This window comes from Pseudomonas sp. DW-iso17 (assembly GCF_058725345.1).
Map to the genome: position 1 here is coordinate 1 of NZ_JBZXEA010000006.1, position 57671 is coordinate 57671.

The 57671-nt window shown below is 59.0% G+C and carries 35 protein-coding genes, 1 tRNA gene and 1 pseudogene (1 of these 37 running past the window's edge); 11 read left to right on the forward strand and 26 right to left on the reverse strand.

Annotated features, from left to right (window positions below; translation table 11 throughout):
- Window positions 1-262: 262 nt before the first annotated feature.
- The 14 genes and pseudogenes from AC4PS6_RS05140 to AC4PS6_RS05205 form a co-directional block, all read right to left on the reverse strand.
- The gene (locus AC4PS6_RS05140; protein ID WP_032902385.1) at window positions 263-532 is read right to left on the reverse strand and encodes a hypothetical protein; all 270 of its coding nucleotides are present in this window, start codon (window positions 530-532) and stop codon (window positions 263-265) included.
- A 615-nt stretch (window positions 533-1147) separates the two neighbouring features.
- A pseudogene (locus AC4PS6_RS05145) lies at window positions 1148-1522 on the reverse strand (polymorphic toxin type 43 domain-containing protein); the annotation flags it as partial.
- Window positions 1523-1548: 26 nt separating this feature from the next.
- A complete protein-coding gene (locus tag AC4PS6_RS05150; protein ID WP_103451479.1) occupies window positions 1549-1821 on the reverse strand; it encodes a colicin immunity domain-containing protein in 273 nt (90 codons plus the stop codon).
- A complete protein-coding gene (locus tag AC4PS6_RS05155; protein ID WP_492180744.1) occupies window positions 1818-18884 on the reverse strand; it encodes a hemagglutinin repeat-containing protein in 17067 nt (5688 codons plus the stop codon). Before AC4PS6_RS05155 ends, AC4PS6_RS05150 begins: the two co-directional genes overlap by 4 nt.
- A gap of 33 nt (window positions 18885-18917) precedes the next feature.
- Window positions 18918-20639 (reverse strand): ShlB/FhaC/HecB family hemolysin secretion/activation protein, encoded by a 1722-nt coding sequence (locus tag AC4PS6_RS05160; RefSeq protein WP_336827447.1) that lies wholly within the window; start codon window positions 20637-20639, stop codon window positions 18918-18920.
- Window positions 20640-20910: 271 nt separating this feature from the next.
- Window positions 20911-22770, reverse strand: a complete 1860-nt coding sequence (locus AC4PS6_RS05165; protein ID WP_336827448.1) for a calcium-binding protein — start codon at window positions 22768-22770, stop codon at window positions 20911-20913.
- Between the two features lie 369 nt (window positions 22771-23139).
- A complete protein-coding gene (locus AC4PS6_RS05170) occupies window positions 23140-23757 on the reverse strand; it encodes a hypothetical protein (RefSeq protein WP_020302730.1) in 618 nt (205 codons plus the stop codon).
- The gene (locus AC4PS6_RS05175; RefSeq protein ID WP_019817111.1) at window positions 23757-24455 is read right to left on the reverse strand and encodes a hypothetical protein; all 699 of its coding nucleotides are present in this window, start codon (window positions 24453-24455) and stop codon (window positions 23757-23759) included. The genes AC4PS6_RS05170 and AC4PS6_RS05175 overlap by 1 nt, the downstream gene beginning before the upstream one ends.
- Before the next feature lie 56 nt (window positions 24456-24511).
- Window positions 24512-25273: a phosphate ABC transporter ATP-binding protein PstB gene (gene pstB / locus AC4PS6_RS05180; protein WP_019817112.1), complete on the reverse strand. Its 762-nt coding sequence runs from the start codon at window positions 25271-25273 to the stop codon at window positions 24512-24514.
- A gap of 76 nt (window positions 25274-25349) precedes the next feature.
- Complete coding sequence (pstA, locus tag AC4PS6_RS05185) at window positions 25350-26243, reverse strand: phosphate ABC transporter permease PstA (RefSeq protein WP_014718563.1); 894 nt, start codon at window positions 26241-26243, stop codon at window positions 25350-25352.
- Window positions 26243-27208: a phosphate ABC transporter permease subunit PstC gene (gene pstC, locus AC4PS6_RS05190; protein ID WP_003191517.1), complete on the reverse strand. Its 966-nt coding sequence runs from the start codon at window positions 27206-27208 to the stop codon at window positions 26243-26245. Before pstC ends, pstA begins: the two co-directional genes overlap by 1 nt.
- Window positions 27209-27282: 74 nt before the next feature.
- Window positions 27283-28314: a phosphate ABC transporter substrate-binding protein PstS gene (gene pstS / locus AC4PS6_RS05195; RefSeq protein WP_020302728.1), complete on the reverse strand. Its 1032-nt coding sequence runs from the start codon at window positions 28312-28314 to the stop codon at window positions 27283-27285.
- A gap of 444 nt (window positions 28315-28758) precedes the next feature.
- Window positions 28759-29385 (reverse strand): isochorismate family cysteine hydrolase YcaC, encoded by a 627-nt coding sequence (gene ycaC / locus AC4PS6_RS05200; RefSeq protein ID WP_003191542.1) that lies wholly within the window; start codon window positions 29383-29385, stop codon window positions 28759-28761.
- Between the two features lie 63 nt (window positions 29386-29448).
- On the reverse strand, window positions 29449-30138 hold the full coding sequence (locus tag AC4PS6_RS05205) for an isochorismatase family protein (RefSeq protein WP_032902445.1): 690 nt from the start codon (window positions 30136-30138) through the stop codon (window positions 29449-29451).
- Window positions 30139-30476: 338 nt separating this feature from the next.
- Here AC4PS6_RS05205 and AC4PS6_RS05210 point away from each other — a divergent pair, with 338 nt between their 5' ends.
- On the forward strand, window positions 30477-31373 hold the full coding sequence (locus AC4PS6_RS05210) for a LysR family transcriptional regulator (protein WP_069868521.1): 897 nt from the start codon (window positions 30477-30479) through the stop codon (window positions 31371-31373).
- Window positions 31374-31439: 66 nt separating this feature from the next.
- Here AC4PS6_RS05210 and AC4PS6_RS05215 read toward each other — a convergent pair whose 3' ends face one another.
- Window positions 31440-31898 (reverse strand): Hsp20 family protein, encoded by a 459-nt coding sequence (locus AC4PS6_RS05215; RefSeq protein ID WP_014718573.1) that lies wholly within the window; start codon window positions 31896-31898, stop codon window positions 31440-31442.
- Window positions 31899-32125: 227 nt separating this feature from the next.
- On the opposite strand from AC4PS6_RS05215, the gene AC4PS6_RS05220 reads away from it, so the two are divergent.
- Window positions 32126-32554 carry a glycine zipper domain-containing protein gene (locus AC4PS6_RS05220; RefSeq protein WP_014718574.1) on the forward strand — a complete coding sequence of 143 codons (429 nt, stop codon included), beginning with the start codon at window positions 32126-32128 and terminating at the stop codon, window positions 32552-32554.
- Window positions 32555-32717: 163 nt separating this feature from the next.
- Here AC4PS6_RS05220 and treS read toward each other — a convergent pair whose 3' ends face one another.
- Both treS and AC4PS6_RS05230 read right to left on the reverse strand, forming a co-directional pair.
- The gene (gene treS / locus AC4PS6_RS05225) at window positions 32718-34781 is read right to left on the reverse strand and encodes a maltose alpha-D-glucosyltransferase (protein ID WP_336827451.1); all 2064 of its coding nucleotides are present in this window, start codon (window positions 34779-34781) and stop codon (window positions 32718-32720) included.
- A 153-nt stretch (window positions 34782-34934) separates the two neighbouring features.
- Window positions 34935-35744 carry an AraC family transcriptional regulator gene (locus AC4PS6_RS05230; RefSeq protein ID WP_019817117.1) on the reverse strand — a complete coding sequence of 270 codons (810 nt, stop codon included), beginning with the start codon at window positions 35742-35744 and terminating at the stop codon, window positions 34935-34937.
- A gap of 187 nt (window positions 35745-35931) precedes the next feature.
- Between AC4PS6_RS05230 and AC4PS6_RS05235 the strand changes: the two genes are divergently transcribed.
- From AC4PS6_RS05235 to AC4PS6_RS05255, 5 genes are all read left to right on the forward strand, one after another.
- Window positions 35932-37557 carry an APC family permease gene (locus AC4PS6_RS05235; protein WP_020302725.1) on the forward strand — a complete coding sequence of 542 codons (1626 nt, stop codon included), beginning with the start codon at window positions 35932-35934 and terminating at the stop codon, window positions 37555-37557.
- A gap of 11 nt (window positions 37558-37568) precedes the next feature.
- Window positions 37569-38495 (forward strand): 4-hydroxyproline epimerase, encoded by a 927-nt coding sequence (locus tag AC4PS6_RS05240; RefSeq protein ID WP_020302724.1) that lies wholly within the window; start codon window positions 37569-37571, stop codon window positions 38493-38495.
- A 37-nt stretch (window positions 38496-38532) separates the two neighbouring features.
- On the forward strand, window positions 38533-39480 hold the full coding sequence (locus AC4PS6_RS05245) for a dihydrodipicolinate synthase family protein (protein WP_020302723.1): 948 nt from the start codon (window positions 38533-38535) through the stop codon (window positions 39478-39480).
- A 162-nt stretch (window positions 39481-39642) separates the two neighbouring features.
- Window positions 39643-41214 carry an aldehyde dehydrogenase (NADP(+)) gene (locus AC4PS6_RS05250; RefSeq protein ID WP_336827452.1) on the forward strand — a complete coding sequence of 524 codons (1572 nt, stop codon included), beginning with the start codon at window positions 39643-39645 and terminating at the stop codon, window positions 41212-41214.
- Between the two features lie 2 nt (window positions 41215-41216).
- Entirely contained in the window at window positions 41217-42464 is a 1248-nt protein-coding gene (locus AC4PS6_RS05255) for an NAD(P)/FAD-dependent oxidoreductase (RefSeq protein WP_336827453.1), read from the forward strand.
- A 110-nt stretch (window positions 42465-42574) separates the two neighbouring features.
- Here AC4PS6_RS05255 and AC4PS6_RS05260 read toward each other — a convergent pair whose 3' ends face one another.
- The 3 genes from AC4PS6_RS05260 to AC4PS6_RS05270 form a co-directional block, all read right to left on the reverse strand.
- Complete coding sequence (locus tag AC4PS6_RS05260) at window positions 42575-43558, reverse strand: GlxA family transcriptional regulator (RefSeq protein WP_336827455.1); 984 nt, start codon at window positions 43556-43558, stop codon at window positions 42575-42577.
- Between the two features lie 755 nt (window positions 43559-44313).
- Window positions 44314-44922, reverse strand: a complete 609-nt coding sequence (locus AC4PS6_RS05265; RefSeq protein ID WP_032902400.1) for a LysE family translocator — start codon at window positions 44920-44922, stop codon at window positions 44314-44316.
- A 111-nt stretch (window positions 44923-45033) separates the two neighbouring features.
- Window positions 45034-45483, reverse strand: a complete 450-nt coding sequence (locus AC4PS6_RS05270) for a winged helix-turn-helix transcriptional regulator (RefSeq protein ID WP_019817122.1) — start codon at window positions 45481-45483, stop codon at window positions 45034-45036.
- A gap of 96 nt (window positions 45484-45579) precedes the next feature.
- On the opposite strand from AC4PS6_RS05270, the gene AC4PS6_RS05275 reads away from it, so the two are divergent.
- Window positions 45580-46521, forward strand: a complete 942-nt coding sequence (locus tag AC4PS6_RS05275) for an aromatic alcohol reductase (RefSeq protein WP_014718585.1) — start codon at window positions 45580-45582, stop codon at window positions 46519-46521.
- A 50-nt stretch (window positions 46522-46571) separates the two neighbouring features.
- Here the strand turns inward: AC4PS6_RS05275 and AC4PS6_RS05280 are convergent, their stop codons facing one another.
- From AC4PS6_RS05280 to pvdQ, 4 genes are all read right to left on the reverse strand, one after another.
- Window positions 46572-46739: a hypothetical protein gene (locus tag AC4PS6_RS05280; RefSeq protein WP_165835032.1), complete on the reverse strand. Its 168-nt coding sequence runs from the start codon at window positions 46737-46739 to the stop codon at window positions 46572-46574.
- Window positions 46740-46957: 218 nt separating this feature from the next.
- Window positions 46958-47677, reverse strand: a complete 720-nt coding sequence (locus tag AC4PS6_RS05285; protein ID WP_233085901.1) for an META and DUF4377 domain-containing protein — start codon at window positions 47675-47677, stop codon at window positions 46958-46960.
- 344 nt (window positions 47678-48021) lie between these two features.
- Window positions 48022-48095, reverse strand: a tRNA-Cys gene (locus AC4PS6_RS05290).
- Window positions 48096-48309: 214 nt separating this feature from the next.
- Entirely contained in the window at window positions 48310-50589 is a 2280-nt protein-coding gene (gene pvdQ / locus AC4PS6_RS05295; protein WP_198833099.1) for a bifunctional acylase PvdQ, read from the reverse strand.
- Between the two features lie 242 nt (window positions 50590-50831).
- Here pvdQ and AC4PS6_RS05300 point away from each other — a divergent pair, with 242 nt between their 5' ends.
- Window positions 50832-51212, forward strand: a complete 381-nt coding sequence (locus AC4PS6_RS05300) for a hypothetical protein (protein WP_014718590.1) — start codon at window positions 50832-50834, stop codon at window positions 51210-51212.
- Between the two features lie 10 nt (window positions 51213-51222).
- Here AC4PS6_RS05300 and AC4PS6_RS05305 read toward each other — a convergent pair whose 3' ends face one another.
- Window positions 51223-51417, reverse strand: coding sequence for a hypothetical protein (locus tag AC4PS6_RS05305; RefSeq protein ID WP_336827279.1), 195 nt, complete (start codon window positions 51415-51417; stop codon window positions 51223-51225).
- A gap of 172 nt (window positions 51418-51589) precedes the next feature.
- Between AC4PS6_RS05305 and AC4PS6_RS05310 the strand changes: the two genes are divergently transcribed.
- Both AC4PS6_RS05310 and AC4PS6_RS05315 read left to right on the forward strand, forming a co-directional pair.
- Window positions 51590-51721, forward strand: coding sequence for a hypothetical protein (locus tag AC4PS6_RS05310; protein WP_019817128.1), 132 nt, complete (start codon window positions 51590-51592; stop codon window positions 51719-51721).
- A gap of 235 nt (window positions 51722-51956) precedes the next feature.
- Window positions 51957-56876, forward strand: coding sequence for a membrane-targeted effector domain-containing toxin (locus tag AC4PS6_RS05315; RefSeq protein ID WP_492180745.1), 4920 nt, complete (start codon window positions 51957-51959; stop codon window positions 56874-56876).
- Between the two features lie 50 nt (window positions 56877-56926).
- On the opposite strand, the gene AC4PS6_RS05320 is transcribed toward AC4PS6_RS05315, so the two are convergent.
- On the reverse strand, window positions 56927-57671 hold the 3' portion of the coding sequence (locus AC4PS6_RS05320) for an ABC transporter permease (protein WP_019817130.1). The gene runs 17 nt beyond the window's last position; 745 of the gene's 762 nt are visible here — the last part of the coding sequence; the start codon falls outside the window, past its right edge; it ends in the stop codon at window positions 56927-56929.

The window sequence follows — 57671 nt, forward strand, 5'->3', positions numbered from 1 at the left end:
CAAGAGAACGATTTAAGTATCGCTTCTTGGCGTCCGTTGTCACGGGACAGGCCCAAGATTTATTTTCCAGAGACTGTTAAGGGGCGAAAAATCATGCTCAAAAAGGGCGTATTGAGCAGCTAGACCGTAGGTCGTCAGGGTGGGTGCAAAAGGGATGCAACTTGACTGCAGAAAGGATGCAAGAAGGCGGCAAAAAGGGTGCAGATTGGGTGCAAAAACACCGGCGCTAAGCCGGCGTCAGATCACATCTAGGCCCCTACAATTAACAAAAGACATTCAAACCACAAGCAGAGATAAAATCACGTATCGGTATATCAAGAAAGCTACTCTCTCCAGCGGAAAGAACATCTTGCAATGTGACGATGCCTTTTTCAAAGTCCAAAGAAACGTCAAAGCAATTAAACTCGAACTCCCTGAACAGAACGCTCTTTGAGCAAATCCGCTCATCAAAGGCATCTTTCAAAATAGAGCGAACGCTGTCGTCCAACTCTTGGGCGACAAATCGTTCTATTATTGTGCCGCCACTGCTCATAACCACTCCTAACTAGTACGGGAATGCAGTCTGAATCACACCATCCCGAACATTTATTTTGATTGTCGATGTTGGAGCGCCTGAGACGTTAGGAAAAAAGGGGACAGATTTATTTTCCAGAGACTCATTCCTTATATCTGAAAGGACTCGTCAAACCTATAAATAAATCTGCCCCCTTTTTTTTCAAAGTTATTGGCAGTTCGCCTGTCGCCTTTGCACAAATTAACTATTAAGAAGGCGCTTTAACTCCTTTTTTGCCAAGTGCCGATTACTTTGTGAGACAGCCTTATCTGTTGACAATCTTTTCAGATCATCCACAAAGGAAGAGGCCTCTTGGACCGAACTGTGCGCGATCCAAGAAATGGCGAGTTTTATCCAATAGTCAGAGTCGTGCTTCAGCCCTATCTCTGCCACACTCATGCAGGGAAAGTCGAGACCTAACGCTTGCCTAACACTTTCAATAGGCATCTCAAGCAATGAGATAATCCGCCTAAAGTCTGACGAACTAACTAGAGGAAGTACAATCTCATTACTTACAAGTTTCCAGCAACCAGACTCATCTCTGTAAATTATGAAATCGCTACCCAAGATAGTTTTTTCAGAATCAGTCATAAATTACATTCCAGGATGATGTTTGACATTGAGATCGTACTGCTTAAGAGTCTGCTCAAATTTAGCTCTGACCTCAGGCGTCCAGTTCTTCCAGTAGTGCCCACTAAATTCATTAGTGATTACCTCCCCGTTGGGCCCTCGCCGAAACATACCACCAACGAGAGTCGACCCATCGGACTTTATTGTCTCTGCCAACTGTTGATGAGGAGAGACTCCAAGGTTATTGGTTGATTTACCGACAGCAAAAGTATTCGTTTTAGGATCAAAAACAAACTCAATGGAACCGTTTTTTGTGCTAGGAAAATAATTCTGTATAGCCTTAGATGATACCGAACCCGGCTCCAAGCCTAATACTCCAGGTGCAGGGCCTGAACCCTGCCAGCTTGTGGTTGCTTTTGCACCAACTAATCAGCGACTATTTTTTGCAGCAAGCTTGCGACTTCAACTCTAAGTCTTTCATCGTCAAATTCATACTCTTCCCTTGATTCTTTTGGTTCGTACATATCCGCAGCACAAAAGATACTGGACAAGCACTCGCTCAACGAAGGCTCATCAAGCTGAAGGACATTGCTATCCCGCTCAATTTTCCAAAGCTCCATATACGCTTCAGAAAAAATTTCGGCTTTCAGCCTTCCCGCTACATACGATCTTGCAAATTCCAAGATAGTAAGACTCATCGCAGAACTCCATTTTTAATAAAGTTTTCAAACTGCTGAGTTCCCGGTGAGAGCTTAAAGCCCGTCACAAAATTTCCTGACGCATCGAGCACAACAGCGTTGTTGGTAGTCGAATTAAAGAACACTTTGGAGTCTTTTACAAATCCGTATGTGCCTTGCTGAGTCGTAGAAGGGGACCCCATGTGAGTTTTGATTGCAGACTCATACTGAGCAAGAGTTTCAGGATTTTTCTTTGTAGTCACCACACCAAAATCAGAAGCATGCTTGAATTTTTTATCGAGCTGCTTCTGGGTAACGCTAGTTAATGACTCAGCAACGCTATTACCTTTTGCACCGTTCTCCTCACTGTACATGTTTCCCGGATCAAGTCGATGCTCCGGCGTCACATACTTGCCATCATCCTGTCGCCCGTCCAGCGGCGTCCCACCGGTATGAACCGTCGGAGCAACCACACTGCCATCACCAAATCCGCCACTGCTCGGATGCACGGCGATGTCAGTCAGGATCGGATTGACCAGACTGCGATTGCTAGGATCAAGCAGGTGGATCGGGAATGCCGTACCGACAATCACATCCCAGATCAGTATGCTGCTTTTCATGCTTTGCGCAGCATTCTCTCCAGTTTTGGCTGCTGCCTCAACCATGGAGTTTGCCGCAATACGCAAGTTTTCCTGAGTGGTTGGGTTAGCTGCAACTAACGCGCCTCCTATGGCTGTGATGCCCGCCATAGCGAGAGGTATCGCCGGTAAGAAGTTATTTTCTCCATGACCGCTTTTATTCAAGCTCGTTAGCAACGTCAACACTTGCTGAGCTTTTTGCGGGTCGTCTCCTGCTATCTGAGTGATCTTATCTGCCAGTGCTTGAGTTTCAGGAGAGTGGTCGTTATTTGTGATATTGCCAAGCACTCGGTTGACGATAGCGGACCGTTCGTCTACGTGGCGACTACCTAGCTGCCTAAAAGCAGCCTTGCCTTCCATCATGCGGCCAACCCAATCAGGGTTTGTGCCTTGCGCAATCTCCGAACCAGCGCCGAGCAGGTCCACCATCTGGAAAATCGTCTCTTCGGTTCTGTCACCTAACTTGGCGGCGTCGGTTTTCCATTGTTCTAATGTTGCCTTTGGGGATGTCACCGCTTTCAACGAAGAGTCAGTTACATACAGATCCGTACGTTTTTCCTGGTCCTTGGTAACTTCGTAAGCCTTATCAACATCGCGATTGAGCCCCGTCACTGCAGATGTAGCATCGCCCACATCCCGCACAACGATCTCACCCGCGCCCACTGTCGCGCGGACTGATTGCTCGCGGTCCTTATCGTACTTCCAGCCAGTAACACTCCACCCCGTCTGCCCCGTCTTGCCTTTACCGACCTGGCTCGGATCCTGGGTAGTGCTTTCACCGTTTTTATAGGTGCCACCGACGTTCAAGTAATACCCGTGCTCTTTATCTTCTCCAGAGATGTCTCTGAACCCCAGCGTGCCGGTGTCCAGTTTCAAGTTGCCATTGTCCGAAGCGATTAAAGCGCCATCGAGTTGTGTGTGCTTCTCCGTACGGATATCCAGCTTGTCGCTGGCGGTGATCCGCGTCTGGTCTTCGACCCAATTGGTTTTTCCAGAGGTCTGACCGTAACCAACCGAACCGCTGACACCGGCGCCCGGCCCGATGGTGACGGTGACACTTACATCAAATTCTTTGCCTTTGACTTTGCCGGTGTCTGGGACAGAAGAAACATTCAGGTCACCGCCGACCCGGCCAATGACTTTATCTCCCCGTAAGTCGGCACCTGCGACCTGGGTATCGCGGCCGCTCTCGAAGCCCAAACGATCTGCAGCATAGAGATAGGCATCCTGTTGACGCTGCCCTTCCCGGTCCAGGTTCCCTTTGCCCATGCTGACGCTGGCATAAACGCCGACCCCCTCATTACCAAAGGTAAACCCGACTTCGCCACCACCACTGTTTCTATTACTGTCGCTTGAACTGTCGTTCTGCGCAGCACGGATGCTCAAGTCGTTTCCTGCCTTGAGATCGATGTCGCGACCAGCCTTGGCTTGCGTACCTACCAGGCTCAGGTCATTGCTCGCGTTCAGGTTAATATCGCGCCCGGCCTGAGCTGTCGTGACGGTAGAAGTACCGTTACTACCCTTCTCACTAGCAACGCCATGGCTCCCACCTACGCCTAACTTTATGCCACCACTGGTACCGCCATGGATGCCACCCCAGCTCTGACTCTCACTGTCATTTTGGTTAATGCTGCCCTTCGCTACATCAAGCGAAACATCCCGACCTTTGATGTTGATATCACGGCTGGCATTCAACTGGCCGCCGCTGATGGCCACATCATTCCCGGCGACCAAGTTGAGATCTTTACCGGCCTTCAGGGTCGATGAGCGATTGGTCTCTTCAATCAGCTGCGTGCTGGTGCTGTGCTTGCTATTGCCGAATTTTACGTCCCCAGTAGGACCAGCAAGGAATTGGCCGACTGCATCAACACCTTTCAGCGTACTGGAGCCCTTGCTGATGTTGTCCTCTCCCTTCCCGGCCCCGCTCACCGCATCCTTGGTGTTGCCATAGTTGTGGTTGATAGCCACACTCAACCCGTTACGCTCCGTCTCCCGCTGCTGCTCCATCAGCAAACGCTCACGCGCCGCATCGATGTTGATATCCCGCCCGGCCGTCAGCTCAGCATCATTGGCAGCCGATATATCCGACCCACGCTGGTTGATATCGCGCTTGGCATTGATCGCCAAATCTTGCCCTGCATTGATCTGGCTGGCGGCTGCTGTTTGCTGCTCAAGTCTATTTTTCTCTGCACTTTTATCAGCGCCCACAAACAAGGTCACACCATTGGCGTCACTCGATACGCCAATACCGGTCTGTTTGCTTTTTTGCCAATCGCGCTCACTGGTACTGCTTTGGGCCGCAAGTACATTGACATCGCGCCCCGCATTGAGACTGACATCACGCCCGGCGCTGACCCCACTGCCCACCAAGTTAATATCTCGCTCGGCGTGCAAGTTCGCATCACGATCCGCGGACACCTGGCTCCCCACGCTGGTGCTGCTTTGGGCTTCCTGACCAGCTTTTTTGGCCGAGGAGATCGCAATAAACCCACCGGAGATCGTGCCGGTTTTCTTCTCGTATTTTTCACTACGGCTATAGGCGGTGTCGTTAGCAGAGACGAGGTTGATATCGCCCGTTTCCTTGACCAGTCCAGACCTCAACTCGACATCATTTTCTGCACTTATCTCACTGGCCCGCACCCGTACATCATTACCCGCCGCCACCACAACATCATTGCCCGCCTCCAACTCACTGCCCACTTGGCTGGCAGTGGTCTTCAACTGGCTCTTGCCGCTTTTGGACAGCCCCAGGAATCCAGACTTGGTCTTCTTGCTGTAGGAGCCATGTTCCTCGACACCCGACAACACCGCGACGTCCCCCGTGGCCCCCAGCAACATGTCCCCACCAGCCTTCAACTGGCTGCCAATCACGGTGACGTCACGCCCGCCGTCGATGCTCATCCCGCCATCAGTCTTCTTGGTGGCATTGATGGTCAGGTCTTTGCCGGCTTCCACGACGGAGGCTACGTTGGTGCTGTCGTAACTTTCCCGCTGCTGGCTTTTGCTACGACCGAACGAGCCCTTGCTCTTTTTCGAGTAGAACGAGGCGTCTTCGTCCAGTGCCGACAGGATGCTCACATCGCGCTGTGAGTCGAGGGCCACGTTGCCGCCGCCGGCGATTCGGCTGGCGGTGAGTTCCAGGTCTTTACCGGCATTGAGCGACACGTCGCCGCCGGCCGTCAGCACACTGGAAACCTGGCTGATGTGGTCCTTGGACTGGGTGACTTTCTTCGTCTTGCTGGAGGAATGCTGTTCGTCGGCAGCCGACGAAATACTCAGGTTCTCAGTCGTCGTGATGCTCAAGTCGCGCTTGGCGTCGATACGGCTGGCAATGGCGCTGAAGTCTCGCCCTGCCGATACCTTGAGGTCGCGGCCGGCCTCCACACTGGCGCCGTTTTGCGTCACGGTTTCGGTACGCAGGCGGTTGCCCAGGTCCAAACCATTGCGTTGCTCAACGGCATCGATGTGCACATCGCGGCCAGCGACCAATGTGGTGTCACGCCCGCTTTGCAGCACGCCACCGGTATTGGCGATGTCACGGCCTGCATTCATCGTCAGGTCATTAGCTGCCTCGATGCGTGACGCACTGTCGAGATAGTCGCGGCGCTCAGCGGTGCCGTTGCCGGTACGGGTTACTGCACGGTCGTTGATCACATCACCCTTGATCGCCGTCAGCGTGACATCGCGTCCGGCGATGATGCCGCCGGACTTGTTGACGATGTTGTTACCCGCCAGCAGGTCGAGGCGGTTGCCGGCTTCGATCAAGCCGCTGTTGATCAGGTCATTGCCCGCTTTGGCGGACAGGTTGTTGGTGGCACGCAGGGTCCCGGCGTTCTCCAGGTTTTCGCCGGCGATCAGGTTAAGGTCGTTGCCTGCGATCAATGCGCCATTGGGTGCAAGACGATTGTCGGCCTGGGCCATGTACAGCACCGGCACCAGCACCTTTTCACCGTTCACTTCGTGCTGTTCGAGCCAGACGATGTCATGGGTCAGCGCCGCGACCTGTTGCGAGGTCAAGGTAACGCCCACTGCCAGGTTCAGTTGCTGCTTGCTCTGGATCGCATTGTCCATCAGGTACTTGAACAGCTTTTCGTCGGTGTTCTGGCCGTCGATAAAACGCTGCCCTGTGCGTGCTTGCACGGCCTGCTGGATCAAGCGTTGTTCATAGAGCCCGTCGCCCAGGCGCTTGGCACTTTCGTCCGGGTTGTAACCCAGCCCTGCGAGCAAGTAGTCGGAGCTCATGAACTGCTTGAGGTCGGTGAGCACCGGGTTGGTTTCGATCAGGTATTTATGTGGTTGCGACTTTGGCGCGGTAGGCGTGAAGCCTTGCACGCGGTTGATGGTCTGGCTGGCGACCGGAGTGGTTTGCGCCAGCGCATTGACCGGCTGGGCAATCACCTCCGCGACCTGGGTTGGGCTGCTGCCCGCACCTTGTGCGACGGGTGTGTTCACCACCGGCTGCACGCCTGGCATAACCGGCGTCACGCCAGGGATGTTCAACGTCGGCCGAGCGGGCTCGCCCGGTGTGGCGACCTGAACGTGGGTGTCCCTTTGGGTCAGCGCCAGGTCTGGCTGATCCGCAGGCCCTGTGACCTTCGCCACTGGCGGCGTTGAACCGCTGGACGGATCTTGGGCGTTGATACCGTCGCCCCGGGCGATTTCACCTGGGGTGATCTGGCTGGGCGTCCAGCCACTGCCGTTGGCCACATCGCCGGCCCCGGCAACGTTAAGTGTTCTGGTGGTGGCGGTGACACCACTGACCTGACGTGCAGTGGAGTCCACCTGACGCGTAGCTGCGCCCTGTTGAGTGACGCTTTTGAAATCGAAGGTGCGCGTTTCAAGCGCCGGTTGTGCATCCTGGCGTTGAGCCAGGCCGAGGGTCGCACCGCCCATGGTCCAGCTTTGTGGGCCACTGGTGGCTTGGGTGGCCTGGGCATCCTCACCCGCCCGGCTACTGAGGCGGAACAGTCCGTGAGTGCCCGTGGGCAAGGTGAACCCGCGTAGCGTCAAGGGGTTGACTTGTTGTTGGGCCAAGTCCGGTGGCAGCTGCGCATTCAAGTCGATTGCAACAACAGCATTATTGACTGGACGAGTGGCATCAAACCCACGTCCGGAACCTGACGATATCGGCTGGCCCTCTTGGATGACACTGTTGACCAGATTCTTGCTGGCATTGATTTGAACCGCACCGCCAGCCTGAACGATGGCTTGGGCAGTGCCTGCACTGCCGGGCTTGGAGATCATCCGCTGATCGTAGAAATTGACTCCACTCAGAGTGGCCGGTAATGCCGACCTGGTGCCCGCGTTGTAGGCTGGCGCAGGAAACAGGGCTTGGAAATTGACATTGAAGGTCGTGTACGTTTTCCAACCAAACGTCAGGTTGGTTTGTCGCTGAGCCGTCCCCCCCATTCTTGTGTAGGGCGTCACCATCGACTCGTTCCAGTTTTGATCCCAGAAATGCAGGGTTCCCGCGCGTCTCGAACCGGAGCCTTGAAGCGTATAGGACGGATCATTCGCAGCGTTGTAATCCATGATCGAACGCCAGAAACGGGAGATATTCTTGTCTTCCTTGAGGTTAGGAAGGTCGAAAGACTTGAGAACCGAATACTTTCCTAATGTGGCGCCAACGTTACTGAAGTTTTCCAGCGCAGCACTGATATTGCCGGTGGCCGAAATAACCGAGGCAGAGTTCAACAGGCTACGTCCCTGAACATCCAGGTTCCTGCCGGACGAGATGCTTGCGGACACCGACTCCGCATCCACCTTGGATTCATATTCTTCCATCAATACCATGTGCCCGGCCCGTGCCGACGTGCCTCTCATCCCGATAGCGCCGGAAACCAATGTCGATGAAACATTGAAGAATTCTTTTTTGTTTTCTATCGCGCCCACATGGAGCGTCATATCGCCCGCGCTTTCCAGGTTGGCCGAAATATTGTTCAGGGTGCCCGCCCAATTGCCCTGTATATCCCGGGCGACAAAGAGTTTGCCCAGGCTGTAAACATCCGCGTTTTTATTGGTAAAACTCTCGGCCAGCAGCGACATGTCACCACCGCTGATGATCGCGCCGCGCTCGTTGAGCAAGGTCTGCGTGTCAATCAGCATGCCCTCACTGCTGCCAAGAGTGCCCGCGTTAGTCAGCGCTCCAGCACTGATCGCCAAATTGCCCATGGCGCTGATACGGCCCGAGTTAGTCATTTGGCCTGCGACGCTGATGGTAGCCCCCCGGCCCCCCGTAATACTTGAAGCAGCATCAAGGTTTAACGAAGCGGCGCCGACGTTCAGGGTATCTACGCTGCTGATACGCCCACTGCCGCCGTAGGTCCCCGTTAGCCCCAGGCTGAGCGTGCCATCACTGGCAATCAACCCGTTATTCACCCAACTGCCACCCTTACCTTCCAGGTGCGTCGAAGCCAGCAACTGCCCGGTTTCCGTCTGGGTAAAGTGATTGACGTTGACGTTCAATCGCCCTGCCTGAATGACACTGGTGTTGGTCCAGGTATCCGCGTTCAGAGTCAGGCCACCACGAGTTACAACAGTGCCGCCCGCGCCGGTTACGTTGGGCAACGAGATGTCGAATGTGCCCTCACCCACATGCAGCAATTGGCCGCCGTTGTTCTGGAAGCTGGCGGCCGCCAGGGTCAGGTCCTGGTTGGCGGTTTCCACGGCGCCGTTACGGTTGTCGAACACGCTGCCGATCTGGAACTCTGTCTTGCCGGCGCGTCCCAGGGCGCGCAACTTGCCGCCCTGGTTATCGATGGCGTTGGCGGCCACGGTCAGGTTGTTGGTGCTTTCGATCAGGCCGTTGTGGTTGGTCAGTTGGCCATCGAGGCCAAGCGCGATCTGGTCACCGGCAATCTGGCCGGCGCTGTTTTCCAGGGCGCTGCCATTGATGCGCATCAGGCCCTTGGCATACAACGCGCCCTGCTGGTTATTGAGGGTGGCAACCGTCAGCCATGCATCGCTGGTTTGCGCGCCGAGATAGCCGCCCTGATTATCGAATTGACCGGCATTGAGTAGAAGGCGCTGGCCTTGAATCAAGCCGCCCTTGGGGCTGCCATTGAGGTCATGGCCATTGCGAAGCACTCCCACCACACCGGCTTCAATGGCGCCCTTGAGACTGGCGAGCACACCGCTACGGTTGTCGAGGTTCCCGGCCTTGAGGTGCACGTCACCGGTCTGGCTGATGATATTGCCGCCTTGGTTGTCGAGATGGCCATTGACCTCGACACGCAGGCCGTTCTGCCCCTGCAACTTGCCCTGCGCGTTCGTCAGGCCAAAGGCGTTGATGCGCAGGTCGCCGTCCTGGCTGTAGATCAAACCGTCAGCGTTGTTTTGAACGATGGCGCTGGCATCGATGGCCAGCGGACCTTTGGCCGCGACGGTGCCGCCTTGGCTGTTGTTCAGGCCGCCCATGGCCAATGACAGGCGTCCCTGGCTGGCCAGTTGGCCGCCTCGGTTATCCACCTCGATGGCGCGCTGGAGTACCAACGACCCAGTGCCTGCGATCTTGCCGTTGACGTTGCCAAGGTTGCCTTGCAGGTTGAGCACCAGATGGTCGTTACCCATCAGCGAGCCACCGGTGTTGAGCAAGTTGCCACCCAGGAAGTTCAGGTTGCGCAGGGCCGTGATATTACCGGCACTGTTGTCGAGGTCGGCCGCGCTCAGATCCAGCGTCGAGCCGCTGTCGATCAACCCACCTTGGGTGTTGTTCAATGCGCCAATCACGTTCAAGGTCTGCTGCGCGCCGCTGGAGATAACACCTTTGTTGCTGTTATCCAGGCTCGCGGCGCTGACACTCAACTGCCCTTGGCTGGCCAACGCCCCTTCGCCACTGTTGAGCAAGCTGCCACTGAGGCGCACGTCAAGGTCGCCGTTGCGACTGGACAGCGTGCCTTTGTCACGGTTATTCAAGTGAGTGCCGATCAGGTTGAGGCCCTGCCAACCCGATATCAGGCCGCCGCGGTTAACCACGTCGCCTGCATTGAGCGTGAGTAACTGTTGGCTGATAAGCGTGCCGGCGCTGTTGTCCAGGCTGCGCCCCGTCAAGCTAAGTGCATTTTGGCTGGACAGTTCGCCGCCCTGGTTTTGCAGGTCGCGTAGGCGTTTTAAGGTCAACGGGCCTTTGGCAAAGATCAGGCCCTTGCGGTTATCCAGATCACCGTTTGCCAAGTCGACGCTCAGGCGCTGCTCACCTATCAACCTGCCGCCACGCAAGGCCATGGACGTGAGCGTGAGGTCCATATCACCCTTGGCCGATACCTCGCCGGCGTCACTGGCGTCTAAACTCAGGGCATTGAGTTCCAGGCTGCCCTGGCTGTTGATCAGGCCTTTGGCGCTGTTGTCCACGGCCAACGCATTGAGCGTCAGCGCGCTGGTACCCAGCAGGCTGCCGCCCTGGTTATTGAAGTTGCCCGCGTTGACTGTCAATGCCTGCGCGGCGTTGATCAAACCTTGTTGCCCGTTGCTCAGCAGCCCAGTGCTGGTCAATTCAAGGCCACCACGGCTGGTGAGCGTACCGCCGCTGTTATCGACCACGGCCGCTTGCGCACTCAGGCTTGCACCTGCAACCAAACCCTTGATGTTAGTGAGTACCTGGTCGATACGCAGTGTCAGGCCCTGGTTGCTGAGCAGGCGACCACCGCTGTTATTCAGGTTGCGCGCCACGATATTGAAGGCCTGGCCACTGGAGATTTCACCGGCCTGGTTGTTCACACCATTGAGATGGTTGAGCACCAGCGGCCCGGTCGCGTTGATGAGGCCCTGCTGGTTGTTGAGCTGGCCATTGTTCAGGTCCAGGGTCAGGCCCGCGTTGCTGAACAGCTTGCCACCTTGTTGATCAAGCCCATCGACGCTGGCCGTCAGGGCCTGGGCACTGCCGATGTTGCCGGCGCTGTTGTTCAGTAGCCCAGCCTTCAGCTCCAAGGTGTCGCCACTGGTGAGACGGCCCCCAGTGTTATCCAGCGCGCCAGTGGTTACACTGACCGCCCCTTTGCCACTGAGCACGCCCTTCTGGTTCCCCAGGCTAGCGCTGCGCAGTTGCAGCGTGCTGTCAGTCACGAGCTCACCGCCCTCGTTGTCCAGAGCCCCCTGCGAACCCAGCACCAACGCGTCGGCGCTGGAAATCCGCCCCTGACGGTTGACTACGCTCGCCGCATCGACGCGCAGGCGCCCTTCACTGTTGAGCACGCCTTGAGTGTTATTCAGCTCCCCTTTCAGCTCAAGTTGCAGAAGCTGCTGGGCGAGCAGTTTGCCGTTGCTGTTGTCCAGGTCCTGAGCGCTCAGCATCAGCCGCTGAGTGTTGAGCTGGCCTTGGTTGCGATTAAGCAGCTGGGTGAGCGTAAGGTTTAAGGATTGCCCGGCCAGCACACGACCCGCATCGCTGTTATCCAAGGTGTGCCCTGTAACGGTCAGGTCGGCGTTGGTCGATAGTTCGCCACCACGGTTGTCGACCCGATCGACCAGCAGTTTCACCGCCTTATCGGCGCCAACCAGGCCTTTGCGGTTGTCCAGGACCGCACCACGCACATCCACGGCTGTGGTGCTGATGAGTTGACCGCCGCGGTTACCGACCTGATCGATATCAACCGTCACCAAGGCTTTGCCCGATACATCACCGTCACGGTTGTCGAGTCGAGCGGAAGACAGCCGCATGGCGCCGTCGGCAATCAGCGTTCCGCGCTGGTTATCCAGCGCCTGGGTGGCAGAGACGTCCATGACGCCACGACTGTTGAGCAAACCATCAGTGTTGTCCAAGCGAGCACTGTTGGCGTTGAGGGCGGCTGCGCTGATCGCACCTTTGGCGTTGCCCAAAGCGTCTTGAATCTGCAGGGTCAGGCCCTGGTTACTGATCAGCTTGCCACCGCCGTTATCCAGGTTGCGAGCCGCCAGCACGAAGGCTTGCTGGCTGGAAATTTCGCCGCGCTGGTTATTGATATCAGCCAGGTTTTTCAACATCAGCAGCGGACTATTGATCAGGCCACCCACGTTGCTCAGTTGGCCGTGGTTCAGGTCCAGGTCGAGCTGGGTGTTGCTGAACAGTTCACCGCCCTGTTGATTCAGGCCGGTGATCGCGGCGGTAAGATTTTTACTGCTGGCGATACGTCCGCTGTTGGCCACCTGGGTGGCTGCCAGGTCCAGGCGATCAGCGCTGGTGATACGGCCAGTGTTGTTCAGCGTGCCGGTGGCCAGGGTCAGCGCGCCACGGCTGTTGAGCAGGCCTTTGGGGCCGTTGTCCAGGCTCGCGCTGGTGAGCGTCAGGGCGGCATCGGTCTCCATGACGCCGCCCTGGTTGGTGATAGCACCGCTGGCAGCAAGTGTGAGCGCGCCCGCCGAAGAGACGGCACCCGCGTCGTTGTTGAGCGTCGCGCTGCTCACCTGCAGGGTACCTTCGCTGCTGATTTTGCCCAGCTGGTTATCCAGCCGACCATCCAGTTCAGTGCCGGGAATGACGACCAGCGACATGCTCAGCGATTGCTGGCCCGCGAAAGTGCCTTGGCCGTTATCCAGGCGCGCGCCGTTGAAGCGGTTGTCCCGGGCGAAAATCATCCCTTGGGCCTGGTTGATCACATGGGCCACGGCCAGTTCCAATGCGGTACCGGCGATCAGTTTGCCCGCGCTGTTATCCAGGTGCTGCGCCTTGAAGTCGATGCTGCTCTGGCTGGAAATCTCGCCCGCACGGTTATCAATGGCGTCGACCGTCAGTGTCAGCGCTTTTGTGGCGCCTACCAGGCCGCCATCGCGATTGTCCAGGGAGGCCCCGCTCAAGCTCAGCTCGTCCTGGGCAACCAGTTCACCGCCCTGTTGGGCCAGTACACCGATAGTTGCCTGTAGATCCGCCTGGCTGGCGATTCGGCCAGCCGCGTTTTGCACATTATCGGCAGTCAGTCGCAGGGGCCCTGCTGCACTCACCAGCCCCTTCTGATTACGCAATTGTTGTCCGGAGAAGCTCAGGGCCGCTTTGCTGCTGAGCGAACCTTGCTGATTGTCCAACTCACCCACATTGAGCTGAAGGTCCTTCTGGGCAAGGATCACACCACCACGGTTGTCGACGTTCGCGCTGTGCAGCGTCAACAGGTCCTGCCCGGTCAGCCGCCCTTCGCGGTTATCCAGACGACCGGCACGCAGTTCCATCGCGCCTTTGGCCAACACTTGCCCTTTGGCCTGATTGTCCAGTAACCCATCAATCGTGGCCTTGAGTTGGCCGTCGCTGCCCAGTTTCCCGGCCTGGCGGTTATCCAGACTGGCGGCCTGCACGTTCAACGAGGTGCCGGCCCCGAGCGTGCCGGCCTGATTATTCAGCGCGCCCTTGACCTTCACATCCAGGCTGACATCACCGAGCACCTGCCCGGCAGTGTTATCCAAACTGGCCGCCTTCAGCTGCGTGTGGCCTGCGCTGACGATTTCGCCCTGGTCGTTAAGCAGGTCCTCATTGACCGCTAGGCGCGCATCCAGAGCGCTGCTGACCTTGCCTTCACGGTTGTCCAGGCGCGAGGCACCCAGCTCGACACCGGCGGCTGAAATCAGCCCTTTGACGTTAAGCAACGCCTGTTCGATTTTGAGGGTCAAGCCTTGGTCGCTGAGTAAGTTGCCGCCGCTGTTGTCCAGGGTGTCGGCACGCAAGGCAAAGGCCTTGGCGCTGGAAATTTCACCGTTACGGTTGTCGACGCTTTTGAGGTTTTTGAGCAACAACTGCCCTGGCGCGTTGATAAAGCCATCGGCGTTATTCAAGTGCCCCTGGTTCATGTCCAGGGTCAGTTCGCTGTTGCTGTAAAACTCACCGGCTCCGCGCTGGTCAAGGCTGCTGAGGCTGGCGTTGAGCGCCTGGCCACTGGCGATACGGCCCTCGAAGCGGTTGTCTACGTCGGTCGCTGTCAGGTTGAGGCGATCAGCGCTGGTGACACGGCCTTGATGTTGGTTAAGCAATACACCTGTGGTCAGTTGCAGCGCACCGTCAGCCACAATGCGCCCGTGGCTGTTGTCGACACTGCCTGCATTTACCGTCGCCGTATCAGCGCTGAGCACCTCGCCGTTCTGATTGGCAAGGGCATTGGCGGCGCTCAACAGTAACGCCCCGCCGCTGCTGATACGCCCGCCGTTGTTGCCAAAGCTGGCGCTGCGCAGTTGCAAGGCGGCGTCGCTGCGCATGACGCCTTGGCTGTTGTCAGCCTGCCCGGCCAGGGTCACGTCCAGGTTGCGTTTGGCGTAGACACTGCCTTGGGCGCTGTTATCCAGGCTGGTGGCCTTGAGGTTGACATCCTGCTGCGCAGAAATCAGGCCCTTGAGCTGGTTGTTCAGCCTGTCGAGCGTCAGCTGGAGCGTACTATTGGCCAGTACGCGACCGGCATTGCTGTTGTCCAGCTCACGGCCCATCATCGTCAGTTCGGTAACGCTGGAAACTTCACCCCCTCGGTTGTCCAGCTTGCCGATGGACAGGTTCATGGCTTTACCCGAATTGAGCAACCCGGCCTGACGGTTGTCCAGCTCGTCCCCCTTGACTTGCAACTGCCCGACCGACGTGATGCTGCCACCTCGGTTATCCACGCTACCCACCACAAGGTGCGCCTCACCCTTGCTGGTCAGACGGCCCTTGGACTGGTTGTCCAGGCTGGCAGCATTGACCGTCAGCATCTGACCGGCAGCTAGCGTGCCTTTGTCATTGTTGACCGCGCCGTGGCTGGTCAAGGTCAAGCGGTTATCGCCCTGGATGCGCCCTTGACTGTTGTTCAGCGCAGCCACTTCGACTGTCGAGTGCTGACCCAGCAATTCACCGTTGCGGTTGTCCAGCACACCTTCTACGCCGAGGTTCAGGTCGGAAACGGCACTCAGTTTGCCGCCCTGGTTGTCCAGGCTGGCGCTGCTGACCTGCAAGGCTGCCGCGGAAATCAGGCCACGGGTGTTATCCAGTGCCTGGGCGATTCGCAGGGTCAAGGCTTGTTGGCTGAGTAACTTGCCGTCCGATGTGTTCAAGGCGGTTGCCGCCAGCTCAAAGGCGTGGGCGCTGGAAATTTCACCGCCCTGGTTATCAACGCTGCCCAGTTGCTTGAGCAGCAATTGCCCCGGCGCGTTGATCAAACCACCGTTATTGTTTAGGTAACCACCTTGCATATCCAGGCTTACATCGGCTTGGCTTGCGACATGCCCGTTACGGCTGTTGTCCAGTGCAGTAACGGTCATCCCCAACTGAGTGGCACTGCGCAGTTCTCCGCCTTGGTTGCTCAGGTTGCCCGTTGCAATCTTCAGCTCGCCAGCACTCGATAGCGTTGCGTCATCGTTGGTTAAACCACCGGCATTGATGGTCAGGCGAGCATCGCTGCGCAGCGTGCCTTGGGCGTTGTTCAACTGACCGCCAACATCGACGCCCAGTTGGTGTTTGGCGTACAGGCTACCGCCCGCGCGGTTATCGATGCCTTGTGCACTGATCTGTACCTGCTCAGCGGCAATACGACCGTTGAGCGAGTTGTTCAAGTCAGCAACGTTCACCTGCAAGTCAGTGCCGGCGCTCACCAGCCCCGCTTGGTTGAGCATATTCGCGGCTATACGCGCCGTCAGCGACGCATCGCTGGTCAGGGTGCCCTGACGGTTATCCAGGCTGGCGCTGTTGACGGTCACGCTTTGCCCGGCGGCCAATGTGCCTGCCTGGTTGCTGATCGCGCCACCCGCTTGGAGCACCAGCGTTCCATCACCCTGCACCAGGCCCTGGTCGTTATTGAGCGTCCCAACCCCAAGCACCAGGTGCTTGCCTAGCACCTTCGCGCTGCGGTTATCCAGCTCGCCATCGACTTGCAGGTTGAGGCCCTCCACCGCAGCGAGTCGACCGGCCTGGTTAATCAGTGTGCCCGCACGTACCTCCAGGGCCTTGGCGGTTAACCCACCTTTGGTATTGTCCAGGGCGCGGGCAATGCGCACGCTCAAGGCTTGCTCGCTGAGCAACTTGCCGGCGCTGTTATTGAGTTGATCCGCATTCAGATCGAAGGCTTGGGTGCTGGAGATTTCGCCGCCCTGGTTATCGACGCTGTTCAGTTGAGTCAGCAACAACTGGCCTGGGGAGTTGATCAAGCCGCCTTGGTTGTTGAGGTGACCCCGATTGAGGTTCAGGCTCAAATCGCCTTGGCTGAAGAGTTGGCCGCCATTGCTGTTGTCCAGGTGACCTACGGTCAACTGTGCGCCTGAATCGGCACTGAAACTTCCGCTTTGATTGGCGAGCAAACCACCCACCCGGGCGTTAAGCCGATCACGGCTGTGAACTCGACCGCGTTGGTCGTTGAGCAAACTGGCAACGTCAATATCCAGGCCGCTGGCTGCAATCTGACCGGCACCATTGTTCAGTGCCTGGGCGATACGCAAGCCCAAGGCTTGATCACTGAGCAGCTTGCCGGCGCGGTTGTCGAGGCTGTTCGCCGCGACGCTAAACCCACGGGCACTGGAAATCTCGCCACTGCGGTTGTCGACGCTATTGAGATTATTCAGCGCCAGCTGGCCACTGGCATTGATCAAACCTGCATCGTGGTTGTCGAGGTGGCCGTTGCTCAGGTCCAGGGTTAGGTCGCTATTGCTGTAAATGCGCCCTTGGTCATGCTGGTCGAGGCTGGTGACACGGGCATTGAGAGCCTTGGCGCTGTAGATTGATCCACCTTGGCTGTTATTGACCGGGCCGGCCGCCAGTTCAAGGGCGCCACCACTGGCGAGCACGCCATGTTGTTGGTTATTGAAGTTCCCGGCATTGACCTGTGCAGCGGCCCCCGATTCGATGCGGCCCTGCTGCTGATTATCCAACGTGCCGGCGATATTCAGCCCCAGCTCGCCCTGGCTGGTGAGGATGCCTGACTGGCTATTGTCCAGTTGCCCCGCGTTGACCCGCACCATCTGCCCGGCCACCAGGCGACCGTTTTGATTGTTCACCGCCGCGCTGGCAGTCAAGCGCAGCGCCTGGCCCGCAGATATCAGGCCGGCGACGTTGTCCAGGCTGTCGACCTGCAAGGTGACGTCAGCAAGGCTTGAGAGCTCGCCCTTGCGATTGACCAACTGCCCGATGCGGCCACTGAGCCCTCGGTCGCCCACCACCAGGCCTGCGTCAGTATTGAGCAACTGCCCGGCATTGAGCTCAAGGCGTGAGGCGCTCAACACGCGACCTTGCTGTTGGTTATCCAGTTCTTCGGTCGTCACCTTCAGCTGGTTTTGCGCGCTAAGGGTGCCGCCGCGGTTGTCGAGAGTGCCATCCACATTCACGGCTAGGTCACGACTGGCGATGACGGTCTTGCCGTTGTTATTCAACTGGGCGGCAGTGACGTGGATATCGCCCTGAGCATTGCGCGTCCGATCAGCGTTGACACCCGCTTCGATGACGCCGTTGTTGGTCAACACCCCACCGCTTTGCAGCGCCACGCGATCACGCGCAGCCAGGCTTTTTTGATTGAGCAAGCCGCCTTGCGTCTTCATCTCAAGCACACTGCCCGCCGCGACCACGCCCTGGGCTTCAACGCTGCGGGCCTTCACGTCAATGGCGCCGGCCGCCGTTGTCTGGCCCATGACCACATGGCCACCGGCATCAATCTGAATATCACCGCCAGCGACCATGTCCCCCGACAACTTCACGCCGACACCCGCCTCGGTCCCCACCAGCTTGACTGCGCCCACATACATGCCGCCCAGTGCCGACGAGTCAATCGCCAGATCCGGCGCCTGGCTGCCATCCGCTGCCCGCGCCGTGGCATTCAGGGTGCGAGCGTCGACGTCGTTACGACCAGCGACGATGGTGAGTTTTTTCGCCTGGATCTGCGCATTGATGGTGGCGGCGCGGGTGATGATTTCGAACTGATCGACGTTGCTGGCGTTCAGGCCGGCGCCTTCGATAGCCACACTGCCCTGGTCCACTTGGTAACGATTGATCTGGCCGTTTTCAATCACGGCTTTACCGGTGGTGAGCGTCGCTTGCGGGGTGTTGATAAAGCCGCAACCGTTACAGCTGATGCCATACGGGTTGGCAACGATCACATGGGCCGACTGCCCGGCCACTTCGGTGTAGCCGCGCAGTTGGCTGGGGCTGCCGCCGTTGACTTCGTTGAGAATGATATTGGCCGCGGTGCCGTGGAGGTTGGGGTTGCCGACAATGATGCCGCCCAGTTGGGTGGACTGGGTACGGTCGGTGGCGTTATTGAGGATGACCCCGTTGGCGCCAACGTTGTAGTCATGAAACTGGTTGTGCGAGAGGCCGTTGGCGTTCGGCGTGGCGATGTTGACGATGGGCACGCCATTGCCCGCTTGTCCGAGCGAAGTACCTGGAGCATTCACCACAATGCCGTCTGCCTGGGCCAGCAACGGGTGCCAGAACATGGCGTTGGCCAAAATCAATGCCAACCCACGTTTAGGCAGCCCCAGGAAATGGGCGCGGCTTTTTACGGCAGCAGAAGGCTGGCGCGCGAGGAATGCGTACTGGCGAACGTCCATGTCATGTCTCGAAGCCCGAAGGCGGTCAAAAATTTAAAGGAAAAAGTCCAGACGGAAATAGATCGGCGCTTCACGGTCCGTGATCGCTTCCGGTCGTTCCAAAGAGTGTGCAAAGGTCACGCTGGCCGCGACGTTCTTGCCGCGCGCAAACAACTCCACCGAGTTGCTGCTCATGCGCCCATGCTGCTCGGCGTTGTAGCGGCCATGGCTGATGACGCCCTGGTCGTAGCCCAGGCTGGTGCCGTATTCAGTGAGCACCGGCTGCATCCAGGCCCAAGTCACCGGCCGACTCCAGCGCAGGTCGTTGCGCCAGTAGCCGCCGCTGTCGCCGGCAAGCATTTGGTCTTTGTAGCCACGAATCGACGACTGCCCGCCGAGGCTCATGCGCTGTGGGCTGAACAACACGTCTTCGCTGTGCTGACCGGTCATCAAACTGCTGAAACTGAGGGACTCACCCCACAGTTTGAATGGATACAGATAGCTCACCGTGGCGGTGTACTTGCGGTAGCGCGCATCGGGCTGCCCAGGCTTTGGATCGTGATTGGCCTGGGCATCGAATGCGCCGATGCCGTTTTGCATGCCAAGGTCAATGTTGAGGAATGAACCGCCGATACGCCGACCATGGTTGATACCCACTTGCGCTTCGCTGAGGCGGTTGCTGCTCAAGGCAAGCTTGCTGTCTTCAATGAAATTATTGGTACGAAGATAGGCGATGCCAGTGTTCAGAGATGTTTTGCTCAACGCATCACGATGGATAACCCGCTCCAGGCGCAACTGGTGATTCTGACTGTCGCCGGTCTGCTTGAACTTGAAGTGGTTGGCCTCGGCCTGGGAGCGGTACTCACTTTCGATGTAGCTGTACGAGAGGTTCCACCAACCGAACGGCAGGCTGTAACTGAGCATCGAATTGCGCGAGGTTTTCTGGTGATCGCTGACGGCATCGTGGCCGCCACGTAGCGAAAGCTGGTCGGCCAGGCCCAACGGATTGTCCCAATCCAGGCTGGCGCCCCACTGCTGCTCACCGGTGCTGCGCTGGCCGCCGTTGTGCCGCGACAGGCCAACACGCCAGGGCTTTTGCGAGGTGTTTTTGACCAGTACATCACTGCCCCCCACGGCCTTGCCCGGCGCCAATTCCATCTGCGCCTGGTTCGACGGCAAGCGGTTCAACTGATCGACCATCTGCTCGATTTCGCGCAGATTGAGCAGTTCGCCCTGCTTGCCGGGGAAGCTCATGGTCAATTGACGGTCAGTGATTCCGCTGCCTTCGGCAGCCTTCAGGCTCTCCAGCTTACCTTCGACCACTTGGATCTTGAGATTGCCGCTGGAAAGGTCTTGCAGCAGCAAATACGCGCGACTGGTGACCAGGCCTTTGGCCAGATAACGGTCGGTGATCACCTTGAGCACTGCGTTGAGTTGCGGCACACCAAGACATTGGCCGAGGTAGGGCTTGATCAGATGAGCTCGCTCACCTTCAGTCAGCGCATCCGCGCCGCCCAGCTCGATGGTTTTGATCGGGAAGCAGCGGGTGTCGACAGGTGTTGCCGAGGTTGCCGGCGCGGCGGCTTTACCCGGCAAGTCTTTGAGCTCCTCAAGGCGCCGTTGCTGCTCTTCGAGCAGGCGGTCCTGGCGGTCACGGATCAGGTCGGTGATGCCGGGGGCGTTCTGCGGCGTGGCCGCTTGCGCCCATCCGGAGGTGCCCAGGCAAAAAAAAGCGGACAGCAGGCTTAACCTGGTCCGACGCGGTAAACGCCACACTGTATAGATCCCTCTATATGGCTTTATGCCATCCAATGTGGCGATGATAAGATGTCATTTTGATGGCGTCAATTAACAGTGCAAACTCGTTCAACCCTTCACGCAGAGCGGCTCAGGCGTGAAAATGAAGAGTTTTTGCCCGTTTGAGTCCGACCGCTAGGCACTGATGCTGCGTGTGGTACCGAGTCATTGCGTCAAACAGCAGGCCATAAAAAACCCCACAGCTTCGGGGAGCCTGTGAGGTTTTACCTTCCGTTTCGCAGGTGTCGCATCACACCACGCTGATCATCTCTGCACTCAACTGCGCCGCATTGAACCCCACCAAGGTGACACTGCTGTCCCCCGCCAGAATTACGCTGTCACTGCCATGCTGGGTAGTGGCACCGAGCACGGCATCGGCGCTGGCAAACAGCGACTTGGCGAACACCAGCAGGTCCTGCCCATTCTGGTGAATGTTGAAGTCGCTGATCACGTCGTGGCCAAACCCGCGTTGATCGAAAACAAACAGGTCGCTGCCCACGCCACCGCTGAGTTGGTCATTGCCCAACCCGCCGATCAGGACGTCATTGCCGCTGGCGCCATACAGCGCGTCGTTACCCGTGCCGCCCAGCAATGTGTCGTTGCCGTCGCCGCCGTGCAGCAGGTCATTGCCAGCGCCACCGTCGAGCCGGTCATTGCCGTTCTGGCCGAATATCAGGTCGCGCGCGGCGGTGCCTTTGAGGGTGTCGGCCAGTTGGCTGCCTTCGATGGATCTGGCATACGCCTTATCGGCGCCGAACAGGCCTTCGAAGTCGAGTTTGCCACTGGTCACCGTATAGGCCGGCGTGAGGACCTCGCCAATGCCACCGAAGAGCCCGCCGAACACGGGCACCTGGCCGAGGCTATTGGCCAGGCCGGTTTCGAACTCCACATGCTCTACGCCGTGAAATTCCTTGAGGCCATATTGGCCGCTGCTGTCGTTTAGAAACAACGTGCCATCGCTGAGTTTCACCGCTTCGTAGGAAGATGCAGTGCCTTTGAGGAAGACTTTGTCGTTGCCTTCACCGCCGACGACAATATCGGTACCGGTACTCACGCGGAAACTGTCGTCACCCTTGAACCCGTCGAGGAAGTCATCGCTGCGCCCGTCCTGCAGCTTGTCCGCACTGTCGGTGCCCAGCAGGAAGGCCGGTGTGCCGTAATGGTTGGAGGTGGCGGTCTGTTTGTCGCTGACCCAGGTAAAGCTGCGGCTGATGGCGTCGAGATTGCTGATGATGATGGTGCTGTCGCGTTCGATGTAATCGTAGAAGGTCGATTGGGCGATACGCTGGATAGGGTTGATGAAAATGCCTTCCAGATGCGCGGCCCAGCCTGACAGGTTGGCAATCGAGAACGGACCATTGGGCCAGGTTGGCAGCGCGTAGATCGTGTCGAACAGCACGATGTTGTCAGTCGTCGAAGTGTAACTGGCGTCACTGCCTTGAAGCGCATCGATAATGGCGCTGCCCACGTTGGTCTCTTGCCCCGTGAGGCGGTGGACCACATCGTTTTCAAAACCGAAGTTGAAGATTCCGTCGCTGTTGCTGGACTTGGGCGACTCCATGCCAAAGTAGTCCGAATCCTTGAAAAAACCGTCTGCCAAAGTGTCCTTGCCGATATACATGCTGTTGGTGACAGAACCACCCTGGCTGTAGCCGGTTACCAGAACATCTTTGCCGCTCAGGTTGTGGTCGGTGGCGTAATCCTTGATTGAATTGAGCAGGTAGTCGTAGCCGTTGATATAAGAGTTATCGATCATCGCCGGCCAACCCAGCAGATCAATGGGTGAGTTAGTACCGGCAATGGAAAAACCCATTTTGACTAATTGGCCGCTGTCATCGTATTGACCAAACACCCTGGCCTGGGAGCCGAACACGCCGTCACCGGTAAAACTTCCAGTGATGTCGATGTGGCTGCTATCCACCTGCAGTTCGCTCGCGCCGATCTCACGCCAGCCCTTGGGCAGCGCGAAAGTGTTGCCCTCGCCCAGCACAAGCCCCGGAATGTTGTAGAGCGCGCCGACGGTCGCTACACCACTGGTGTAGGTGGCGAGGGTCCAGGCATCTGAAATCAGGACGCGGGCATCTTGCCCCTTGTAATCGAATATAGCCATGTCAGTACTCCTTGAGCCCAGCGATCAACACCGAAAGTCAACGGTAATACCTGATGCGTCGGGCTAAACAATATGCATTGAAGTTGTTGTTGTGCATTCTGTTCAGGCTGCTTCGTTGCTTAATATCGAGGTTGACCATTAAGGAAGCTCGTCAACACTAGCCTAGAAGTGCCGCGTTAAAGTGACCGACTATCGGATGATAAGGGTATGTACTTAGGGAGATAGACGACAAAAGCGCCATAAGCGCTGTTTATCGAACACGAGGTGAAGTTCTGTGTTGTTCGTGACTGGCGAGTCAAAGAAAATCAAACCCTTATAGCAAGTTGTGAACTGCAATAAGTGCTCAAGAAGTTCAGGTTTCTCTGGAACTCAGGAAGAATAAACCTCAGCACCTTGGCATACAGGCTGCTTGAACCTGGGTAATTGCTGCCGGGCCAGTTGCGCCTGCACGCCCGCGACCGCTTCAAGCACTCGTTGTGCCCAGTGCTCATCCTGCGGGTCGACCACCACCACGCGAAAGCCGTGGTCGTTGCCTTCAAGGCGCACGCCCTCGGAATCATCCACGTGCAAATCAATGTCGAAGGCCGGCGGAAATTTCGAGGGGGTGTTCGACAGCCCATGCACCGTGAGGGCGTGGTTATGCCGCTCGCTATTGACTACGCCGTCGACACGAATGCCGTACAGCATCAGCCAACGCCTGATGTAGGAAGGCGCCCTTCCCGATGAGGTATAGACCCAGATACTGCAACCCTGGCGCCGCAGTTGCCGCGTCAGCGAACGAGTGCCGATACGCAGCGGCTCTCCCCACCAACGATGAGCACAAGCCGGTAGCCAGCTGCTCTCGACGTCAGCGTGGTGGAGCTGGCAAGCCAATGTGTCGTCGATATCAAAGGAGATGCGTACGCGCGGGCGCTTGGCGGCACGCGTGAGAAGCGCCTGCTGGATGGCTTGCACGGCTCGGCTGGCGAGTGTTGGATACCGGCGCATTAATGGCCTCCCTGATAAATAGGCTGTGGTGCGTCGTTCAAGAAAAACGCCTTGGGATCCGGCGCCTGTTCCTCCAGGAAGGCGGCGTACTTTTTCTTGATCTTGGGCAATTCATACAACGCCTTGACCCCATGTTTGGCCGAGTTGCGGATTACCGAGGAAGGATTGAAGTAACCCTCGGCATTTTCCAGCGTCAGCACGAACGGTGGCAACCCGGCCCGCATCAGCAGATAACTGACGATCAGCGAACCACTGCGGTTGTTGCCTTCGATGAACAACTGCGGCTTGCTGAGGATGCGCACATACACACCGGCCGCACGCTTCCACACCGATTCACTGCGATACGCGCAGTACCAATTGAACAAGTCCTTGATACCGCCTTCAACGTTGTTGAAGAAGTGCTCCTCGGTGGCGGCCAGGTGCTGCGCGTATTCCACGCGGCGCGCCGGGTCGCTACCGCAGAGCACCGTGGCGTTGATCTCCAGCATCAGGTCCAGATGATGAAGGTCAAACAGGTCAACGCCCCGTGCGACATAGTCGTCAACCAGCGCATAGCCTTCAAGCACGTTGTGCAGCACTTCGTCGGTCAAGGGGTCGCGCGGCTCGGTAAATTGCGTGCTGAGCTCGGCAAAGCGGCTCTGCACTTTGCGGAGCGCGCGTTCAATCGCTGACAAATCAAGACGATGCGTTGCAGACATTGGCAATCCTGGGCTGACGGTGGCGCACCTGTGGTTTCTATCGAACATGGAGTTACTCAGCTGAACTTGCCACTGATGTAATCCTCGGTCATCTGTTCACGCGGGCTGCCAAAAATCTGCGCGGTCGGGCCCATTTCCACCAGGTAGCCGGTACGCGTGCCCTGAGAAATATCCACCGAGAAAAACGCCGTGGTGTCCGCCACGCGAATGGCCTGCTGCATGTTGTGGGTGACCAGGGCGATGGTGTAATCCTTCTTCAGTTCCACCATCAGCTCCTCTACCCGGCGAGTCGCAATCGGGTCGAGTGCCGAGCACGGCTCATCGAGCAACAGCACTTCCGGCTCGGTGGCGATAGCGCGGGCAATACACAGCCGTTGCTGCTGGCCACCGGAAAGCGACAGGCCGCTGACCTTGAGCTTGTCCTTGACTTCATCCCACAGCGCCGCGCCTTGCAGGGCGTGCTTGACGCGGTCGCCCAGGTCGCCTTTGTAGCGGTTCAGGCGCAGGCCGAAGGCGACGTTGTCGAAGATGCTCATGGAAAACGGGTTCGGCTGCTGGAACACCATGCCGATGTAACGGCGCACCACCACCGGGTCTACACCCTTGCCGTACACGTCCTGCCCCAGGAAGTGCACATGGCCCTCGAAGCGAAAGCCTTTCACCAGGTCGTTCATGCGGTTGAGGCTGCGCAGTACCGTACTTTTGCCGCAGCCGGACGGGCCGATGAAACCGGTGATCTTGTTTTTCTCGATCGGCACATGGCTGTCACGCACTGCCATGAAGTTGCCGTAGAAAATCCTGTCCAGCTTGCAGTCCATGACCACAGGCGATTGGGTAACAAACGGAGCGGCTATTTGCGCAGTTGAGACGTTCAAGATTCAGATGCTCCCGTTCTTAATACTTAGGCTTGCCGAAGATACGGCTCACAATATTCACGACCAGCACGATCATCACCAACACCAACGAGGCCGCCCAGGCGAGCTCCAGCTGGTTGTCGAAGGGCATGCCGGAAAAGTTGTAGATCAGCACGGCAAGGGAGGCTGTGGGGTTCATCACCGCCAGGTCGCCGTCGTGGTAGATCCAGTAGTTGCTGAACAGCGCGGTGAACAACAACGGCGCGGTTTCGCCTGCGGCACGAGCCACAGCAAGCATTACGCCGGTGAGGATCGCCGGCAGGCCGGTCGGCAAGATGATCTTCCAGATCACCTGCGAGCGGGTGCACCCCATGCCGTAGGCAGCGTCCTTCATGATCTTGGGCACCATGCGCATCGACTCTTCAGCCGTCAGCACCACGATGGGCAGCATCAGTACCGCCAGGGCTACGCCGCCTGCCGGTGCCGAGTAGGTGCCGGTGGTCATGACCACCAAGGCATAGGCAAACACGCCGGCCAGGATCGAAGGCAAGCCGGTGAGCATCTTGGCGGCAAAGCGTGCAGCGTTGGCCAATTTGCTGTCCGGCCCCAGTTCGGCCAGGAAGATCGCGGCCATGATGCCGACCGGCACCGCAATCGCCGCAGCGATACCGACCATCACAAAGGTGCCTGCCATGGCGTTGCCGAAACCGCCGCCCGTCTCGAAGCCGGTGGGCGGCAGTTCGGTGAACACCTCCAGGCTCAGGCGTGCGCCGCCACGGGTGATCAGCATGTAGAGCACGGAAATCAGCGGCACACTGGCCAGCAGCGCGCCAAACCATACCAACGTGGTCAACACCAGGCTGCGCAAGGCGCGGCCTTCGAACTTGCGCTGCAAGCTCGGTACAGCGGTGATAGGGGATGTGAGATTCGTCATCATCGGTTACCCCGTTGGGCGTAGAGCATGATCATGGAACCGATGACATTCACCAGCAGCGTGATGAACATCAAGACGAGAGCGGCGTACATCAATACCTCCACCTCGTTGGGCCCGGCTTCGGGGAAGTTCAGCGCCAACAAGGCTGCCAACGTATTGGCCGGCGCGAACAGCGACAGGGAAATGTTGTTGGCGTTGCCCACCAGCATCGCCAGCGCCATGGTTTCGCCCAGCGCACGGCCGAGGCCAAGTACCAGGGAGCCAAAAATACCGGTGGCGGCGGATGGCACCATCACCTTGAGAATCGCCTCCCAATGGGTGGTGCCCATGCCGTAGGCGGCCTGCTTGGTCTTCATCGGCACGCTGGTGAGCGCGTCCTGGGACACGGCGGCAATCGTCGGCAGAATCATGATGGCCAACACCAGCGCCGCCGGCAGCAACCCCGGCCCGCTCAAGGACGTGCCGAAAAACGGGATCCAACCCAGTTCGCTGTTCAACCAGGTGGTCAGTGGCCGAATGGCCGGGATCACCACGTAGATGCCCCACAGGCCGTACACTACGCTGGGGATGGCGGCGAGCAGTTCAACGATGGTGCGAAACACAGCGGCCAGCTTGGCCGGCAGAAAATCCTGAGTCAGGAAAATCGCCATGCTGACACCGAAAAAGCCTGCAATCAGCAGCGCGATGAAAGCGCTGTAGAGCGTGCCCCAAATGGCCGGCAAGATCCCGTACTTGCCCTGATTAACGTCCCAGACGCTGCCAAAAAGCACATCGAACCCGTGCTTTTCCATGCCCGGCAAGGCCTTGCGTCCCACCTCGAATACCAAGGCTGCGACCAACGCCAGAATCAGTACCACCCCGATTCGCGCGAGCCCACGGAAGGTGCGATCGACCAGGAAGTCTTTGGCCGAGGGAGGTTGGCAAGCAGAATCCCGGTTAACCGGTACGACGAAAGGTTTGTTCATTGGCTAATTCCGGAACAGGGGGGAAACGCCCCCGGCGCGGCAAACAGCCCACACCGAGAGCGGCCTCACGGGTGTTACTGAATGTTGGCGGAGGCTTTGCGTACCTGCTCCACCACCGATGGCGGCAGCGGGATGTACCCCATCGAGTCGGCGATTTTCTGCCCCTCGGTCAGGCTGTACTCAACCATTTCGCGCATGGCCTTGGCCTTGGCAGGGTTGCCGTTGTCCTTGCGGAAAATCATCCAGGTGTACGAGGTGATCGGGTAAGACTTGGCACCGTCCGGGTCCGGCAACCAGGCCACCAGGCTCTCCGGCATCTTCACGGCGGCCAGGGCCTCGGCGCCGCTTTCGGCGTTCGGCACTACGTACTGGCCGGCCTTGTTCTGCAACTGGGCGAAGTCAACCTTGGCCAGTTTGGCGAAGCCGTATTCGATGTAGCCAATCGCGCCTGGGGTCTGGCGTACGGTGGCAGTCACACCATCGTTCTTGGGCGACTTGATGAATTTGTCGCTAGCCGGCCAGTTGACGGTGTTGCCCTCCCCCAGTGCCGTTTTGAATTCAGGGTTGATGGTCGCCAGGTGTTTGGTGAATACCGCCGTGGTGCCGCTGGAGTCTGCGCGCACCACCACGGTGATCGGCGTGTCGCCAAGCTTCAGGTCCGGGTTGGCGGCGACGATCTGTGGGTCGTTCCACTTGGTGATCTTGCCCAGGAAGATATTGGAGTAAACATCGCGTGGCAGCTTGAGGCCCTTGGGATTGCCCGGCAGGTTATAGGCCAGCACGATTTCACCGGCGGTCATTGGCAGCAGTTGCACGCCCTCGGCGACCTTGGCGATGTCTTCGTCTTTCATGGCCGAGTCACTGGCGGCGAAGTCGACGGTTTTATTCAGGAAGTCCTGCACACCTGCGCCGCTGCCCTTGGACTGGTAATCCACGGTGACGCCAGCGGTCTTCTTGCTGAAATCCTTGAACCAGGTGAGGTAGATCGGTGCAGGGAAGCTGGCGCCAGAGCCGGTGAGGCGCACGTTTTCGGCGGCGAAGGTCATGGAGGAGGCACACAGGGATACCGTAACGGCGAGTGCTGCGGACTTCATCAAGCTTTTCATTAAAAGGAACTCGTTGTGGTGACGGGCTCCCGAACTGTGAAGCAGGGTTGTTACATTTTTATGAAAATTGAATGGCGAGAGGGTGTTTTGTCCCGCTTTGCCGCCACAGCGCTGTATTTTTAGGGCATGGGTTAGTAACAAAATACGACTACAGTGTTGTCATCCCTCTAGCGGTACTGATCTTGCTCCCGTGACGGTCGAAGCTGATCCCATTGATGCTGCGCCATCCAACTGTGGGAGCTGGCTTGCCTGCGATGACGGTCTGACAGCCAACGCCTATTTACCTGACACCCCACCGTTGGATCGCGAGTGTGTCAGGTAAATAGGTGTCGGGCGCAATGCCGCCATCGCAGGCAAGCCAGCTCCCACAGTTGGACCTAGGGGTGTCAGGGAAATAGGCGTTCTACCGCTCCCCCCACGGCTAGCGGCCGCCTTCCATCAGGCTTACTTGCCTTCAGTCAACGCGTTGTAGCTGGTGAACAGGTTGCGGTAGTCCGGAATGTGGTTGGAGAACAACGTCCCCAAGCCCTCGATGTCGTTGCGCCAGTCGCGGTGCAGCTCACAGGCCAGGCCAAACCAGGTCATCAGTTGCGCGCCGTTGGCGGACATGCGGGCCCAGGCGGACTGCTGGGTCAGTTCGTTGAAGGTGCCGGAGGCGTCGGTGACCACAAACACTTCAAAGCCTTCGGCCAGGGCCGACAGCGCCGGGAACGCCACGCACACTTCGGTCACGACGCCGGCAATGATCAATTGCTTCTTGCCGGTGGCCTTGATGGCCTTGACGAAATCTTCGTTGTCCCAGGCATTGATCTGGCCTGGGCGCGCAATGTACGGCGCATCCGGGAACAGGGCCTTGAGCTCGGGCACCAGCGGGCCGTTGGGGCCGGTTTCGAAACTGGTGGTGAGGATGGTCGGCAACTTGAAGTACTTGGCCAGGTCAGCCAGGGCCAGCACGTTGTTCTTGAATTTGTCCGGGTCGATGTCGCGGACCAATGACAGCAAGCCGGCCTGATGGTCGACCAACAGTACCGCGGCGTTGTCTTTGTCCAAACGAACGTAAGGTGTAGACATCTTCATACTCCTGATAAATAGGCAGCGCCCAACATGGGCTCGCCGCAAAAGGCCCCAGCGTATTTACTTGCGCTGTGAGTCTAGTACTTCGTGGTTGTTTGCCACTTCCTGAGCCTTGATGTAGCTCTCGATCAGAAGCTGGTAATGCGGCATGGCCTGGGTGTAGACGTTAGCCCACTCCTGGGCATCCGGGCGGTTCCAGGAGCCTTGCAGCTCCGACAGCGTGCCCATGATGTCGATCGGCACCACGCCGGCCTGGGCCAGGCGTGCGACGGTCAGGTCGGTGGCCAGCCTGGAGTGGTTGCCCGAGGCATCGACCACCGCGAACACCTTGTAGCCTTCATGCACCGCCGCAATGGACGGGAATGCCAGGCACACGCTGGTCAGGGTGCCGGCGATCACCAACGTCTTTTTGCCGGTGGCTTTGACGGCGGCATGGAACTGCGGGTTGTCCCACGCGTTGATTTCGCCACGGCGGGCTACGTACTGGGCGTGCGGCGCGGCTTCGTGGATTTGCGGAATCAACGGGCCGTTGGGACCTTGCGGCACCGAGGCGGTGGTGATGACCGGTATTTTCAGCAGGGTCGCGGCCTTGGCCAGCGCGATGGCATTGGCGCGCAATTGAGGAACATCAATGTCCTTGACGATCTGGAACAGACCACTCTGGTGGTCGATCAGCAACATGGCGGTGTCAGCGGGGTCAATCGTCGGCTTTTGCCCATTGAAGTTTGCAGCGTTACCTGATGCAGTCATTTGCATGTCCTCTTGCTTGGCGATACCTCCCTGGCGTGTGCGCCGGAACTGCGCCCGGCCGTGCCTGTACTTCCTGTACAGATACGCTTGGGCAACGACCTGGACGTGTGTCAGCAGGCCCACCCAAAAAAACAGTGGGACCACCTTAAGCATCGCGCTCAGGGTTAGGTAGTGGCTGAAACGGGCCGCTCCATCTCAAAAATGGAACAATGCAGCCGCACGGTGGCAAGCTCATTTGGACGTGCCAGTCGTTACAATGCGATCATCGGCTCCATCCCGTGGATTTCAGGCACTTGCGCCAATCATGACCGTTCACTTATTTCCAGGCAGGTGCCTTCATGGATATCAAACAACTTAAATTCCTGATCGCGCTGGAGCAGACCCGCCATTTCGGCCAGGCCGCCGCCCGTTGCAACATCACCCAGCCCACCCTGTCGATGCGCCTGCGCAACCTGGAGGACGAACTGGGCCTGGAACTGGTGACCCGTGGCCAACGTTTCGAAGGCTTTACTCAGGCCGGCGAACGCGTGTTGGCCTGGGCCAGGACCCTGCTCGCCGCCCATGACGGCCTGTTCGCCGAAGCCGCTGCGTGTCGCGGCCAGTTGGTCGGTAACCTGCGCCTGGGCCTGGTGCCCCTGAGCGGCTTCAATCCGATCAGCTTCATCCAGGGCTTGTCCCACAGCTTCCCGGAACTCAAGTTCAGCCTCACCTCCATGAGTTCGGACAAAATCATCGAAGCGCTGGGCACCAATCAACTGGACTTGGGCGTGTGCTACCTGGACCACGTGAGCCCCAACTACCTGGAATTTTTCGAACTGGGCGAAACCCGTGTCGGCCTGCTGTACGACACTCGCCACTTCCACTTCGAAGGCACGCAGATGAGCTGGGAAGAAGCCGCCGAACTGCCCCTGGGGATGATCAGCAATGGCATGCACTACCGAAAATCCATCGACTTGAGTTTCCGCAGTCGCGGTCTCGATCCCCAGCCGATTCTGGAAAGCGACTCCACCTATCAACTGTTCCAGGCCATCCACGAAGGCTTCTGTTGCGCAATCATGCCGTTGGACAGCGGCCTGGAAAACCCCATCGAAAACCTGGCATTTATCCACCTGCCAGACGCCAGTGTCCTTGCGCCCCTGGGCATGGTGATGCGCAAGACCGAACCGCGCTCGGTCATCGCAGAGAAGTGTTTTGCCGAGGCCAGGCAGTTGTTTGCACCCAATACCCAGGCTTAGCCGGCCTGCGTTTGAAGCGCGCACAAAAAAGGCGCTCCGTAGAGCGCCTTTTTACCGCCGATTGTTTTACTGCAAGCTGACCTGACGCAGCTCGGGTTTGGTCTCACCACCAATCATGATGCGTTTTGGCTTGGCCTCTTCAGGCACTTCACGCAGCAGGTCGATGTTGAGCAAACCGTTGGTCAGGGATGCGCCACGTACTTCGATATGGTCCGCCAAGCGGAACGACAACCGGAACGCACGTTGGGCAATGCCCTGGTGCAGGTAAGCGACCTTATCGTCGGTTTCGCGTTTTCCGCCGGAAACCGTCAATACACCCCTCTCGACCTGGATATCCAGATCCTCCTCGGTCAGGCCAGCCACGGCGATCACGATGCGGTACGCGTCGTCACCGTGCTTTTCCACGTTGTGAGGTGGATAGGAATTCGGAGCCTCGCTGCGCAGCGCCGACTCGAACAGGTCATTGAAGCGATCAAAGCCCACCGATTGACGGAACAGTGGGGCCAACGACAGGGTAGTAGCCATTTTAAAATCTCCTGAGTTTCTCCAAGTGATTTAGTACGCAACCCGGATTCGGCATCGCGTGATCCAAAATTTATGGACGCGCAAAAGGAATTCAAGAGGGCTGGAAAAAATTTTTCTTGTGCAAGGGGCGATCACCGAAGCCCAAGTGTTATGACGTGTGCTCTAATCAAAATGCCAGGCGTGCTTTACCCCGTGAGCGCCTGAGACAGCCCTTGAGGTACAAAAAAATGAAAATGACATTCCCGGCCCTGGCATTGGGCATTCTGATCTCCCAAGGGGCCCTGGCCGCTGGAGATGGTACAGCCGCGCTGGGAGGCGGTGTCGGCGGTGTGTTGGGCAACGTGGTAGGCCAGCAGCTTGGTGGCTCGACCGGTGCGGCCATCGGCGCCGGCGTGGGGGGCGCCGCCGGGAGTGCGGTGGGGGCGCAAAAGGGCAACAAGACCGAAGCGGCGATTGGCGGCGGTTTGGGCTCGGCAGGCGGTTCGCTGATTGGCAATCGCCTGGGCGGCACCACCGGCTCGACCATCGGCGCCGGCGTGGGGGGCGCAGCCGGTGGTGCGCTGGGTAATAACCTGGCCGATGACGAGAGCGGCCATCGTTCAGGCGGTGCCAAGCACAAAGGCAACAAGCATAAGCACAAGAACAAGCACCACTGATCGCGTGGCACGGCGCTGTTAGCCACCAAACACTAACCTGTGGCGAGGGAGCTTGCTCCCGTTGGGGCGCGAAGCCGCCCCGCTCTTTTGTTCAAAGAGGCTGGGACTGCTACGCAGTCCAACGGGAGCAAGCTCCCTCGCCACAGTTACCGTTTCGTCGCCTTTACATCGGCGTGCTGCTCACCACCCGCAACGCCAACCCTTCATACGCGTCCAGCGTGATCGTGAACGCACCCTCCTCTGTCAAATCGCCTTCCACCCGCTCATTGATGATATCCACCACCGGCCCCGGTGCGATGTTGGGCAGGTGCAGGGTTTCGGTGATCGGCGTGGCGCCAAAGTTCAGCGCAGTGATTTGAGTGCCCTTACCCGCCGGCAGTTCGTGGACCATGATCAGCAAGCCGGGATGCTCGACGTCCGGCACCAGGATCTGGCGGCTGGCGGCGATGTCGTAGGCGCGGCGTACGGCGAGGATTTTTTGCAGTTGGGAGGCAAAGGAGTCCGGGTCCTGCAGCTGGCTGTTCAGACTGCCATACAGGCTTTTTGAGCGCGGCATTTGCCCCGCCGACAGTTCGGCGTCGGGGTTCAGGTCTACCAGATCATAAGCGCCACGATGGATCCAGCGGGTGTCGCCATCGGCCATCAAATGCGCCACCTCTTCGGCCGCCAACGGCAGCGCGCCCACCAGGTCCCAGCCGGACAAGGCAAACACCCCAGGTTGCATGGCGTTGTACATCACCAGTAGCAAGTGGATCTGGCGAACCTGCTGTATATCCGCCGAAGTGATCGCCTCCAGGTCACGGAGACCCAGGGCTGCGGTGATGATGCTGGCGGTGGTGCAGGACACGCCGTTGGTGACGAATTTGAGGTTATACGGCGCATGTTCGCCGGTGAGGCGTTCATACATCTGCTCGCGGATATGCTCGCGCAGGATGTTGCCGGGGAAGGTCTGGCCCTGGAACAGGAAGCTGTCATGGGCGTGCAGCGTCCAGAAATGCACCAGCTCCAGGGTCAGTTCATCATGGTTCTGCAGCGCGTGAATCAGCGAGCCGGGGTCGATGCCGAGGCTGTGCATCTGGCGCAGCATCAGGCGCAGGAATTCGGTATCGCCCATCAGCAATGCATGCTGGTAGGCCGGCCGGGTGATGAAGTCATAAGACAGGTCAGCGCCGCCGTGGGACATCGACGCGATGTCGTCCACGGTGAGGTTGAGTTCCTGAAAACTGAACCCGCCCGCCTTGCGAATGGCGCCGCCGAGTAACTGATTGCCGGTGATCGACAGCGGATGGCTTTCGGACCAGGCCGTGCCATCGAGCTTGCGCTCCACGCCGAGAAAGCCGTTGGCATCCAGGCGCAGGATTTTCGCGCCCATCACATCAATGGCGTGCAGCGCATCACCGATGATCATCTGCTGCGCAGCAAACGAAGGGTCGAGCCAGTTGAGCGACGGCTGGCCTTCCTTGAAGTAATGCAGGTACACCCAGCGCCGCGGCTTGCCATCCACGCCGAGCACCACCGGCGTGGCGCTCCAGTCGGTTTCTTTGACGCCGGGCTCGAAGAAAATCACCCGCTGCAATTGGCCGACGATGTAGTGCTTGTCACGCAGTGCGTCTACCTGGGAGGGGCTGAGGTTGTGTGCATCGCGCCCGGCGGCCACGTCGGGCAGCAACGGCCAGTCTTCCTCGCGGATTTCGACCATGTGGTACAGGCCGGGATAGTCCTCATAGGCCATTTCTGCCAGACGAAAGTCCGCGCCCTTGCCGGTGTGCGACGGGATCACATCGTCGATGATCACCGCATTGTGCGCGGCAGCCATGCGCGTCAAAGCCTGCAATTGTGCCTCGGTGCCCAGTTGCGGATCGATGTCGAAACTGATGCGGTCGAAATTGCCGTCGATGGTCGGGGTGTGCTCGGTGCCAGACAAGCCACCGGACTTCTTCAACGGGCCGTTGTGAATGCCCTGGATGCCGATCTTGGACAGGGTATGCCACAAGGTTTCGTCCCCCAGCGCCTCAAGCACGGTGCCGCCTTCGCGGGTGACAATCGAGGCGGGGTAGGCCGTGAACCACACCGACGACAAGGCCGAAGCGTCACGCGGCCGGGTCTGTGCATAGGGCTGCTGCCACAGGCGGCCTTGCCCCGAATACAGCTTGGCCCGCTGCCGCGCTACGTGGAGCATGGAATGTTGCACCAGCCAGTTCACATGGTCGTTGTTCGCCGCGGTCATAAGCTCGGTACCTGTCGTGGTGAAAAGGGTCGGTGTAAGCATATGAGGGGCGTGCGCGGCATTCGTTGCATCGACTTGGCTTCATCCTAATGTGGGAGGGGGCTTGCCCCCGATGGCGGTGGATCAGATAAAAATAGCCTGACTGACACACTGCTATCGGGGGCAAGCCCCCTCCCACATTAGATTTTCATCTGGCCTGCCGCCTTGCGTCGCTTGCCGGTACTGCCTCGGGGTGAACCCGGTTGAAGATTTGAACTGCCGGGTAAACGCGCTGTGATCGGTGTAGCCGCATTGCAGCGCCACCTCGGTAATTGGCAGCTCGGTATGCAACAACCGCCGGGCATGCTCAAGCCGGACTTTCTGGATCATTTGCCGAGGCGTGAGGTGAAACACGCGTTTGCAGTAGCGCTCCAGTTGCGCCACGGAAATCCCGGCGATGCGAGTCAATTCACCCAGGGTGACGCGGCGGTTGAAGTGGCTGCGGATGTGTTCGTCCACCGCCGCCAGGCGCTGATAGGCCGGGTGGGTTTCGCTGGCAGACTGCAAGTCCACCGAAATTCCGGCCAGGCCGATGATCGCGCCGAGTTGGTTGTACAGCGGCCACTTGTGGGTCAGGCACCAGCCGGGTTCGCGGGTGCCGTAGAGGTGCAATTCGAGTTGATCTTCCAGTACCAGCCCCTGCTTCAACACACGCCGATCTTGCTCGGTATAGCCGGGGCCCAATTGTGCGGGAAACACTTCGGCGCTGGTCTTGCCCAGCAGCGGTTGCAGCTGCTTGAGGCCGCAGCGTTGCACCAGGGTGCGGTTGGCGAGCACGTAGCGCGCGTCGATGTCCTTGATGAAAATCGCGGCGTTGGGCAGTACATCGAGCATCGGCAGCAACTGCTCTACCCCGCTCAATAGCTGCTCGATGTTGTGGGGTCGGCTGCCCTGGAAAAGGCTCGCGAACGCGCTCTGCAACATGACTTTATCTGCCCTTTTTTTCGTCGACAGCCAGCAGATTGCGCCATGGAACGAGCGCTGTCGAGCGCGGCAAATTGTGCTGAATTCGTCATCCATCGCCGCATAAAACATCAATCGTCAGCCGGGCATGTGGGTTCAGGATAGCGCCACTGCATGCCTATCCAATAACTCACAAGAAGGCGCCGCTATGTCAGGCCAAGGCAAGTTCAAGAAACAGCTGTCACTGATGGACCTCACCTTTATCGGGTTGGGGGCCATCTTCGGTTCGGGTTGGTTGTTCGCCGCCAGCCACGTGTCTGCCATCGCAGGCCCGGCGGGAATTTTTTCCTGGTTGCTCGGTGGTTTCGCCGTGCTGCTGCTGGGCATTGTCTACTGCGAACTCGGCGCCGCCCTGCCCCGCGCCGGTGGCGTGGTGCGCTACCCGGTGTATTCCCACGGTCCGCTGCTCGGGTACCTGATGGGTTTTATCACGCTGATCGCGTTTTCCAGCCTGGTAGCAATTGAAGTGGTCGCCTCGCGCCAATACGCCGCAGCCTGGTTTCCGCAGCTGACCAAGGCAGGTTCCAGCGACCCCACCACCCTGGGCTGGCTGGTGCAATTTGCCCTGCTGTGCCTGTTCTTTGTGCTCAACTACCGCAGCGTGAAGACCTTTGCGATCGCCAATAACCTGGTGAGCGTGTTCAAGTTCATCGTGCCGTTACTGGTGATCGGCGTGCTGTTCACCTTCTTCAAGCCGGCGAATTTCCAGGTGCATGGCTTCGCGCCGTTCGGCTTATCAGGTATCGAGATGGCCGTGTCGGCAGGCGGGGTGATCTTTGCCTACCTGGGCCTGACGCCGATCATTTCGGTGGCCAGCGAAGTGAAAAACCCACAGCGCACCATCCCCATCGCCCTGATCCTCTCGGTACTGTTGTCTACGGCCATCTATGTGCTGCTGCAAACCGCGTTCCTCGGCGGCGTGCCTACCGACATGCTCGCCAATGGCTGGGCCGGCATCAGCAAGGAACTGGCCCTGCCCTATCGCGATATCGCCCTGGCGCTGGGCGTGGGCTGGCTGGCCTACCTGGTGGTGGCCGATGCGGTGATCTCTCCCAGCGGCTGCGGCAATATCTACATGAACGCCACCCCGCGCGTGGTGTATGGCTGGGCGCAGACTGGCACCTTCTTCAAGATATTCACGCGCATCGATGAAAAGTCCGGCATCCCGCGCCCGGCGCTGTGGCTGACCTTTGGCCTGTCGGTGTTCTGGACCTTGCCGTTCCCGTCCTGGGAAGCGCTGATTAACGTGGTGTCTGCCGCCCTGATCCTCAGTTATGCCGTGGCCCCGGTGACGGTCGCCGCCCTGCGCCGCAATGCACCCGACATGGCGCGCCCGTTTCGGGTCAAGGGCATGGCGGTGCTGGGCCCGCTGTCATTCATCATCGCTGCGTTGATCGTCTACTGGTCGGGCTGGAGCACGGTGTCGTGGCTGTTGGGCCTGCAAATCCTGATGTTTGTGGTGTACCTGCTGTGCGCGCGCTGGGTGCCGACCGCGCACCTGAACCTCAAGCAACAAGTACGCTCCTCGGCCTGGCTGATCGGCTTCTACGCCGTGACCATCCTGCTCTCCAAGCTCGGCAGTTTTGGCGGTATTGGTGTGATCAGCCACCCGTTTGACACCCTGGTGGTGGCGGCCTGCGCCCTGGGCATTTACTACTGGGGCGCCGCCACCGGCGTACCCGCCCACTTGGTACGCCTGGAGCAGGAAGAGGACGAAAGCGAAGCCGTCAGCGACGCGCACTACAGCGCCCCACTGTCCCCGACTACCCACTGATGGAGCGCCTTATGAAACGACTGCACGTGATTGACTCACACACCGGCGGTGAACCTACACGCCTGGTCATGAACGGCTTTCCCGAACTGGCGGGTGCCTCGATCGCCGATCAACTGGACCACCTGCGCACCCACCACGATCAATGGCGCCGCGCCTGCCTGCTGGAGCCCCGGGGCAACGATGTGCTGGTGGGCGCGCTGTACTGTGCGCCAGTCACGCCGGGGGCGACCTGCGGGGTGATCTTCTTCAACAACGCCGGCTACCTCGGCATGTGCGGCCACGGCACCATTGGCCTGATTGCCTCGCTGCACCACCTGGGGCTGATCCAACCGGGCGTGCACAGCCTCGACACGCCGGTCGGCCCGGTCGCGGCCACCTTGCACGAAGACGGCAGCGTGACCCTGCGCAATGTGCCCGCTTACCGCTACCGCAAGCAGGTGGCGGTTGAGGTGCCTGGGCATGGCGTGGTGCTGGGCGACATCGCCTGGGGCGGCAACTGGTTCTTCCTGGTGTCGGACCACGGCCATGAGTTGCAGATGGATAACGTGGAGGCCCTGACCGACTACACCTGGGCCATGCTCAAGGCCCTCGAAGCCCAAGGCATCCGTGGCGCAGACGGTGCGCTGATCGACCATATCGAATTGTTCGCCGACGACGCCCACGCCGACAGCCGCAACTTCGTAATGTGCCCCGGTAAAGCCTATGACCGCTCCCCCTGCGGCACCGGCACCAGCGCCAAGCTCGCCTGCCTGGCCGCCGACGCAAAACTGGCCGCAGGAGAACTTTGGGTACAAGCCAGCATCACCGGCAGCCAATTCCTCGGCCGCTATGAGTGGGACGGCGAACACGTACGCCCATTCATCACCGGCCGCGCCTACATGACCGCCGACAGCACCTTGCTGATCGACGAACAAGACCCGTTTGCCTGGGGCATCTGAGCCCATTATTCATTCAACTGAAACCGGAGTTAGCACCATGAGCGACAACATCTTCACCGGCTGCATGCCCGCCCTGATGACCCCTTGCACCGCCGAGCGCCAACCGGACTTCGATGCACTGGTGGCCAAGGGCCGCGAGCTGATCGACATCGGCATGAGTGCCGTGGTGTATTGCGGCTCCATGGGCGACTGGCCGCTGCTCACCGAGGCCCAGCGCCAGGAAGGCGTGGCGCGCCTGGTGGCTGCGGGTGTGCCGACCATCGTCGGCACCGGTGCGGTGAACAGCCGTGAAGCCGTATCTCACGCAGCCCATGCCGCCAAAGTCGGCGCCGATGGTTTGATGGTGATTCCCCGCGTGCTGTCCCGAGGTGCTTCGGCCACTGCGCAAAAGGCCCACTTTGCAGCGATCCTCAACGCCGCGCCCGACCTGCCGGCGGTGATCTACAACAGCCCCTACTACGGTTTCGCCACCCGCGCTGAGTTGTTCTTCGAACTGCGCCGCGAGCACCCGAACCTGATCGGCTTCAAGGAGTTCGGCGGCGCCGCCGACCTGCGCTACGCCGCCGAAAACATCACCTCCCAGGATGACGATGTGACCCTGATGGTCGGCGTCGATACCCAAGTGGTGCACGGCTTCGTCAACTGCAACGCCACCGGCGCCATTACCGGCATCGGCAACGCACTGCCCCGCGAAGTGCTGCAACTGGTGGCGCTGAGCAAAAAAGCCGCCAAGGGCGATGCCAAGGCGCGTCGCCAGGCCCGCGAGCTGGAAGCTGCACTGGCGGTGTTGTCGTCGTTCGACGAGGGCTGCGACCTGGTGCTGTATTACAAGCATTTGATGGTGCTCAACGGCGACCAGGGCTACGCCCTGCACTTCAACGAAACCGACGACCTCAGCGCTGCCCAGCGCCGGTATGCCGAGCAGCAGTACGCGCTGTTCCGCCAGTGGTATGCCAACTGGTCGGCCGAACAGAACGTCGCTTGATTTTCTGTAGGCGCGAGCTTGCTGTGGCGAGGGAGCTTGCTCCCGCTGACTGCGCAGCAGCCTCCGGCTTTTATTGGGGGCGCTTCGCACCCCAGCGCAAGCAAGCTTGCTCGCCACAAAAGCTCGCGCCTACAACACTCCTCTGTTTTTCTGGATGCCCCCATGACTCTGACAGGCAAGATGCTGATCGGTCAGCAATCCGTTTGCGGCCATCGCGATGCGATCCGGGCGATCAACCCCGCTACCAACACCCCACTGGAACCCGCCTACGCTGGCGGGGATGAGCAGCACGTCGACCAGGCCTGCGCACTGGCGTGGGCCGCGTTCGACGCTTACCGCGAAACCACCTTGGCAGATCGCGCCACGTTGCTTGAAACCATCGCCACCCACATCGAAGCCCTGGGCGATGAGTTGATCGAACGCGCCTGCGCCGAAACCGGCTTGCCTCGCGCACGCATTGAAGGTGAACGCGGCCGTACCTGCGGGCAACTGCGCGCTTTTGCCCGCACCGTGCGCCTGGGCGAATGGCTCGACGTGCGCGTCGATACCGCACAGCCCCAGCGCCAACCCCTGCCCCGTGCCGACCTGCGCCAGCGTCATATCGCCCTGGGCCCGGTAGCCGTGTTCGGTGCCAGCAACTTCCCTCTGGCCTTCTCCGTGGCGGGCGGCGATACCGCATCGGCCCTTGCCGCCGGTTGCCCGGTGATCGTCAAGGCGCATAACGCGCACCCCGGCACCAGCGAGCTGGTGGGGCGCGCCATCGCCCAGGCGGTTAAAGAGTGTGGCTTGTCGGAGGGTGTGTTTTCACTGCTCTACGGCGCGGGTAACGAGGTGGGTATCGCATTGGTGCGCGACCCGCGCATCAAGGCCGTAGGCTTCACGGGGTCGCGCAGTGGCGGTATCGCCCTGTGCCAAGCGGCGCAGGCACGCCCGGAGCCGATCCCGGTGTACGCGGAAATGAGCTCGATCAACCCGGTGTACCTGTTTCCTGCTGCGCTTGAAGCTCGGAGCGAAGCCTTGGCCGATGGGTTCGTCGCGTCGCTGACCCAAGGCGCCGGCCAGTTCTGTACCAACCCTGGCCTGGTGATCGCCCTGCAAGGCGCCGCTCTGGACCGTTTTGTCCAATCCGCCAGTGAGCGTCTCTCGCGTTGCCCGTCCCAGACCATGCTCACACCGGGTATTTTCAGCGCCTGCGAAACCGGCCTGAAGACCCTGGCCCAGCACACCACCATAGCCGCCAAAGGCTTGCCAGCGACCGGGCCAAACCAGGGCCAGCCCCATCTGTTCGTGACCCAGGCCGAGGCGTTCCTGAACAATGAACACCTGCAAGCCGAAGTATTCGGCGCCGCCTCGCTGGTGGTGCAGTGCCGTGATGTCGAGCACATGCGCCAGGTGTCCGAACACCTGGAAGGCCAACTCACCGCCACCCTGCAGATGGATGACCACGACTTGCCACAGGCGCGGGCATTGCTGCCGGTGCTGGAGCGCCAGGCTGGGCGCCTGCTGGTGAACGGCTGGCCGACCGGCGTAGAAGTGTGCGACGCCATGGTGCATGGCGGGCCCTTTCCGGCGACTTCGGATGCGCGCAGTACCTCGGTGGGCACGGCGGCGATCCTGCGATTCCTGCGCCCGGTGTGTTACCAGGACGTCCCGGACGCCTTGCTGCCCACCGCGCTGCAGCACGACAACCCGCTGCGGTTGCGGCGCCTGCTCGACGGCCAGCGAGAAGCATGATCATGGCCGATCCCAAGCAAGCAGACATCGTAGTAGTCGGCGCCGGCATTATCGGCGTCGCCTGCGCCTTGCAGCTGGCACGCCAAGGCCGCCGAGTCGTCGTGCTCGACCCGCAGGCACCCGGCATGGGCGCCTCCTACGGCAACGCCGGCCACCTGGCAACGGAGCAGGTGTTCCCCATCGCCGACCTGTCGATCCTCAAGCGCTTGCCCGCCATGCTCCTGGACCCCATGGGCCCGCTGCGCCTGGACTGGACCTATCTGCCCCGCGCCCTGCCCTGGTTTATTCGCCTGCTGCTGAACCTGCGGCCAGTGCGTTATCAGCGCACCGTAGCCGGCCTTCGCGCGCTGAACGAAGGCAGCCTGGGCGCGTGGCAACGCTTGCTGCAATCGATTGGGCAAGCGCCATTGCTGCGTGAAGACGGTTCGCTGTTGGTGTATGAGCGCGGCGAATCCCGCGCTGCACTGGATGCAGTGCAGCAACGCATGCGGCAACAAGGCGTCGCCGTGGACTTCTGGAGCGGCGATGCGGTGCGCAAGGCTGCGCCGCAACTGAGCGACGCCATACAAGGCGGTTTGTTCTTTCCCGCTACCGGACATTTTCTGGACCCGTACACGGTGGTTGGCGAACTGGTGAACGCGGCCAAGGCTGAGGGGGTGCAATTTCTTCAGCAGCGCGTTCTGGACGGACGCCTGGAGAGTAACGGCGTTTCCCTGATGACCGACCAAGGCGTACTGACAGCGCAGCAAGTGCTGATCGCCTGCGGCGCCCACTCGGCCAAACTCACCGCAGCTCTCACCGGCAAACAAGTGCCGCTGGACACCGAACGCGGTTACCACCTGATGCTGCCCCACGAACAACAGCGCCTGCCCTTCGCGGTCACTTCACTGGAGCGCAAATTCATCATGACGCCCATGACCGGTGGCCTGCGCCTGGCCGGCACGGTCGAATTCGCCGGCCTCGACCGCCCGGCCAATATGCAACGGGCCTGGCAGTTGCACCGGTTGAGCAAAGGGCTGTTCCAACACGACTTGAGCGACAGCGAAGCCACACCCTGGATGGGGTTTCGCCCTTCCCTGCCCGACTCGCTGCCGATCATTGACCGGGTGTGCGAAGGCAAAGTGCTGCTTGCATTTGGTCACCAGCATTTGGGACTGACACAAGCGGCGGTGACGGCCGAGTGGGTTGGGCAGCTTGTGGCGGGTGAGCAGGTGCCGCAATTGCACCTCTACCGCCTGGAACGATTCTGAGAATACCGAGAACCCAATGTGGGAGCTGTCGAGCCCCAGCGAGGCTGCGAAGGGATCGCCGCGCAGCCCCTGAAAAACCGCAGCGTTTGTATCGCCCAGGGCTCGAGCTGCTACTTGACCAACCGCTTCTCCTTGGAGGGGCGATAGCCGAAATACGCGCTGTAGCATTTGCTGAAATGGCTCGGCGAGACAAACCCGCACGCCACCAGCACATCCACCTGTGACAACTCGGTGTGCTGCAACAGGCGTCGCGCTTCAGTGACGCGCAATTCCATGTAGTAGCGTTGCGGCGTGGTACCCAGTTGTTCCTTGAACAAGCGCTCCAGCTGGCGGCGGGAACGGCCGGCGTAGACGGCGAGCTGATCGAGTTCCAGGGGCTCTTCGAGGTTGGCGTCCATCAGCTTCACCACCTCGCGCAGCGGCGCGCTGACACAGATGTTTTCGGTGGGTTTGATGCGGCGGTAGCGCGATTCTTCGAACGCCAGAATATCTTCGATGCCTTCGACCAAGGCTTTGCCATGCAGGCTCTTGATCCAGTCCAGGGCCATATGGAAAGCCCCCGAGGGGCTGGACGCGGTGAGGCGGTCGCGGTCGATGACGTAGGGTTCGCTGGTGACCTGCGCCGCCTTGGACACTTCGGCCAGTGCCGGCCGATGCTCGGGATGGATGGCACAGCGATAACCCTGCAGCAGCCCCGCACGCCCGAGGAACCACGAGCCGTTCCACAAACCGGCGAGGCGCACGCCCGCTTCACCCGCACTGCGCAGCCATTGGACAAATGGCTCGCTGGCCTTGAGTTCGGTACGAAAACCACCGCAGATCACCAATAGGTCCAAGTCCTGCAAGGTCGCCAGCATCAGGTTCGCATCCGGGCGAATGACCAGGCCCAGGTCGCTGATGACTTCGCCCTCGCCCCACCCGAAAGTGCGCGTAGCGAACAGATCAGGGCGCAACAGGTTGGCGGTCACCAGCGTGTCGAGGGTCTGGGTGAAGGCCGGCAAGGAGAAGTGTTCGAGCAGCAAAAAACCGACACGGGTGACCGAGGTTGATTGCTGGGGGTTATCACTGAGGTAGCGCAGGTTCTTGCCTTGCATGCCACCGCTGAACTGGCGTCTTTCCATCGAGGGTCGGCCCACGCTTATTGTTGTGCAGTGGGCGCTATCTTAGGGGCAAATGCAGTGCCTGTCTCAGGTGACGCTCAAGGCGGGTAGCGGCCATGGCGCTGATCTTGATAAAAGCTGTTCGCTTGAAAAGCCACGGCCCAGGCGCTGCGCGCTGATCTGATACGGTTTTTTCTTTTCAATCTGCGCCTGTATTGAAAACCGCTTGAGGCGGACAATAGCCCCATCCCGACATTCCTGTCGTCCCCTTCCCCTCGGAGGCCTTATGACCAAGATGGCAATTTTCCTGTTTGGCTTTTTGGTGTTGACCATTGGCATCGGCATGTTGGCGACCATCTCACCGGTCTAAGCCCGCATCAACGTGGCGAGGGAGCTTGCTCCCGTGACGGCCTCATACCCGACGCCCCACGATCCAACTGTGGGAGCTGGCTTGCCTGCGATGACGGCCTGACAGCCGACGCCTATCTACCTGACACCCCGCGATCAAACTGTGGGAGCGGGCTTGCTCGCGAAGGCGGCCTGACAGCCGACACAATTGGATTGTGTGCATATCCATCGCTGCGGTAACGGCCACTTAGGGTTCCGCCTGACGGCGGGTCACTTTGGAAAAGAGCCGGAATGCCGGCCCAGCCCAAAGTAACCAAAGGGCTCTTGCCCCACCCTCGGCACCTCGCCTTGGCTCGGTGTGCCCGAACGCAGGCTTCGCATCGTGGTTACCTACGCCCGCCTCAACCCACAAACAGCATCGGATACAGCGACAGCACCAACAGCCCGGCCATGGACCAGTTGAACATCCGTAACCAGCGCGGCTCGCGCAGCAAGTTGCGCAAGCCACTGCCACACCCCACCCATACGCACACACTCGGCAGGTTGACCACCGCAAAAACCAGGGCGATCACCAGCACATTGGTGACATAACCCTCGGCCGGCGTGTAGGTGGTAATCGCCCCCAACGCCATGATCCAGGCTTTGGGATTGACCCACTGGAAGGCCGCCGCACCGAGGAAGGTCATCGGCTTGCCATGTTCATCCTGGTTATCAGACATACCGCCCGCATTGGCAATCTTCCACGCCAGATACAACAAATACGCGGCGCCGACATAACGCAACAGCGTGTAGGCCCACGGAAACAGCTTGAACACCTCGCCCAAGCCAAGCCCCACACAAATCACCAACAGCATGAAACCGATGCTGATCCCCAGCGCATGGGGCATCGAACGGCGAAAGCCGAAATTCACGCCTGAGGCCAGCAACATGGTGTTGTTGGGCCCCGGGGTGATCGAAGAGACAAAAGCGAACAGCACGAAAGCTGATAACAGGCTGGTAGACATGATCATGGCGCGGCATCCAAGCGGTGGTGATGTGCCTGCGACAGTAGTGGGTTATGGCGCGCTGCGCCCCGTACAGCTAGGGGTGGATCGAGGCATACACTTGCACAGCCTAAGCGCTTACCGAGACGCGTCGGGAACCGGTGTGGGAACCTGCCATGCCGGTTTTTTGCCCTCCTGACTGTCGAACATACGCCGCGCCTTGCGAAAGTCCTCCACGTTTTCGACCACCCAGGTCCAGACAGGCGACATGCGAATCAAAAGCTCCCTGCCCAGGGGCGTCAGCTCGTACTCGACGCGTGGCGGAATCTCACCGAACTCGCGTCGAACCAAAAAACCATCGCGCTCCATGGCGCGTAGGGTCTTGGTCAACATGCGCTGAGTCACACCCGTCATCTGCCGTTTTATCTCGGCATGACGCATCGCACCGTACACACCCAAGGCATGCAGGATGCCCAATGACCAGCGGCTACCGGCGTGAGCCAGGACTTCACGCCTGACGCCATCGTCTTCTTCCCTGAGCGACTGGCAGATAATTTCTGCCTGGCTGAGCGTTTCATGATCGGTCATTTCTACCCCTGGTATCACACGTGTGCCTTCTTATGAGCGCTGCCGAATCGTGCCAGCATGGGCTCATCTTATCGCCAACAGGTCTGCGGAGAAATCATGCCTGAAATGCCCCCACTTCCCTCTCAATCGATCCTCGTTCTAGGCGCCGGCGAACTCGGCCTGCCGGTTTTGCGCAACCTGGCGCGTGAGGCCAAACGCGCGCCCGGTTCCACTATTAGCGTGCTGCTCAGGGAATCGACCATCAACACGCAAATGCCCGAAAAAAAGGCAGAGGTCGACGAGCTGCGCAGCCTGGGCATCCAGATGGTCGCCGCAGACTTGGTGAACGACTCAATCGATCAACTTGCCAAGGTCTTCGCACGCTTCGATACCGTGATCGGCTGCGCAGGCATGGTCGCGGGCCGAGAAACCCCGATGAAGCTGGCGACCGCCGCGCTCAAGTCCGGCGTGAATCGCTACTTCCCCTGGCAGTTCGGCGTGGATTTCGAAGTAATTGGTCGGGGCAGCCCCCAGGATCTGTTCGATGCCCAGCTCGATGTGCGCGAGTTGCTGCGCGCCCAGCACAACACTGAATGGGTCATCATCTCGACAGGCATGTTCACCAGCTTCCTGTTCGAGCCGGTGTTCGAGGTCGTCGACTTCGACAACAACACAGTCAACGCCCTGGGCAGTCTGGAGAACAGCGTGACGCTCACCACACCGGACGACATCGGTACGCTGACAGCACACATCGTGTTCTTCGAACCCCGCCTGCGCAATCAGATTGTCTACCTGGCCGGCGACACCGTGACGTATGGGCAGGTTGCGAGCATGCTGGAGCGTGTTCTGGATCGCCCGTTCAAACGCAACGTGTGGACGGTTGACTATCTCATGCAGGCACTGGAGCAAGACCCCACACACCACATCAAGAAGTACCGTGCCGTATTCGCACAAGGCAAGGGTGTGGCCTGGCCTAAGGCGGCCACCTTCAACGAGCAACAGTCGATTCCGGTCACCACTGCCGAGCAGTGGGCTCGGGAAAACCTTGCAGGCCATTGAAAGTCGGATTCTGAAGCCAGCCGTAAAGGCTGGCACAGGTGAAGGGACGGTTAGCGGATTTGAGCTTCACGCTGCTGGTCAGAGGCATGTTGTTTTTTTACATGCTTGCGCGACCTGAGCTCGTATTGATGGTGAATAAACCAGGCGACCAACAACACCCCAGTGACGCCAAAAACCAAGACCAACAGCTCTAGTGCGGTACCTTCATGTGAAAACATTTTTCGTTCCTCGTCCTGAAGCCGTGTGACCGAAAAAACAGCCACACCGAAATTGTTTGTAATAATTCAAACATTTTCAGGGTAGTCTGCAAAAGCTCAGGTGACAACCCCCGTTCGACCCAGAACCCTTGATCTAGACGTGTCACTCGTCGAAAACACGGATAAATCACAGGCGATAAAAAACCCCTTAGACGCGAATCTACGGGGTTTCTTTTCGCTTATTTGCTGCCAGAAGCGTCCTGCTCGACCACCATATCCAACACGTAGACCGTCGAAGGCGCATCCGCTGGCGGATTCTTCCATTCGTACTGTTTGACCCGCAGCACAGTGCGCACGCCGTCATGATGCACAAAGCCTTCGATAGGCTGGTACAGCGGATGCCAGGTGTCTTGGGTCGCCAGTTGCAGGCCCGCGTCGTCATAACGACGCTCGCGCACTTGGAGGCACTGATAATCTGGAATCAAAGGATGGCTGCACTTGACCGTCTTGGCCGCCACTTCCAGAAACTTGACCTCACCCTCGCTACCGTAGCGGGTCTGCGGGGTGGCCTCGCCTTGCAGCTTGAGCACCGAGCCATCCGCTGTCGTCAGTTGCAGCATCGGCGCCACGTTATCGCCGGTGATCACAGCGCGCAGCTCACCCTTGAACAGCCGCCCTACCTGGGCATCAAGGTCCATCAGGCTCTTGTCACAGGCCATCAGCGTAGAGGCCAGTGGCTGAACCTTCAGAACCCCGTCCTGATAGTGAAAGCCGCCGAACTGACGATTGCAGCCACCGCTGATGCTCAGGTTCTTGTCACCGAAGGCAACGCGCAACTTGCGCTCGATGCCTTTGTTCATCGCCACAAGAGGCTTGCCCGACGCGTCCGTTGCCGAGACCAGGTTCCAGTCGTAAGCGGATAAGGTTGGCTGGGCTACAGCTGCTGAGGTAGTAGGCATTGAAGGTGATTCTTCATGGCTTTTGGAAGGGGCGGCACAGCCTTGGATGAGTGCAGCACACACGGCTACAAGAAGAATTTTTTGTTTCATGGGTCACTCTGTCAGCTTTGATGAGTGCGGGCGTTATCTTGCGCTGGCAGGATAAGCGCGCGGCTAAACCGGCATGAGGAGGTCGCTTGAGGCTTTACTGAGCGTAGACCCAATGCGCGCTTGGCGGACCTCGTCCTTGGCCGATAGCAATCGGACATCATTTGTTTGGTTCAGTTTCACGAGGCGTTGGAAGTGCAGGCAAATCACAGACAATAAAAAACCCCGTAGACGCTAATCTACGGGGTTTCTAAGAGTGGAGGCCGAGGTCGGAATCGAACCGGCGTAGGCGGATTTGCAATCCGCTGCATAACCATTTTGCTACTCGGCCTCAAACGATCAATGCCCTTGTTGCTGACATTCACCGCATACAAACTTGAGTGGGCTACGTGATGCCTGCCTCTACTCTAAACCATTGAATACATTGAAGTTTTTGATGCTTCATTGCGTTCGATGGGCGCCATTATGTACTCATTTGCCTAGGCCTGCAACCCCTTGATTTCAAAAAATATTCTGCCTTGGCATCAAGGGGTTGCGCGTCTGCCCTACTCCTTCACTGTTTGGATTTGGTAGTGCGGGTCGGCCTTGATCTGGGCTTCGGTGAAGGGCAACGGGTGCAGTTTTTTCTCGGAGAAGGCTTGGGTCTGGTCCTTTGAATAAGCGGACGCCGGGTTGCTGGACTCGGAGAATGCCAGGACGCCGACTGCGTTGGGGCCTTTGTCGTCGAAGCTGACGATTTGCAGGTAGCTGGTGCCGCTGACGACTTCGCGTTTGCCGTCGGCGCGGGGCACGGTTTGCATGGCGTTGTAGATGCCCACTTCTTGCGGGCCGCCGTGGATGGGGGTTTGGCCGGAGACTTGGATATCGCCCCAGCGGGTCTGCCCCAGTTTGCTGACCTCAGCGCTGGAGGCCAGCATGGCTTCCAGCAGGGCCTTGGCGACAGGGGCGCGGTCAATGGCGAGGCCGCTTGGGGTGGTCAGTGGATGGGCCGGGTCGAAGGCCACGCGCCAGGCATCGGGGATTTGCTGCAGGTGTTGCATCAGGTTGATGAAGTGCACCAGGCCCACGCCGCTGTCGAGGTTGGCGCGCTGGTCCCAGTTTTTCAGGCTGGTGCACAGCGGTTGTAGCGCGTTGGCGTCGGTGCCGAGTTGGTTGGCGCAGAATGTCAGCAAGTCGGGCATGACCTGGCCCGCCAGGTACACCTCGTTGTCCATGACCATGTCTTGCAGGTCGGTGACGCTGATCGGCTGCTGCTCAAGGGCTTGCAGGCGCTGGAGCGCGAAGCGCGCACGCGGGCCGAGGCCGATGTTGTCCTGGCTGATCACCGGCGAAAAGCCCGTTAGCGGCGCCTTGGGGTTGGCCATCCAGGCGGAATCGTTGGAGTGTTGCACGTAGTCGGTGCGTTGCAGTTGGGGCAACTGGTCGGCCGGGAAGATACCGGGCTGGGCCGCGCGCGGGTCGATATCCCAGGCGCAGGCGCTGTGGGCGCCGTCAAGCATGATCATTTGCAGGCCGGCCCGTGGGTCGCTGCATGTTGCCAGTTTAGCGGCGCTGACGTTGGGCACCACCGACAGGTTCATGTACAGGCTCTGGCCCTGGTCATCGACGGCCAGGGTGTTGACCCAGGGGATGCCTTGCAGGGTATGCACCGAGCTTTGCAGTTCCTTGAGGCTGCTGGCGCGGTTCATGGCGTACCACTGTTGCAGCACCCGGTCGTTGCTCAGGTTGGCGTCGCGCAGGCTGAAGGCGTAGTGGCTGTCCCAGTCGAGCTTGCCCGGCCATTGCACCACGGGGCCGAACTGCGAACTGTAGACGTTGTGGGACACGGCCTTGAGGCTGCCGTCAGCTTGCTTGACCTGGACTGTTACGGCCGTTTTTTCCAGTGGGATGGACTTGCCGTCCAGCAGATAACGGGTGGCGTCCTTGGGGTCGAGGGTCAAGCGGTACAGGGTGAAGTGTTTGGAGGTGTCGACGGTGTGGGTCCACGCCACATGCTGGTTGAAACCGATGTTCACCACGGGCAGCCCTGGCAATGCGGCGCCCATCACATCCAGCTGGCCAGGGATGGTCAGGTGCATCTGGTAAAAACGCATGCCGCCCAGCCAAGGAAAATGCGGGTTGGCCAGCAGCATGCCACGGCCATTGAATGAGCGGTCACGGCCCACGGCGACGGCATTGCTGCCTCGGTCCAGCGTGAAGCGTTGCTGGTTGGCCGCGGCCAGTGCAAAGCCTTTGGCGTCGGATTGGACATCGGCGGTGGCTTGGGGTGGTGTTGCCCCGACCAGGGCTTCGGCGAATTGGCCGACGCCCCCTTCCACCAATAGCCTGCGGGTCAACTTGACCAGGTCTTGGACTACCAAGGGCCGTACCCACGCGGCCTGGCAATGCGCGGGTGCGCCCTGCTCCTTGAGGTAACGGTTGTAGCCGGCCACGTACCCTTCGAGGCGCTGTTGCATCTGCGGGCTCTGGGCTTTCCAGAATGCCGCCACTGCCTCGGGGGTATTCAACCAATTGAAGAACACATCGCTGGCGAGGTTGTTGCGCTCTTGCAGGGTCGCTTGGTCCGGCCCGAAAAACTTGGCGCGCTCGCCATTGACCGTGACCACTTCATTGGCCAGCAAGCACAGGTTGTCCTGGGCATAGGCGTACCCCATACCCACCCCCAGGCCACGCTCGTCAAAGGCGCGAATATGCGGCACGCCATAACTGGTACGCCGGATATCCGCCGACGCCTGCGTTACCTGTTCCCGTGCCGATACGGCCAGGCTCAACCCCAGCAACAGCCCTGCCACGCCCACTCTGGACAACCCGTTGGAAATAATCACGCCGACTCCACAGTCAAATTGAACACCCTCACAAGGGATGGTTACCCCACCGTAAGAACGCAAATCGACCGGAATAATTTAGCCGCACAAGGCTGTATATCGTCAGCGCTTGAAAGGTGACAAATCTGATACCGACAAATTTTCTACATTCATCGTTTCATGATTTGCCTCACTCGTTCGTCTTATTACTCAAGAGCACCATCTTTTCCTGATCAGGCTCTGAAAAGAAAAGGAGTTTTTGCATGTATAACCCGCAAGTGCCCACGGATGGACATTCAAAGGCCACCGATACTCACTTTGGCAACGACACACGGGCGTTCGGCAACGCGCCCGAACAGCAGGGCAACCAGCGCATCCGCCATTTGCTCAAGTGTTTCGGTTTGCGCACCAGCCTGATCCGGCTGAAGGTCATCGACGCCCTCCTCACCGCTGCCGACAACCAGCGCACCCTCGGGGTACGCGGCGTGCACAGCCACCTGCTGGAGCTGGGCATTCCGTTGTCGTTTCTCAGCGTGCGCGAGGTACTCAAGCGTCTGTGCAGCGAGGGTGTGATCACCCTGAACGCCGACAAGAGCTACAGCCTCCATGAAGAGGCTGCCAAGGTACTCGAAGGTCGTGCCTGACTGACACGCGTCAGAAGTTAGGCTTGACCTTGCGGCGCATGATGCCGTTGATCACCACGACGACCACGGCAATCGCGATGGCCAGGTACTGGAAGGTTTTCTCGCTGATCAAGCCAGTGTTCTGCAGATAAGACAGGCCGAACATCGCGCCCAGTACAGCCAGGGCAATCAGAAGCGAGTATTTCAAGCGTTGCTTTTGGGTCATGACGAATTCCTGGACCTGAAGGATGTATCCACTGTGTATCGCCGCGCATGCCAAGCACATACCCAACTACGGGGATGGCACGGCGTCGGCGGGGTCTTATGTTACAGGCGATGAACAGATTTGGCTTGTCCTACGCCTGACAGACCTTTGAAGCCCCTTGGAGAATTGTGAAATGCTTCGACGACTCATCCTGCTGGTTCCCTTGATGATCATGCTGAGCCTGGGCGGTTGTTTCTTCTTCCCGCGCGGCGGTGGCTGGCATGATCGCCACGATGATGGCGGCCGAGTTTACGAACGTCGCTGATCCCCTCGGGAGTACTCCGCCCTAACGAGCTGCCCCTGCGTGCTCACTGTGTGCAGCAAGCCCACTTTCCCCGTGTTGCTGCACCGACGCGTTACATATTCGTTAATAACATTTCCCCGGGCGCCTTCGGAACCTTCCGACGCTCTCATCCCAATCATTCGAGGCCCAAACAAGGAAGAATCATCCCTCGGATTATCATCAGGACGCGTGGGCCAATGCCATTGGAATAACTCACTTGATTTCAGGTATCGCCCACCATCGCCTGCGCCGAAACGTCTCCAGCGATGAAATCGCCGCTCCTGCCCACACCCGTCCGATGCCAGGGACGGTCCAGACGATAGCCGTTCCGGACGTGGATGCGATCACGCCGGTCAGTGCGATTCGTTCTGACCTGATCAAGGGCCTTCAAATAACTGATCAACGCGTGTTGCTCAATCAATACCAACAACTCAACCAGGACATCCAGGCACTGCTGCTGCGCCAGCCGACGCTCAGCAGTGTTATCGAGCAGCAATTGAATCGCAGCTTCGGTACTACACCGCCTGTAGACGCCTCGTCACTGTATGTGCATCGCTATCACACTGATGAACACGGCCAACGCACATTAATCTCGGTGCAGAGCATCACCGAAGCCCTGTTCAACGCACTGCGCCAGCTCAAGGCACCTCCCGGCGCCCAGGCCTCGACCAGTACTGCCAGCACGGAAGTCGGCTTCTACACCAGCGCCTCGCCAAGCGAAAGCAGCCAGCAATTGCACGCTCGCGACACCCTCCTTTCGATTGCACAAACCATCGAAAAAGAACTGCCCCTGAGCCTTTCCCGATTCTGGACCGAGCCACGCACGGGCGAACCCAACCCCGAGTCACCCCAGAACGAATTGCTCAGTATCCACCGAGAGATGCTGTCCACCCTCGCCGCCTTGGGCGTGGAAGACGGTGCGTTAACGCCCGCCGCCAAATCATTGATCGACAAGGCGCTTGAGTATCCAACCCTGCAGGCTCAGGAAAGCGCGATGAGGGATGGCGAAAGGCCCGGTGTCTACCCGCTCAAATTGGATACCCCAAGCCCAGAGGGAAGCCTGCTGGCAGGGGCCTTCCTGATCACCAGCAGCGATGGATCGTCGGCGACACGCCCATTCAGTAGCGCACAGACAGACCGCACCTTACTTCCTGGCCAACAGCAAGGCCTGACGGTGCTCTACACACCTCGCGATGGCTACGAAACCTTCGACAGCCCGGCCAAGGCACTTGCGACCTTGCGTCAACGCATTAATGACGACCCCGAAGCCGCAGCGCAGCTACTGCAGAGTTTGCCGGTGGAGGTTCAAAACGGCTTGAAGGATGACTGGAAAAATCACTTGAGCCAGGACCTCTCCCCAGTGACCGGCGACGTCATTGCCACAGGCGTGCCGCAGTTGCTGGAGCGCCAGCGGCATCAGGTGAGTAACGCACTGCAAGCGTTGTATGAGTCGAACAACGTTGAGCCGACGCTTGTCGACCCGTGGGGGCATCTTCTGACTGAGACGGGCCTGCCTGAGGCTGCCGACCTGGGACCGCATTTCGACGGCAACAGCGCCCTGTTGGCGCGTGCGCAATGGCTGGACGAGCGCGCGAACAGCATCGACGCGCGCCAGGCATTGGATCAACGCCTGGGTGATCAGAAAAACTGGCGATACCTTGCGCAAAAACTCAACGAGTCTGCCCAGGCCTTGCCGCAAAGCCCGACAGAACGTGAGGTGTCGGCCCTGCTGAAAAATACGCCGATGAATATCGCGCCAGACTCAGCCCATTACCAAGCCTACATACGGACACCTGGCATGTCCGTAAGCCTCGAAGCCTTCCTGCTTGAAAACGGCGTGCCATTGCCCAAGACCGTGGTCGACTTGCTGGCCTTGGCGCAAAGCGCAAAAGCACGCGCACAGCAACACCCCTTGGGCAACTTCGCAGGGGGCCTGTCCTGGCCGATCCCCTTGGATGTCAGCCAACAAGACACGCTGCGCACGGCCGCCGTCGAACATGCCAACAGCGATCCCGACTTACCGCAGGGGAATCCCAAGCGCGGCGTACTGGAACATCTGGGTAGAAACCTGAGTTTCTCCGAGCAGGCACTGGCGGACCCGGTCAAGGTGCTCGAAACCCTGATCAGCTCCAAGGATGGCCAGGCTCTCGGCCAAGCCATGCAAACCAAAATGAATGGTATCGCCACCGACACCAGCGCAAACGACTATGCCCTGGCGGCGATCCAATTGATGCTGGACCCCGAGTCGTTGACGGCGCCTGTGCGAAACCATGTGGCGGGTTTCGACCTGGCGCAGAAAAGTCATTGGGGCAAACCGCTTTCGACCATCACCAACAGCCTGCGCCAACACTTGATTGACACGGGGCGCGAATCCCCTGAGCTCGCTGGCGCGGCCGCACATCTGTTACTCAGACGCACTGCGCCGCAATTGCTGGTCAAGGACATTCCTGATTCGGTAGTTTACGGCAGCGCCGCGTGGGCGAACCTTTGCATTGCAGTAGCCGCCATTGAAGCCAAGACTCCAGGCCGCGTGGCCGCCCTGTCTTATGCCGAAGTGATGATCACCGCCGACACTGCTGGCGCCGTGCCCGCCTCTGCGCAAGCCGCAGTGATGTTGGATTGGGCCGTGGCCAATGACATTCTTCCAGCGAAAGACGATGCCCTGTATCAGCCAGCCGACCTGGAAAAAGCCCAGGCGCTGTTCAAAGCACAACTCGATACGCTGATAGAAGCCTCATCGCTCATCGGCGGGAGTTTTCCAAGCCGTAAACACATGGCGCTGGACCTCCTCGTGAAGACATTCGGCCCTGGCATGGACTTCGAGCTCAAGATGTTTTCCAGATACAATGGCGATACGCCCAGCGCGCCGCGCTCACTGGTGGAAATCGTCATGGAAGAACGGGTCATGGAGGGTCGCTGGGTACTCACGAAAGAAAATACCGGCGTGGACCTTGATGCCGTTATTGCCTTCACCCACAGCGCGCCATTCAATATTCAACGAGCGTTTGAGGATGCCTTTTCTACCGCCTTGGACAATCATAAGACCGTTAAAAAAACAGCTCTCCTCAACGCGCTCAGCAACCTGCCGCCCGAAGACAGAAAAAACTTGACCCAGGGCAAGCTCAATTATTTTCAAGAAAAAAGTTACAAGGTGGGCATGATCCCTTTCGAAGGTGACACCTTGTTTCACACCAGCCCTACGGTACTGGTCACCGCGCAAAACAATGGACAAACCACCACCTATGAGTTCGATACGGTAAACGGCGTTATCCGAAGCCGGGGCAACCGAAAAACACCGGCGGCCCCTGTCAAGTTCTCCAACGAGATAATCAGGGAAGAGCCATTTTATCCGGACAGAGACAACGTCAAGATCGTCGACAGCGGGCAATCGATTCTCGCAAGTATCCCGGCCAACCCTGTGCCGTTTTCATGGATCGACCTGGGTGATTTGAAGGAAAGCAAGCTGGATCGCGAACAGCCCTCCACGGCACCCCAGCCGTATATGTTCCTGAACCCACGCACTCACCATATCGCCGACTCCGTGCTCAAGGCGTTGGACCTGGACAATCCCGCCATCAAGAAAGCCGCTGCGGGGACCACGACCTTTGAGCGTAATCATGAAAAGCTGACGAACTTCAAAGAGTTTTTGCTCGACCTTATTCCCTTCCGTTCCGCAATCGTCAATTTCATGGACGGCAACTACGGCGAGGGGATCACTGACGTCACCCTGGATATTTTCGGTTTGGTCACCGCCGGCATCGGCTTGGCGGCCAAACTCGGAAAAGTACTGGGTACGGCTGGGTCAGCAGTGAGCAAGGCGCTCAAGGCAACGAAAATCATGGTGCCAGCCCTGCTCAAGGAGTTGAACCCGTTAAACGGCGTGGGTGATCTGCTAAAGGGCTCGGGTAAATTCATTTACGAAAGCGTTGAAGCGATAGCTGGTGCGGTGCCATCCCTGAAGGGAAGCGCAAGCCACGAAGCGCTGATCAGCGCCGCAAGCCGCTACGAGGCAGCGGCAACCGGGACCTTCAAGGTGGGCAACCAGCGGGTTCATGGCTCTGCCGTCAAACACAACGGTAAATGGTACCCCTACGATGTGCATAAGCAGGAGGCTTACGGTGCGCCTCAAGCTTTTGATCCTGCACATACGCTGATGCCACCCTCACCCCATGCTGACTTTTCCCCTCGGGGGCACATGAACGCTCGGCAAAACACGCGATTTCAACCCTACAAAAGACCCACCCCAAAAGCGCCGAACATCAATGGACACACGCCGACGATCGTAAACAAAACCGATCATCTGGACGCCATCAAAGACGAATACGTAAAACATATTAAAGGCGCCCCCAACGAAGGCCACTTCACACCCAGCCGAAGGCAACCGACACAAGAGCGGTTCAACGCAGAAATGGAAGCTTTCCATCAAAAACTGGACCCGTTGAACCCACAAAATCGCCCCATAATTCCAGAAACGAAACCTTACGAGACAGTGCCCGACCTGATCGAAAAAGCCTTGGACAATTCCGACGTGGTGGTATTCGGCGAGAGTCACCAGCATTTGGCCATGTTCCGCGAAATTGACGCAAGCATCGACCTGTTCAAGCGCAAAAATGTAAAGGTGGTCGGCATTGAAGGTGTCGTCTATGACAACAATGGACTACTCAAGGACGATGGCATGGGCCATACAGGCCACGGTTTGCGGCCCGCCCACCCTCAATTCAATCTGCATACGTTGATCAGAAAATTCAAGGATGCCGGAATAGAAGTCGTGCCCCTTGACCACTTTTATCTGACACGCCACCGGCATGACCGTAAGGCCTACACGACGCTAAGCGAAACCGAACGAAACCTGAAAAGACTCAAAGAGTTCAACTACTACGCCGCACGCGTCATTGAACAACACAAGCATAAGGGTAAAGTGATCGCCTTGGTGGGCCGCCAACACATCAACTCCACTCAAGGCGTCACCGGCTTGGCTGAGGCGACCGGAGGCATTGGCATCGGTGTTTACGAACGAACAGGCATGAAGGTGGGCTACGGCACGAACTCCACGGATGCCAAACCGGGCCCGCTGGGTACCCTGAACGCTGACAACGATCTGGCGGGAGATCTGCAAATCTTTTCGCCAGCAACCTGATAACACGCTAAATAGTTGCCTGCGTAGCACGCAGGCAACGTTCGAGCCCATCAGCCGCCATGCACCCACCGCTGGTGCAACCAACGCGCTAACGCATCCAGCGCAAACCCCAGCACCCCAATCACCACCACCATCGCCATCAACTCCGAATACGCCAGGCGATCACGCGTATCGAGGATGTAATACCCCAGTCCCGCACTGACCCCAAGCATTTCGCAGGGCACCAGTACGATCCACAGGATGCCGATGGCCAGGCGCACGCCGGTCAGCACATGGCCGACGACGCCAGGAATGATCACCCGACGCAATGTCTCCCAACGCGTCGCGCTCAAGCTCTTGCTCAACTGCAACCAGCGCGGGTCGAGCTGACGCACGCCCGCTGCGGTGTTGAGCATGATCGGCCAGACAGCGGCAAAGGCCAGAAGGAAGTAGATAGGCTGATCGCCCACACCCATCAGCATCACCACGATCGGCATCCAGGACAGTGGTGAAATCATCCGCAGAAACTGGAACGCCGGCGTGGTCGCCGCCTCTAGGTTACGCGAACTGCCCACCAGCAACCCGAGGGGTACGCCTACCAACAACGCGATAAACAGCCCGACGAAAATACGCTTCAGGCTCACGGCGATATGCAGGTACAACTCACCCCGCCCGAGCAATTCCCACAAGCTGCTGGCGGTGGCCTCCAGGGAAAAGCGCGCCGATAGGCCATCAGCCTCGCCGAACACGTTCACGCCCAGCCACCACAGCACCAGCAAACCCGCCAAGCCACTCAGCCCCAGCCACCAGCCGGGG

Bases quoted from the DNA above. Each gene is read 5' to 3' on its own strand.
- AC4PS6_RS05140 (WP_032902385.1), bottom strand. From the start codon at position 532: ATGAGCAGTGGCGGCACAATAATAGAACGATTTGTCGCCCAAGAGTTG.
- AC4PS6_RS05150 (WP_103451479.1), bottom strand. From the start codon at position 1,821: ATGAGTCTTACTATCTTGGAATTTGCAAGATCGTATGTAGCGGGAAGG.
- AC4PS6_RS05155 (WP_492180744.1), bottom strand. From the start codon at position 18,884: ATGGACGTTCGCCAGTACGCATTCCTCGCGCGCCAGCCTTCTGCTGCC.
- AC4PS6_RS05165 (WP_336827448.1), bottom strand. From the start codon at position 22,770: ATGGCTATATTCGATTACAAGGGGCAAGATGCCCGCGTCCTGATTTCA.
- AC4PS6_RS05170 (WP_020302730.1), bottom strand. From the start codon at position 23,757: ATGCGCCGGTATCCAACACTCGCCAGCCGAGCCGTGCAAGCCATCCAG.
- AC4PS6_RS05175 (WP_019817111.1), bottom strand. From the start codon at position 24,455: ATGTCTGCAACGCATCGTCTTGATTTGTCAGCGATTGAACGCGCGCTC.
- pstB (WP_019817112.1), bottom strand. From the start codon at position 25,273: ATGGACTGCAAGCTGGACAGGATTTTCTACGGCAACTTCATGGCAGTG.
- pstA (WP_014718563.1), bottom strand. From the start codon at position 26,243: ATGACGAATCTCACATCCCCTATCACCGCTGTACCGAGCTTGCAGCGC.
- pstC (WP_003191517.1), bottom strand. From the start codon at position 27,208: ATGAACAAACCTTTCGTCGTACCGGTTAACCGGGATTCTGCTTGCCAA.
- pstS (WP_020302728.1), bottom strand. From the start codon at position 28,314: ATGAAAAGCTTGATGAAGTCCGCAGCACTCGCCGTTACGGTATCCCTG.
- ycaC (WP_003191542.1), bottom strand. From the start codon at position 29,385: ATGTCTACACCTTACGTTCGTTTGGACAAAGACAACGCCGCGGTACTG.
- AC4PS6_RS05205 (WP_032902445.1), bottom strand. From the start codon at position 30,138: ATGACTGCATCAGGTAACGCTGCAAACTTCAATGGGCAAAAGCCGACG.
- AC4PS6_RS05210 (WP_069868521.1), top strand. From the start codon at position 30,477: ATGGATATCAAACAACTTAAATTCCTGATCGCGCTGGAGCAGACCCGC.
- AC4PS6_RS05215 (WP_014718573.1), bottom strand. From the start codon at position 31,898: ATGGCTACTACCCTGTCGTTGGCCCCACTGTTCCGTCAATCGGTGGGC.
- AC4PS6_RS05220 (WP_014718574.1), top strand. From the start codon at position 32,126: ATGAAAATGACATTCCCGGCCCTGGCATTGGGCATTCTGATCTCCCAA.
- treS (WP_336827451.1), bottom strand. From the start codon at position 34,781: ATGACCGCGGCGAACAACGACCATGTGAACTGGCTGGTGCAACATTCC.
- AC4PS6_RS05230 (WP_019817117.1), bottom strand. From the start codon at position 35,744: ATGTTGCAGAGCGCGTTCGCGAGCCTTTTCCAGGGCAGCCGACCCCAC.
- AC4PS6_RS05235 (WP_020302725.1), top strand. From the start codon at position 35,932: ATGTCAGGCCAAGGCAAGTTCAAGAAACAGCTGTCACTGATGGACCTC.
- AC4PS6_RS05240 (WP_020302724.1), top strand. From the start codon at position 37,569: ATGAAACGACTGCACGTGATTGACTCACACACCGGCGGTGAACCTACA.
- AC4PS6_RS05245 (WP_020302723.1), top strand. From the start codon at position 38,533: ATGAGCGACAACATCTTCACCGGCTGCATGCCCGCCCTGATGACCCCT.
- AC4PS6_RS05250 (WP_336827452.1), top strand. From the start codon at position 39,643: ATGACTCTGACAGGCAAGATGCTGATCGGTCAGCAATCCGTTTGCGGC.
- AC4PS6_RS05255 (WP_336827453.1), top strand. From the start codon at position 41,217: ATGGCCGATCCCAAGCAAGCAGACATCGTAGTAGTCGGCGCCGGCATT.
- AC4PS6_RS05260 (WP_336827455.1), bottom strand. From the start codon at position 43,558: ATGCAAGGCAAGAACCTGCGCTACCTCAGTGATAACCCCCAGCAATCA.
- AC4PS6_RS05265 (WP_032902400.1), bottom strand. From the start codon at position 44,922: ATGATCATGTCTACCAGCCTGTTATCAGCTTTCGTGCTGTTCGCTTTT.
- AC4PS6_RS05270 (WP_019817122.1), bottom strand. From the start codon at position 45,483: ATGACCGATCATGAAACGCTCAGCCAGGCAGAAATTATCTGCCAGTCG.
- AC4PS6_RS05275 (WP_014718585.1), top strand. From the start codon at position 45,580: ATGCCTGAAATGCCCCCACTTCCCTCTCAATCGATCCTCGTTCTAGGC.
- AC4PS6_RS05280 (WP_165835032.1), bottom strand. From the start codon at position 46,739: ATGTTTTCACATGAAGGTACCGCACTAGAGCTGTTGGTCTTGGTTTTT.
- AC4PS6_RS05285 (WP_233085901.1), bottom strand. From the start codon at position 47,677: ATGCCTACTACCTCAGCAGCTGTAGCCCAGCCAACCTTATCCGCTTAC.
- AC4PS6_RS05300 (WP_014718590.1), top strand. From the start codon at position 50,832: ATGTATAACCCGCAAGTGCCCACGGATGGACATTCAAAGGCCACCGAT.
- AC4PS6_RS05305 (WP_336827279.1), bottom strand. From the start codon at position 51,417: ATGACCCAAAAGCAACGCTTGAAATACTCGCTTCTGATTGCCCTGGCT.
- AC4PS6_RS05310 (WP_019817128.1), top strand. From the start codon at position 51,590: ATGCTTCGACGACTCATCCTGCTGGTTCCCTTGATGATCATGCTGAGC.